The 56600-nt window shown below is 66.8% G+C and carries 53 protein-coding genes and 1 tRNA gene (2 of these 54 cut by a window edge); 26 read left to right on the forward strand and 28 right to left on the reverse strand.

Going from position 1 to position 56600, the window contains the following annotated elements; all coding sequences use genetic code 11:
* Window positions 1-537, reverse strand: the start of a protein-coding gene (hisS, locus tag ACW170_RS05605; RefSeq protein ID WP_492088681.1) for a histidine--tRNA ligase. The gene continues 954 nt to the left of window position 1, outside the view; only the first 537 of its 1491 coding nucleotides appear in the window; it begins with the start codon at window positions 535-537; its stop codon lies off the left edge, out of view.
* 47 nt (window positions 538-584) lie between these two features.
* Window positions 585-1139 carry an ATP-dependent protease subunit HslV gene (hslV, locus tag ACW170_RS05610; RefSeq protein WP_492088682.1) on the reverse strand — a complete coding sequence of 185 codons (555 nt, stop codon included), beginning with the start codon at window positions 1137-1139 and terminating at the stop codon, window positions 585-587.
* Window positions 1140-1336: 197 nt separating this feature from the next.
* Between hslV and ACW170_RS05615 the strand changes: the two genes are divergently transcribed.
* From ACW170_RS05615 to ACW170_RS05625, 3 genes are all read left to right on the forward strand, one after another.
* Window positions 1337-1684: a BLUF domain-containing protein gene (locus ACW170_RS05615; protein WP_492088683.1), complete on the forward strand. Its 348-nt coding sequence runs from the start codon at window positions 1337-1339 to the stop codon at window positions 1682-1684.
* A 79-nt stretch (window positions 1685-1763) separates the two neighbouring features.
* Window positions 1764-2174, forward strand: coding sequence for a BLUF domain-containing protein (locus ACW170_RS05620; RefSeq protein ID WP_492088684.1), 411 nt, complete (start codon window positions 1764-1766; stop codon window positions 2172-2174).
* A 54-nt stretch (window positions 2175-2228) separates the two neighbouring features.
* Window positions 2229-2966 (forward strand): HesA/MoeB/ThiF family protein, encoded by a 738-nt coding sequence (locus ACW170_RS05625; protein ID WP_492088685.1) that lies wholly within the window; start codon window positions 2229-2231, stop codon window positions 2964-2966.
* A gap of 6 nt (window positions 2967-2972) precedes the next feature.
* Here ACW170_RS05625 and ACW170_RS05630 read toward each other — a convergent pair whose 3' ends face one another.
* Window positions 2973-3224, reverse strand: a complete 252-nt coding sequence (locus ACW170_RS05630; protein ID WP_492088686.1) for a hypothetical protein — start codon at window positions 3222-3224, stop codon at window positions 2973-2975.
* A gap of 119 nt (window positions 3225-3343) precedes the next feature.
* On the opposite strand from ACW170_RS05630, the gene ACW170_RS05635 reads away from it, so the two are divergent.
* Complete coding sequence (locus ACW170_RS05635; RefSeq protein ID WP_492088687.1) at window positions 3344-4549, forward strand: DUF6880 family protein; 1206 nt, start codon at window positions 3344-3346, stop codon at window positions 4547-4549.
* Here ACW170_RS05635 and ACW170_RS05640 read toward each other — a convergent pair.
* Window positions 4546-5532: a 2-hydroxyacid dehydrogenase gene (locus ACW170_RS05640; RefSeq protein WP_267515156.1), complete on the reverse strand. Its 987-nt coding sequence runs from the start codon at window positions 5530-5532 to the stop codon at window positions 4546-4548. The genes ACW170_RS05635 and ACW170_RS05640 overlap by 4 nt on opposite strands.
* A gap of 63 nt (window positions 5533-5595) precedes the next feature.
* Here ACW170_RS05640 and ACW170_RS05645 point away from each other — a divergent pair, with 63 nt between their 5' ends.
* The 6 genes from ACW170_RS05645 to ACW170_RS05670 all read left to right on the forward strand — a co-directional run bounded on the left by ACW170_RS05645 (window position 5596) and on the right by ACW170_RS05670 (window position 9655).
* Window positions 5596-6168: an SH3 domain-containing protein gene (locus tag ACW170_RS05645; RefSeq protein WP_492088688.1), complete on the forward strand. Its 573-nt coding sequence runs from the start codon at window positions 5596-5598 to the stop codon at window positions 6166-6168.
* Between the two features lie 78 nt (window positions 6169-6246).
* Window positions 6247-6783: a 3-hydroxyacyl-[acyl-carrier-protein] dehydratase FabA gene (fabA, locus tag ACW170_RS05650; RefSeq protein ID WP_008263519.1), complete on the forward strand. Its 537-nt coding sequence runs from the start codon at window positions 6247-6249 to the stop codon at window positions 6781-6783.
* Between the two features lie 64 nt (window positions 6784-6847).
* Complete coding sequence (gene fabB, locus ACW170_RS05655) at window positions 6848-8065, forward strand: beta-ketoacyl-ACP synthase I (RefSeq protein ID WP_492088689.1); 1218 nt, start codon at window positions 6848-6850, stop codon at window positions 8063-8065.
* A 4-nt stretch (window positions 8066-8069) separates the two neighbouring features.
* Window positions 8070-8528, forward strand: coding sequence for a GNAT family N-acetyltransferase (locus ACW170_RS05660; RefSeq protein WP_492088690.1), 459 nt, complete (start codon window positions 8070-8072; stop codon window positions 8526-8528).
* A 92-nt stretch (window positions 8529-8620) separates the two neighbouring features.
* A complete protein-coding gene (locus ACW170_RS05665; protein ID WP_492088691.1) occupies window positions 8621-9163 on the forward strand; it encodes a hypothetical protein in 543 nt (180 codons plus the stop codon).
* 108 nt (window positions 9164-9271) lie between these two features.
* Window positions 9272-9655: a hypothetical protein gene (locus tag ACW170_RS05670; protein WP_492088692.1), complete on the forward strand. Its 384-nt coding sequence runs from the start codon at window positions 9272-9274 to the stop codon at window positions 9653-9655.
* Window positions 9656-9708: 53 nt separating this feature from the next.
* Here ACW170_RS05670 and ACW170_RS05675 read toward each other — a convergent pair whose 3' ends face one another.
* Window positions 9709-9939: a DUF6894 family protein gene (locus tag ACW170_RS05675; RefSeq protein WP_492088693.1), complete on the reverse strand. Its 231-nt coding sequence runs from the start codon at window positions 9937-9939 to the stop codon at window positions 9709-9711.
* 488 nt (window positions 9940-10427) lie between these two features.
* Here ACW170_RS05675 and ACW170_RS05680 point away from each other — a divergent pair, with 488 nt between their 5' ends.
* Window positions 10428-10643 carry a hypothetical protein gene (locus ACW170_RS05680; protein WP_492088694.1) on the forward strand — a complete coding sequence of 72 codons (216 nt, stop codon included), beginning with the start codon at window positions 10428-10430 and terminating at the stop codon, window positions 10641-10643.
* A gap of 148 nt (window positions 10644-10791) precedes the next feature.
* Window positions 10792-11535 carry a Crp/Fnr family transcriptional regulator gene (locus ACW170_RS05685; protein ID WP_492088695.1) on the forward strand — a complete coding sequence of 248 codons (744 nt, stop codon included), beginning with the start codon at window positions 10792-10794 and terminating at the stop codon, window positions 11533-11535.
* A gap of 403 nt (window positions 11536-11938) precedes the next feature.
* Here ACW170_RS05685 and ACW170_RS05690 read toward each other — a convergent pair whose 3' ends face one another.
* Complete coding sequence (locus ACW170_RS05690) at window positions 11939-13015, reverse strand: hypothetical protein (protein WP_492088696.1); 1077 nt, start codon at window positions 13013-13015, stop codon at window positions 11939-11941.
* 1091 nt (window positions 13016-14106) lie between these two features.
* Between ACW170_RS05690 and ACW170_RS05695 the strand changes: the two genes are divergently transcribed.
* Window positions 14107-15150, forward strand: a complete 1044-nt coding sequence (locus tag ACW170_RS05695; protein ID WP_492088697.1) for an aspartate-semialdehyde dehydrogenase — start codon at window positions 14107-14109, stop codon at window positions 15148-15150.
* A gap of 18 nt (window positions 15151-15168) precedes the next feature.
* Here ACW170_RS05695 and truA read toward each other — a convergent pair whose 3' ends face one another.
* From truA to ACW170_RS05745, 10 genes are all read right to left on the reverse strand, one after another.
* A complete protein-coding gene (truA, locus tag ACW170_RS05700; protein ID WP_492088698.1) occupies window positions 15169-15912 on the reverse strand; it encodes a tRNA pseudouridine(38-40) synthase TruA in 744 nt (247 codons plus the stop codon).
* A complete protein-coding gene (fmt, locus tag ACW170_RS05705) occupies window positions 15912-16835 on the reverse strand; it encodes a methionyl-tRNA formyltransferase (RefSeq protein ID WP_492088699.1) in 924 nt (307 codons plus the stop codon). Before fmt ends, truA begins: the two co-directional genes overlap by 1 nt.
* Window positions 16836-16862: 27 nt before the next feature.
* A complete protein-coding gene (locus ACW170_RS05710; RefSeq protein WP_492088700.1) occupies window positions 16863-17105 on the reverse strand; it encodes a hypothetical protein in 243 nt (80 codons plus the stop codon).
* Window positions 17105-17683 (reverse strand): peptide deformylase, encoded by a 579-nt coding sequence (def, locus tag ACW170_RS05715; RefSeq protein WP_492088701.1) that lies wholly within the window; start codon window positions 17681-17683, stop codon window positions 17105-17107. The genes ACW170_RS05710 and def overlap by 1 nt, the downstream gene beginning before the upstream one ends.
* Window positions 17684-17742: 59 nt before the next feature.
* The gene (locus ACW170_RS05720; RefSeq protein ID WP_492088702.1) at window positions 17743-18012 is read right to left on the reverse strand and encodes a hypothetical protein; all 270 of its coding nucleotides are present in this window, start codon (window positions 18010-18012) and stop codon (window positions 17743-17745) included.
* 83 nt (window positions 18013-18095) lie between these two features.
* The gene (locus ACW170_RS05725; protein WP_271165442.1) at window positions 18096-18497 is read right to left on the reverse strand and encodes an acyl-CoA thioesterase; all 402 of its coding nucleotides are present in this window, start codon (window positions 18495-18497) and stop codon (window positions 18096-18098) included.
* Window positions 18498-18531: 34 nt separating this feature from the next.
* Window positions 18532-19122 carry a hypothetical protein gene (locus ACW170_RS05730; protein ID WP_492088703.1) on the reverse strand — a complete coding sequence of 197 codons (591 nt, stop codon included), beginning with the start codon at window positions 19120-19122 and terminating at the stop codon, window positions 18532-18534.
* A 1-nt stretch (window position 19123) separates the two neighbouring features.
* On the reverse strand, window positions 19124-20296 hold the full coding sequence (locus tag ACW170_RS05735; protein ID WP_492088704.1) for a polysaccharide biosynthesis/export family protein: 1173 nt from the start codon (window positions 20294-20296) through the stop codon (window positions 19124-19126).
* A 30-nt stretch (window positions 20297-20326) separates the two neighbouring features.
* Window positions 20327-21610, reverse strand: coding sequence for a glycosyltransferase family 4 protein (locus ACW170_RS05740; protein ID WP_492088705.1), 1284 nt, complete (start codon window positions 21608-21610; stop codon window positions 20327-20329).
* 11 nt (window positions 21611-21621) lie between these two features.
* Complete coding sequence (locus tag ACW170_RS05745) at window positions 21622-22614, reverse strand: KpsF/GutQ family sugar-phosphate isomerase (RefSeq protein WP_492088706.1); 993 nt, start codon at window positions 22612-22614, stop codon at window positions 21622-21624.
* A 170-nt stretch (window positions 22615-22784) separates the two neighbouring features.
* Between ACW170_RS05745 and otsB the strand changes: the two genes are divergently transcribed.
* From otsB to ACW170_RS05760, 3 genes are read left to right on the forward strand one after another with little or no spacing between them, the layout of a single operon-like run.
* Window positions 22785-23543, forward strand: a complete 759-nt coding sequence (gene otsB / locus ACW170_RS05750) for a trehalose-phosphatase (RefSeq protein ID WP_492088707.1) — start codon at window positions 22785-22787, stop codon at window positions 23541-23543.
* Between the two features lie 4 nt (window positions 23544-23547).
* Window positions 23548-25332: a glycoside hydrolase family 15 protein gene (locus ACW170_RS05755; protein ID WP_492088708.1), complete on the forward strand. Its 1785-nt coding sequence runs from the start codon at window positions 23548-23550 to the stop codon at window positions 25330-25332.
* A 53-nt stretch (window positions 25333-25385) separates the two neighbouring features.
* Window positions 25386-26798 carry an alpha,alpha-trehalose-phosphate synthase (UDP-forming) gene (locus ACW170_RS05760; RefSeq protein ID WP_492088709.1) on the forward strand — a complete coding sequence of 471 codons (1413 nt, stop codon included), beginning with the start codon at window positions 25386-25388 and terminating at the stop codon, window positions 26796-26798.
* Between the two features lies 1 nt (window position 26799).
* Here ACW170_RS05760 and ACW170_RS05765 read toward each other — a convergent pair whose 3' ends face one another.
* The 6 genes from ACW170_RS05765 to ACW170_RS05790 form a co-directional block, all read right to left on the reverse strand.
* Window positions 26800-27780 (reverse strand): esterase-like activity of phytase family protein, encoded by a 981-nt coding sequence (locus tag ACW170_RS05765; protein ID WP_492088710.1) that lies wholly within the window; start codon window positions 27778-27780, stop codon window positions 26800-26802.
* Window positions 27777-29660 carry a cobaltochelatase subunit CobT gene (gene cobT / locus ACW170_RS05770; protein WP_492088711.1) on the reverse strand — a complete coding sequence of 628 codons (1884 nt, stop codon included), beginning with the start codon at window positions 29658-29660 and terminating at the stop codon, window positions 27777-27779. Before cobT ends, ACW170_RS05765 begins: the two co-directional genes overlap by 4 nt.
* Before the next feature lie 41 nt (window positions 29661-29701).
* Window positions 29702-30955 (reverse strand): DUF418 domain-containing protein, encoded by a 1254-nt coding sequence (locus ACW170_RS05775; RefSeq protein ID WP_492088712.1) that lies wholly within the window; start codon window positions 30953-30955, stop codon window positions 29702-29704.
* Window positions 30956-30993: 38 nt separating this feature from the next.
* Complete coding sequence (locus ACW170_RS05780) at window positions 30994-31551, reverse strand: phthalate transporter (protein ID WP_492088713.1); 558 nt, start codon at window positions 31549-31551, stop codon at window positions 30994-30996.
* Window positions 31548-32429 (reverse strand): 3-hydroxybutyryl-CoA dehydrogenase, encoded by an 882-nt coding sequence (locus ACW170_RS05785; protein ID WP_492088714.1) that lies wholly within the window; start codon window positions 32427-32429, stop codon window positions 31548-31550. Before ACW170_RS05785 ends, ACW170_RS05780 begins: the two co-directional genes overlap by 4 nt.
* A gap of 105 nt (window positions 32430-32534) precedes the next feature.
* Entirely contained in the window at window positions 32535-32840 is a 306-nt protein-coding gene (locus ACW170_RS05790) for a YggT family protein (protein ID WP_492088715.1), read from the reverse strand.
* A 166-nt stretch (window positions 32841-33006) separates the two neighbouring features.
* On the opposite strand from ACW170_RS05790, the gene ACW170_RS05795 reads away from it, so the two are divergent.
* From ACW170_RS05795 to ACW170_RS05810, 4 genes are all read left to right on the forward strand, one after another.
* Window positions 33007-33082, forward strand: a tRNA-Ala gene (locus tag ACW170_RS05795).
* A gap of 70 nt (window positions 33083-33152) precedes the next feature.
* A complete protein-coding gene (locus tag ACW170_RS05800; RefSeq protein ID WP_492088716.1) occupies window positions 33153-33425 on the forward strand; it encodes a DUF6538 domain-containing protein in 273 nt (90 codons plus the stop codon).
* Between the two features lie 302 nt (window positions 33426-33727).
* A complete protein-coding gene (locus ACW170_RS05805) occupies window positions 33728-36091 on the forward strand; it encodes a TonB-dependent receptor (RefSeq protein ID WP_492088717.1) in 2364 nt (787 codons plus the stop codon).
* A 5-nt stretch (window positions 36092-36096) separates the two neighbouring features.
* Window positions 36097-37173: a LacI family DNA-binding transcriptional regulator gene (locus tag ACW170_RS05810; protein ID WP_492088718.1), complete on the forward strand. Its 1077-nt coding sequence runs from the start codon at window positions 36097-36099 to the stop codon at window positions 37171-37173.
* A 111-nt stretch (window positions 37174-37284) separates the two neighbouring features.
* Here the strand turns inward: ACW170_RS05810 and ACW170_RS05815 are convergent, their stop codons facing one another.
* On the reverse strand, window positions 37285-38208 hold the full coding sequence (locus ACW170_RS05815) for a FecR family protein (protein WP_492088719.1): 924 nt from the start codon (window positions 38206-38208) through the stop codon (window positions 37285-37287).
* Window positions 38209-38249: 41 nt separating this feature from the next.
* Entirely contained in the window at window positions 38250-38798 is a 549-nt protein-coding gene (locus ACW170_RS05820; protein WP_492088720.1) for an RNA polymerase sigma factor, read from the reverse strand.
* A 215-nt stretch (window positions 38799-39013) separates the two neighbouring features.
* Here ACW170_RS05820 and ACW170_RS05825 point away from each other — a divergent pair, with 215 nt between their 5' ends.
* Complete coding sequence (locus tag ACW170_RS05825) at window positions 39014-41995, forward strand: TonB-dependent receptor (protein ID WP_492088721.1); 2982 nt, start codon at window positions 39014-39016, stop codon at window positions 41993-41995.
* Here the strand turns inward: ACW170_RS05825 and ACW170_RS05830 are convergent.
* The 3 genes from ACW170_RS05830 to ACW170_RS05840 all read right to left on the reverse strand — a co-directional run bounded on the left by ACW170_RS05830 (window position 41992) and on the right by ACW170_RS05840 (window position 47751).
* Window positions 41992-43014 (reverse strand): hypothetical protein, encoded by a 1023-nt coding sequence (locus ACW170_RS05830; RefSeq protein WP_492088722.1) that lies wholly within the window; start codon window positions 43012-43014, stop codon window positions 41992-41994. The genes ACW170_RS05825 and ACW170_RS05830 overlap by 4 nt on opposite strands.
* 62 nt (window positions 43015-43076) lie before the next feature.
* Window positions 43077-45794, reverse strand: coding sequence for a TonB-dependent receptor (locus ACW170_RS05835; RefSeq protein ID WP_492088723.1), 2718 nt, complete (start codon window positions 45792-45794; stop codon window positions 43077-43079).
* 316 nt (window positions 45795-46110) lie between these two features.
* The gene (locus ACW170_RS05840; RefSeq protein ID WP_492088724.1) at window positions 46111-47751 is read right to left on the reverse strand and encodes a serine hydrolase; all 1641 of its coding nucleotides are present in this window, start codon (window positions 47749-47751) and stop codon (window positions 46111-46113) included.
* Window positions 47752-47880: 129 nt separating this feature from the next.
* On the opposite strand from ACW170_RS05840, the gene ACW170_RS05845 reads away from it, so the two are divergent.
* From ACW170_RS05845 to ACW170_RS05860, 4 genes are all read left to right on the forward strand, one after another.
* Window positions 47881-48525: a LysE family translocator gene (locus ACW170_RS05845; RefSeq protein WP_492088725.1), complete on the forward strand. Its 645-nt coding sequence runs from the start codon at window positions 47881-47883 to the stop codon at window positions 48523-48525.
* A gap of 163 nt (window positions 48526-48688) precedes the next feature.
* Complete coding sequence (locus tag ACW170_RS05850) at window positions 48689-50980, forward strand: TonB-dependent receptor domain-containing protein (protein ID WP_492088726.1); 2292 nt, start codon at window positions 48689-48691, stop codon at window positions 50978-50980.
* A 138-nt stretch (window positions 50981-51118) separates the two neighbouring features.
* Window positions 51119-53707 (forward strand): ATP-dependent chaperone ClpB, encoded by a 2589-nt coding sequence (gene clpB / locus ACW170_RS05855; RefSeq protein WP_492088727.1) that lies wholly within the window; start codon window positions 51119-51121, stop codon window positions 53705-53707.
* A gap of 242 nt (window positions 53708-53949) precedes the next feature.
* On the forward strand, window positions 53950-54321 hold the full coding sequence (locus tag ACW170_RS05860) for a GIY-YIG nuclease family protein (RefSeq protein ID WP_492088728.1): 372 nt from the start codon (window positions 53950-53952) through the stop codon (window positions 54319-54321).
* A 346-nt stretch (window positions 54322-54667) separates the two neighbouring features.
* Here ACW170_RS05860 and prmC read toward each other — a convergent pair whose 3' ends face one another.
* Window positions 54668-55582, reverse strand: coding sequence for a peptide chain release factor N(5)-glutamine methyltransferase (gene prmC / locus ACW170_RS05865; protein ID WP_492088729.1), 915 nt, complete (start codon window positions 55580-55582; stop codon window positions 54668-54670).
* 93 nt (window positions 55583-55675) lie between these two features.
* Here prmC and ACW170_RS05870 point away from each other — a divergent pair, with 93 nt between their 5' ends.
* Window positions 55676-56600 carry the 5' portion of a YihY/virulence factor BrkB family protein gene (locus tag ACW170_RS05870; protein WP_492088730.1) on the forward strand. The gene runs 323 nt beyond the window's last position, so the window shows 925 of its 1248 coding nt (coding positions 1-925); its start codon is at window positions 55676-55678; the stop codon falls past the right edge of the window.

Consider the following 56600-nt stretch of genomic DNA (forward strand, 5'->3'; position numbering starts at 1 on the left):
GCGGTTCGAGACGCGGATCTGGGCCTGGCCCGCGTCCAGACCGGCGGCGCCCAGGCCCTCGCAGGCCATGGCGATGATCTCGGCGTCGGCCTCGGGCCGGTCGGAGCCCACGGTGTCGGCGTCGCACTGCCAGAACTCGCGGAACCGGCCGGGACCCGGCTTCTCGTTGCGCCACACCGGCCCATAGGCGTAGCGACGGAAGGGCTTGGGCAGGGTCTCCCAGGTCTGGGCCGCGAACCGGGCCAGGGGAGCGGTGTGGTCGTAGCGCAGGGCCATCCACTCGCCCGGCTCGTCCGAACCCGCATCGTCCTGAAGCGCGAACACCCCCTCGTTGGGCCGGTCGGCGTCAGGCAGGAATTTGCCCAGGGCGTCGGCGTATTCGAAGGCCGGCGTCTCCAGCGGCTCGAAGCCCCAGCGCTCATAGACCTCCGACACGCGCGCCACGATGCGGCGTTCGGCGGTCAGGTCGCGGCCGCGCTTGTCGGCGAAGCCACGCGGATTGCGGGCGAGGGGGCGGATCGGGGCGTCTTCGGTCATGGCGGGGCCTTAAGCCAAAGGGGCGCCGCTCGCAACGCAGGGGCGTCTCACCCCTCCAGCGTCTCCACCGTCAGGTTGCCGTTCGTATAGACGCAGATCTCGGCGGCGATCTTCATGGCCTTGCGGGCGACGGCCTCGGCGTCCAGGTCGGTTTCCTCGATCAGGGCGCGGGCTGCCGAAAGGGCGTAGTTGCCGCCTGAGCCGACGGCGGCGACCCCGTGCTCGGGCTCCAGCACGTCGCCGACCCCGGTAACGGTGAAGATCGACGACTTGTCCGCCACCAGAAGCATGGCCTCCAGCCGACGCAGATAGCGGTCGGTGCGCCAGTCCTTGGCCAGGTCGACGCAGGCGCGCGCCAGCTGGTCCGGATATTGTTCCAGCTTGGCCTCCAGCCGTTCGATCAGGGTGAAGGCGTCGGCGGTGGCGCCGGCGAAACCGGCCAGCACCTTGCCGCCGGCCAGGGTGCGCACCTTGCGCGCCGCGCCCTTGACGATGGTCGGCCCCATCGAGACCTGGCCGTCGCCGGCGATGACGGTGCGACCGTTCTTGCGGACCGCCAGGATGGTGGTGCCGTGCCATTCGGGGAAGTTGGATTGGGTCATGACGCCCAGATGGCGTGAGGCCGTTCCGGGATCAAGCCTGCCCCGATGTCAGATACCCGTGTCATATTTTGACCTAAGTTATCAGCGTAAAGGAAGAAAATTCACCATACATGCGCGAAATTGGGGATAGAGATTTGCTCTATCGGGTTCTTATTGTGAGCGAAACGGTCGGGGGCGTAGGACGCTCCGCCGGGAGCGTGGTCGATATTCTCGGTGCGTCCGAGCACAACAATCGCCGGGACGCCATCGGCAGCGCCATGCTGTTTTACGAAGGCCAGGCCGCGATCCTGTTCGAAGGCATGCGCGCCGATGTCGATCGGTTGATGAAGCGGCTTTTCGCCGATCCTCGGCATCGCAATCTACAGATTCTGGCGGATCGCCCTATCGTTCAGCGCCGTCTCACCAACCCGGTTCAGCTTTATGCTCTGTCGCCCGAACAAGGTGCGGAATATCTGCATGGGCTCCGGCTTGAAGAGGTCCAGCCGGAGGGGTTGGAACGCCTGTTGTCGTGCGACAGGCTGCGGGTGTCGGACTGTGCCGCGTAACCCGTTTCTGCGTGTTTCGTTAACCTGACCGCTTTAGGTGTGAATATCGATCTTCGGTCGTAAAGCGTATGAGTAATCAATGAGTTTGTTCCGTATCGTCTATGTCAGCGACGCCGTGGGCGACGCCGGCCTAGGCCTTCTGCCCTTGATCGATATCATCGGCGCCTCCGACCGGAACAACCGCAGGGACCATCTGACCGGCGTGCTGATGCGACATGAGGGTCGGTTTTTTCAGGCCATCGAGGGCGCCCGCGTCGATCTGGACCGATTGATGGGGCGGCTCCGGGCTGATCGGCGGCACGCCAATATTCAGATACTGGCTGAAATTCCAATTACGGAACGCCTCTTCCCCAACTGGGCCATGGCTCAGGCCGACGCGCCGCCGGCGCTGGGCCGGTTGCTGAAGGGATCGCTGGTCGATCCGTCGGTTCCGGATCAGGCCGACCGCATCCTGGTCGACACCAGCCGCGCGATGGCCGCCAACGCCTAGGCTTCATCGATCCGTGGGCCTCGCGTGAAGGGCTCCGCGTCGTTAGATGGAGCCATGGTTTTCTCCGAAGACGAAGTCGAACGCTACGCGCGGCATCTGGTCCTGTCCGAGATCGGCGGACCGGGGCAGCAGGCGCTGAAACGCGCGCGGGTCCTGATCGTCGGCGTCGGGGGCGTGGGGGCGCCGGCCGCCTTGTATCTGGCGGGGGCGGGGGTAGGGACCCTGGGTCTGATCGACGACGACGTCGTGGGCCTGTCGAATCTCCAGCGCCAGATCCTCTTTTCCACGCCGGAGACCGGCCAGCCCAAGGTCAAGGCCGCCGCGGCGCGGCTGGGCCAGCTGAATCCTCATGTGACGATCCAGGCCTTCGCCGAACGCCTGACGCCCGCCAACGCGGCGGACCGGATGGCGGGCTTCGACATCGTGCTGGACGGGACCGACGATTTCGAGACCCGGCTGGTGGTCAACGCCGCCTGCGTGACGGCCGCCAAGCCGCTGGTGTCGGGCGCGCTCGGGCGGTGGAGTGGCCAAGTCGGGGTGTTCGCCGGCCGGCCCTGCTATCAGTGCCTGGTGCCCGAGATCCCGCCGGACGCCGAGACCTGCGCCCGTGTCGGCGTGGTCGGCGCCCTGGCGGGCGTGGTTGGGTCGATGGCGGCCTTGGAGACGATCAAGCTGATCGTCGGTGCGGGCGACAGCCTTACCGGGCGGCTGATGATCTATGACGGCCTGGCGGGCGCGGCGCGGACGGTGCGGGTGACGGCCGATCCGGATTGCCCGGTCTGCGGCGGCTGAGACGGCTCAGGCCGCGGTGGAGAACCGCACGTCGGCCAGGTCCAGGTCCGGCAGGGGGGCGGCGAAGCCCAGGGCCGGATTGCTGAGCACCGTCACCAGTCGTTCGCCGGAGTAGAGGTACAGGGTCTCGAACCCGACCCAGGTCCGGGCGAGCTCGGCCAGAGCCTGATTCGCCGCCGTGTCGTCGGCCGCGCCCAGAACACAGATGTCACGCACCGGAACGCCCGGCAGGTTGACGATACAATAGTAGGAGTCCAACGCACGCTTCCTCAGACAGGTCGCCGGAAACGAAGCTCGCTCGCGGCGGTTCCTCCCCTGCCCGTGGTTTTCGACAGCCGTGTGAGTCCGGTCCGACAGACTTGTGAAAAGGAGACCCGATGGCCCGACGTCCCGCCTCGCCCAAACGTCTGAACGCCGCCAGCCTGGCGTCCCTGGGGGCGGATCGGCTGGGCGACCTGCTGATGCAGGCGGCGGACGGCGACGCCCTGCTGAAGCGTCGTCTGCGGCTGGTGCTGGCGGCCGAGGCGGGGGTCGAGCCTTTGACGGTGGAACTGGACAAGCGGCTGACGGCCCTGGCGTCGGCGCGGGCGCGGGTGTCGTGGCGCAAACGGCCGGACCTGCTGCGCGACCTCGACATGTTGCGCCGTGCGGTGGTGGAAGATCTGGCGCCCAGGGCGCCCGTCGCCGGGCTGGACCGGTTGATCGCCTGGTTCGATCTGTTTCGCGGTCTGACCTTGCGGGTCAAGGATCCGCGCGGCGAGATGACGGCGGCCTTCGAGGCGGCCGCTCGCGACCTCTGGGCCGTCGCCCAGTCGGCTTCCAGCGATCAGGCCGCCCTGGAACGTCTGGCCGCCGCGATCGAACGCCATCCGCTCGACTACGCCCGCTGGATCGGCGCGGCGGTCGAGGCCCTGACGCCGGAGCTGGCGCGGGCTCTGCTGGCCGTGCTGGACACCAGTTCGGGCGTCCGCGGCGCGCGCACGGCGATCCGGCGACTGGCGGACCGGGCCGAGGATCTGGATCTGTGGCTGTCCTTGGTCACGCCCGATGAACAGGGATCGCCGGACTTCGCGGCGGCGGCGGCGCGGCGGTTGCTGGCCGCCGGTCGGATCGCCGAGGCGCGACAGGCCCTGGAGGCGGCGTTAAAGCCGTCGGCGGCGAACCGGCGCTTCACCTTCGGCCGGTCGCCGGCTGCGGGCCCGCCGCCCCTGACCCCTGCCTGGGAAGCGGCCTCCATCGACCTGCTCGACGCCGAGGGACGCAAGGCCGAGGCCCAGGATCTGCGCTGGGTCCTGTTCGAACGCGACCTGTCGGCGCCGGCGTTACGGGACTATCTGGCCCGGCTGCCCGATTTCGACGATGTCGAGGCCCTGGACCGCGCCCTGGCCCATGCCGCCGCCCATGCCGATTTCGAGACCGCCCTGGGCTTTCTGATGGACTGGCCCGCCCACCGCGAGGCCGCCGCCCTGGTCGAGCGCCGCATCGGTCAGGTCCGAACCCATTTGCCGATGAAGGCCGATTGGGCCGCGCGGCTGGCGCAGAAATATCCCGACGCCGCCGAACGCCTGCTGGCCGCGCCTTAAAGCATGGCTGGAATGACCCGGTCCGGCGGCCGGTGGCCGTTCTGGTAGGTCATGACATTGGCGATGACCCGGTCGCCCATGTCCTGGCGCGCCTCCAGCGTCGCCGACCCAAGGTGGGGCAGGAGCACGACATTGGGCTGGCCCAGCAGGCCGGGGTGGATGGCCGGCTCGTTCTCGAACACGTCCAGGCCGACGCCGGACAAAGACCGTGTCGCCACGGCTTGAGACAGGGCCGCCTCGTCGATCAGTTCGCCCCGGGCCGTGTTGACCAAGATGGCGTGGGGCTGAAGCTTCGCCAGCCGTTCCGCCGACAGCAGGTGATGGGTGTCCTTGGTCGCCGGGCAGTTCAGCGAGACCACGTCCATCCGCGCCAGCATCTGGTCCAGATCGTCCCAGTAGGTGGCGCCCAGTTCTTCCTCGATCAGGGCCGAGACGGGTTTGCGGTTGTGATAATGGACCTGAAGCCCGAAGGCCTTGGCGCGGCGGGCCAGGGCCTGGCCGATCCGGCCCATGCCGACGATCCCCAGCCGCTTGCCCCACAGTTTGCGACCGCACATCCAGGTCGGGGTCCAGCCCTCGAACCGGCCCTCGGCCACCACCTGGGCGCCCTCGACGATACGACGGCTGACGGCCAGGATCAGGCTCATGGCCAGGTCGGCGGTATCCTCGGTCAGGACGCCCGGGGTGTTGGTGACGATGATCCCGCGCGCCACGGCCGCGTCGATGTCGATATGGTCCACCCCGGCGCCGAAGTTGGCGATCATCTTCAGCTGGTCGCCGGCCCCATTGATCAGGTCGGCGTCGATGACGTCGGTGATGGTCGGCACCAGAACCTCGGCCCGCTGAACCGCCGCCACAAGCGCCGCCCGATCCATCGGCTGATCCTTCAGGTTCAGCTCGGCGTCGAAAAGCTCGCGCATCCGGGTTTCGACCGCGTCGGGCAGCCGTCTGGTTAATACGACCTTAAGCTTGCGAACGGACATTGCGGGCCTTGGTTAGCGGGCGACGGTTCAGGATCGAAGCCCGCACGACGGGTCGTTTCCTCAGTGTCTAGCAAAGCCGCCGCCATCTTCCAAAGCCTGCGACGCCGCATCGCCGTCGCCCTCGCCGTTCTGGGCGTGGGCCTCATGGCCGGCGCGGGCGCGACCATGCCCGATGGGCGGCCCACGCCGTCGGGGCTGGAGGTGCCGCGCTGGATCTCGCTGAAGTCCTCGCACGTCCGCGCCCGCCAAGGGCCGGGCCTGGATTATCCGATCCTGTGGGAATACCACGCCGCCGGTCTGCCGGTCCAGGTGATCGCGGAGACGACGGAATGGCGCAAGGTCTGCGACTCGGACGGCGCCGTCGCCTGGATTCACCGCACCGTGTCCTCGGGCCGTCGCTATGTGCTGAACACCTCGCCCGAAGAGGTGATGATCCACGCCGGCAAGTCCCAGGCCTCGGCCGTGCGGGCGCGCCTGTCGCCCCGCTCGCTGGTGTCGCTGGAAGACTGCGAAGAGGGCTGGTGCCGGGTGCGGGCGCGTCGCCTGCGCGGCTGGATCCAGGAACGGGCGGTGTTCGGAACCCAGCAGAGGGCCCTGTGCAACGCCAATCGCCCCGCCGGGACCGGGCGGGACTGACGCCTCATAAGCCTCGGTGTTGAGCGAAGCGGCCCGGTCGTGTAACCCGCACGCAACAGCAGACCAGACGGAACCGCCTTGACCCAGTCCCAATACCCCTCGTCCTTCGACCACGAGGCCCTTCTGGCCTCCGGGCGCGGCGAACTGTTCGGTCCCGGCAATGCCCAGCTGCCCGCCCCGCCGATGCTGATGTTCGACCGGATCACCCAGATCTCGGCCGACGGCGGCGCCCACGGCAAGGGTTATGTCGAGGCGGAACTCGACATCAATCCCGAGCTCTGGTTCTTCCAGTGCCACTTCATCGGCGACCCCGTCATGCCCGGCTGCCTGGGCCTGGACGCCATGTGGCAGCTGGTCGGCTTCTATCTGGGCTGGATCGGCGGCCCCGGCCGCGGCCGCGCCCTGGGCGTCGGCGAGGTCAAGTTCACCGGTCAGGTGACGCCGGACATCAAGAAGGTGGTCTACAAGATCAACCTGAAGCGGGTCATCAATCGCAAACTGGTGATGGGCATCGCCGATGGCGTGCTGGAGGCCGACGGCGAGGTCATCTACACCTGCAACGACATGCGGGTAGGACTCTTTGGCGCCGCCAAGGACGAGCAGGCGGGCGCCTAAACCCCTATATAACCGCGGACAGCGCGGAAGACCCCCGGGTCGAGAAGCTAAAGAAGGAAACACCATGCGTCGTGTCGTCGTCACCGGCCTGGGCATCGTCTCTTCCATCGGCCATGGCGCCGAAGAGGTGACCCAGTCCCTGCGCGAAGCCCGTTCGGGCGTCGTCCATGCGCCCGATCACGCCAAATACGGCTTCCGCAGCCAGGTCTGGGCCCCGCCCAAGATCGGCCCGTGGGAGGAACTGGTCGACCGCCGCGCCGCCCGCTTCCTGGCCAACGGCACGGCCTGGGCGCACATCGCCTTCGAAGAGGCGCTGAAGTCGTCGGGCATGACGGCCGATGAGATCAAGGACGACCGTATCGGCCTGATCGTCGGTGAGGGCGGCCCCTCGACCCAGGTGATCCTGCAGGCGGCGGCCACCACCATCGAGAAGAAGTCGCCCAAGCGCATCGGCCCGTTCGCGGTGCCGAAAGCCATGGCGTCCGGCCCGTCGGCGGTGCTGTCGACCTGGTTCCAGATGCGCGGCGTCAACTATTCGATCAGCTCGGCCTGCGCGACCAGCGCCCATTGCATCGGCGCCGGGGTCGAACAGATCCAGTGGGGCAAGCAGGACGTGGTCTTCGCCGGCGGCTGCGAGGACATCGACTGGTCCATGTCCAACATGTTCGACGCCATGGGCGCCATGTCGTCGGACTTCAACGCAACCCCCTCGGTCGCCTCGCGCGCCTATGACGCCAACCGCGACGGCTTCGTCATCGCCGGCGGCGCCGGCATCGTGGTGCTGGAGGAATACGAGCGGGCCAAGGCGCGCGGCGCGACCATCTATGCCGAAGTCACCGGATACGGCGCCAACTCCGACGGCTATGACATGGTCGCCCCCTCGGGCGAGGGCGCCCAGCGCTGTATGAAGATCGCGCTGGAACAGGCGGGCAATCCGAAGATCGACTATCTGAACCCGCACGGCACCTCGACCCCGGTCGGCGACTCCAAGGAAATGGAGGCCGTGCGCGCCGTCTTCGGCGACCAGATGCCGATGATCTCCTCGACCAAGTCGCTGACGGGCCACTCGCTCGGCGCGGCGGGCGCTCAAGAGGCCATCTACTGCCTGCTGATGATGCAGAACGGGTTCGCCGCCGAGAGCGCCCATATCGAGACCCTGGATCCGGCCTTCGAGGGCATGCCCATCCTGCGTCAACGCCACGAGGGCGAACTGACCCACGTCATGTCCAACAGCTTCGGCTTCGGCGGCACCAACGGCACGCTGATCCTGTCCAAGGTCTGAGCCCATGTTCGCCCTGCGGGTGGATGATCTGAGCGGGGATGCGGTTCGCGCCCTGCTGGCCTTCCACCTGTCGGGCATGCACGCCTCCTCGCCCGCCTGCCACGTCCACGCCCTGGACCTGACCGGCCTGCTTCAGCCGAACGTCACGGTCTGGAGCGCCTGGGACGGCGCGGCCCTGACCGGCATTGGCGCCCTGAAACTGATCGACGCCGACCAGGCCGAGGTGAAGTCGATGCGCACCCACCCCGACCATCTGCGGCGCGGCGTGGCGGCGGTGCTGCTGGAACAGATCATCGCCGCCGCACGGGCCGCAGGCGTGAAACGGCTGAGCCTGGAGACCGGCCGCGGCGACGCCTTCGAACCGGCCTTGGCGATGTACCGCCGTCGCGGGTTCGTGGACGGCGGACCTTTCGCCGGATACGAGGCGAATGAGTTCAGCCAGTTCCTGCATCTGGATTTGTAACGGTCGCCCTGCGGAAACTACCTTCTCCAGTGCGGGCAGATCGAAGAGTTTAAAGGCGAAGCGGCCATACATCCGCACTGACAGGAACAACCATGCTGGCGACCGCCCTCGCGATCCTCGCGCTACAGTCTCAGGTTCACACCGAGTCTGTCGTCGTCAGTCCGAAGTTCAAGGACGGCGTGCACTTCGCTTGTGAGGCCAGCTTCGATGTCTACGTCGTGGACACGGCGTATTTTCGAGGTCAGCCGGTCGCGGTGTCGGGCAGCTTCACCTTCTACAACTGGCCGGATCAGAGCCGGGTGTTCATTGGAATGAAGCTCGGCGTCCTCGCTGTAGAGAATGGCGGCTGGCGTCCTCCGGCTAACGCCTACGTCGTCAATGGCTACCGGACGAACCTGTCGGAGCAACAGGCGAATATTGAGGCCGAGGACCCTAACTTCCGGCTCCTTGTTTTCGACCTTTCGGGCGAAGAGACCATGAAGGCTATGCTTCGCCTGTCGGATGAAGGTCGCCTCGATGTCGCCTACACGATGCAGGGCGGGTCGATGCCGACAACCTTCCCGGTGACGTTAAGCGATGAACAGGCCCAGCAATGGGCCGATTGCACAAGCACGCTTGCGGGCCGCGATCGGTGACGATCCCTTCAACGTCTTTTTCCACCGGAAGGTGAACTTCGCCAATCGACCCAAAGCGGACGTTTCAAGCTATTGCTGGTGAGTACAGAAGGCGACAGACTGCTCCTCATGGACGAACGATCAGCCCTCTCCGATCTCATCGCTGACCGCGCTCACCTGTGCCACTTGCTGAAAGACTTCACCTCCGGCGTCGTGTCCGCGACTGCCGACGACATTGCGGATTTGCGTGATGAGTTGCGAATGATCGATGGCCGAATTGCAAGCTGCACGGGAGGCGAGCCGACATTTACTTGGGATGACACCGTGGTCGTTACCGAGCTTGCCGCCACCTTGGGACGCCCTGGGGCCATTGCCTCCGTCGTTGGGATTTCCCGGCAGTTTGAGCGGTCTGGCACCTATCTCGCGGAGTTCCCGATCGGGAACGTCTACACGGTCGAGTTCGACGATGGAGTTGCTGTAGATGTCCCCCAAAACATGCTGCGCTCTATATAACCCAGGTCCGCTTCCGACCCATAGCGGACATTCTTTGTAGGGACTGGACTGCCCTAGAGCGGCGAGACGGCCATGACGACTACGTATCCGACTACGAGCTTCTGTTCGTTTCGGATAACAACCTTGAACTGCTCGCCAGCCCAGATGTGTTTGACGCGGCTGGGCGTCAACTGGGAAGCGATCTCTGCTCCGGCGAGTTTGGCCGCATCATCGTCGGGAAGTATATCGCCTTCGTCATCGATGACCTTCTGACCGTCTAGCGTGTCGAAGAAATAGCGGGGCATTTTCCGAAAACCGCCGGACCGCCCAAATGTTCCTATATCATCCAGCCGACCTCCGAAATGGGCGGGCGTGAACCTCACGCGAAGGTTCGCTTTTCGACCTGATGCTTAGGACCAGACCCGACCCATTGTTGACATTGCTGGGCGTGGGTACCGGGCTACGGGCAATCGTGACCTTTGCACTGCGACCCAGCTACGTCGGGAACCCGACATTCGCGCCGATGTTAGTATGTGCTGGCCCAGAAAATTGCGGCGCGGAATGACCCGACCGTCCCACTTGATCCTAAGGTAGTGGACGGCTCGGTGGAAATGATTGATCCGCCCGAGACGGCGATGACGTTCACGGCGGACGCTGCAGAGATATCCGCGATGCGACTGCTGGATGCGGCAGACCGCGCTCGCAAACGGCTCTGACTTGGTCCGCTCCCTTGGAACCACACTAAGTCAGGTGTTGGACTGACGAACCGCTGATCCGCGTTCATTAATCCCGCATGGCTCGCATGCTGGATCTTCTAAAGGTTGGCTCACCCGTTTTTGCGGTCGAAAGAGCAGGAGAGGGCTTTGTCCTCGTAGCTGAGCCTCATCACCATGAGGAGTTCACGCAGTTGGTTCGTGACCTGCTCAATCAGGTTCCCGATGAGTTCGTGGTCCTGCCAGTCACTGACGGGAACACCGGCTATGAACGGGCAATAATCCTGCCGTTCTGAAAATCATGCGTCAGTTTCCAACAGATTTTGTTGGATGATGACTTAATAATCTCATTTACACGCCAGTGCGATTTCATGACGTGATCCGCGATCATATCAGGCAAGACTATGTCTTGTGGCGCTTGTGCCAGATCGATCGTGCAGAGTGATGTTCCGGAACCGCCTTCTTTCTCGCTTTTCAGAAGACGATCTCTCTGCGGTTGCCTCAGGCATGCGGGAGGTGTCGCTGGGAAAGGACGAGACGATCGTTCAGGCGGGGACAATCGTCAGCACCCTCTATTTTCCTAGCTCTGCGGTTATCTCGGAGGTGGTCATTCTGTCTGACGGGCGGATGCTCGAAACGGACACCGTCGGCTTTGAGGGCGTGGTCGGCCTGATGGCTGTGATGACCGACACCCTTCAGTTGACCCGCTCCTTCGCCCAGATCGGTGGAAGCGCAATCGCCATGGATGCGAAGGCTCTTAAAGACCGCATGTTGGCCAGTCCGAAACTCCTTACGCTGATGATGAGAGGCCTGCTGCTCGTGCATCTTCAGTCACAGCAGAGCGCGGCCTGCCTTGCCCATCACCTCCTGCCCAGCCGCATGGCCCGTTGGCTTCTGGCCACTGCCGACAGAACGGGTACGCTGAGTTTCCCGCTTACCCAGGAATATATGGCCTTCATGTTGGGCACCCAACGGACGACCGTGAATGCGGCGGCGGCTGCCCTCAAGAAGCGGGGGTTAATCCGCTACACGCGCGGAAACGTCACCATCTTCGACCGGCCCGCTTTGGAAGAGCAGGCGTGTGAGTGCTATCGGACGATCCGCGAGATTGAGGAAGAGATCGACGGAGCGCCGATCCGCCCCTTCTCGAACTACCCTATTGCGGGCCGGGATTTTGCAGCGACATAGGTTCGATCGTCCTTGGCCGCAGCCAGTAGCCGTTGCGCACTGGCCTCCGCAGCGTCGGGGGTGCAGGCTCCCGAAATGGGACGGGTCCGGTGATGACGACGCTGCCTTCGACAGCTTCTACGACGCAGGGCTCTGAATAGTCGTCCATTCAGGTCAGTAGCACGGAGGCCGCAGCTGTTTGGTGTCAATCCAGGTCGACCTTTTGCCGATGTCCGTTTCCCACCCTAAACGGCGGTTCGGGAGGCTTGCTTTCGGGGCTTGGGGCGGATGTCCGGTTCCGGGCCTGATGCCAATTTCGTGGTCCGACCCGTTGCGGACCTTCGAAACATCGGCTTCTAGGCGTGTGACACTTCGATTTAGAGGCGGGCGTGGGATACTACGGGCGTGCTCGCTGCCTGCGTAGTCAGTCCAGGACTGGGATGGGCAGAGCACGGAACAGAGTGGGCTTATCCGCAGCACCCCAGCAGCATGACCCAATCACGAACAAGACTCCTTCTTGTTCGTCGCTGATTCTCAGGCCGGACCATTCACGAAAAGGCGCGGGCGTTAACTCCTGAACCCGACCGGCGCGACTGCGGAAGTAGCGGCCGCGACTCGTCGCAACCCAACCGTCTCGGATCGGCATCAGATCTTCGAGCGGCCAGGGCGACGGCATCATCATCCACTGATCAGGGAGCGCCGGCGTCGGCGTGTCGAATTCGCGGGAAATGCCGTCTCGGCAAACTCGATAGACATGTCCCATGCTTAAGCCGAGGTGGGATAGGCCGGTTCCAACGATCACACATCCCGGCCGGTCTGGCGCGGGAAACAAGCCGACAACCGGCTGACAGGCCGGATTGAGCGCTCCTTCGCACAGCCCATCGCCCTTGTCTGACACGATGGAAATCGTGCCGGTGTCAAGATCGACGCGCCTCAGGCCGCCGCCGAATTCTCCGCGATTGAGGCCGACGTAAAGCGAAGTTTGTTCATCGGAGACGACCTCGCCAGCGGCGATTGTCGCCGCCAGTTCCCTGCGGTCCCAACCGCGCTCGGCGGGGCGATAGGCCGCCGTGCCGGTGAGCACGCCCGGGCGGTCCTGGCCGGTCGCGAACAGACTGATCGCCGGCGTTTCTCGGGCGTAGAAGCGGAGAGGCTCGGACTGATCAGAGCGCAGATTGCGGATTTCGACTTCATAACCGGCACTCGACACCAGAACCCAGAGGCGCGTCCCGTCCGGCATTAGGTCCACGACGCTTTCGGCAACGACCGTTCGCGTCCCATCGGTCCGATTGAACCGCACGACTTTTCCAGACTCGCCTCGCAACCACAGAGAGGCGGCATCGGCATAGCCCTCGATAATCGCTCGCCCCAAATCCGGATCACGCCAATTCCCGCCCTGCCACGAATTCGGCGTTTCCACGTCTGGCGTTCGCTCTATCTGAGCCGTGGCCGGTGCGGCCGTACCGAGCAGCATCAACAGGAAGAGGGTCAGGAAGCGCATGGTCTAACTCTCGCATGAGATAGTGGAGGCGTCTCGCCCCAGTCGATTGCTCCGAAGTCGCCGGTCCACCTGGGTCGATGGGACCTGCGAACGGCGCGATGTCAATGTCTCCTTCCCACCCCTCTCAGACATGCCCGACGTCCGCTTTGGGGGACTCAGTATTTCGACGGGCGTGGAGGTCTGCTTTCGGGCTGGAGGCAAATTTCGCAAATCGACCCGTTGCCGACATTCTCTACGGCCGACATACTCGTCCTATGTCTGCCCCGTGCCACTGGCCCCATGCTTGCTTTGCGTGCCGCAAGTCTTGGAAGCTCGCTGAGCGCTCCAACGCAAAGTGCCCGGAATGTGGAGATCCGTTGCACTGGATGGGTCGCGCTTTCAAAGCGCCGAGGAAGACCGACAAGGAGCAGTGGAATAAGGTTAGCTCGTTGTGGAGTGCCGGGTATCGCTTCATCAACCATGAAGGCTGGAGGGAGGCGGTGCCCTATCCAGAACGGCTGAAGGAGGTAGAGGGTTTTATCCGCGATAATCCAGACCACCCCTTCCGGGTGAAAGGCTGAACGTCCACTCCCCACCCCTAGCAGCCGTCGGGTAGGTCCGCTTGGGAACCAGCCATCCTAATTCCGAAAATATTCCGTCGGCAAAACAACCGCCTGACTGAAAGATTCGGCCTCCAACCCACCATGCCTTCCAGCGGGCCTATACTCCCGTCCGTCGATATCGAAGGGAGGTCCGCCTAATTGCACTCTTTTGCACATTGCACAGTTTTCGAGGGGGCAGTGCAATTTGGAGCCGCCCGGTGGTTTTGCAGTGGGGCGACGGATTTGTGCGCGTTCAGCCAGCGAAACTGCGCAGACGCGCCGATCTTTTGTTCAAACGCCTGTTTACACGACCGATCCTTGCCCTTAGAGAGCGTCGCCGTGACCCGCCCCATGACCAAAGCGATTACCTCGAAAACCACCGGCTTCGGCGGGGCGGTTTCGGGTGTGCGCAGGGTCTGAAGCGCCGAACCCCGATCCCAAGCCCCGCCGATGCGCGGGGCGGTCGATCCGGCTGAACCCCGCGCCTCCATCCTTCCAGGAGACGCCTGAATGTCCTTTTCCCCGTCCAATCCGCCACATGTCGGCATCGTCGGCGCCACCGGCCTCGTCGGCGAGATGATGCGCGGCCTGCTGGCCGAGCGGAACTTCCCGCTGGCCTCGCTGCGCCTGTTCGCCTCGGCCCGGTCGGCGGGCAAGACCATCCGCTTCGGCGAGACCGACATCCTGGTCGAGGATGCGGCGACCGCCGACTACGCCGGTCTGGACATCGTCTTCTTCTCGGCCGGCGGTGACACGTCCAAGGCCCTGGCCCCCAAGGTGGCGGCCGCCGGGGCGGTGGTGATCGACAACTCCTCCGCCTGGCGCAGCGACCCCCAGGTGCCGCTGGTGGTCGCCGAGGTGAACCCCCACGCCCTGGCCAACCTGCCCAAGGGGATCATCGCCAACCCCAACTGCACCACCATGGCCGCCATGCCGGTGCTGAAGCCCCTGCACGATGCGGCGGGGCTGAAGCGTCTGACGGTCTCGACCTATCAGGCCGTCTCGGGCGGCGGGATCGAGGGCATCCGCGTGCTGGAGGATCAGGCGCGCGAGACCGTGGGACAAGGCGCGGCCCTGGCCCGCGACGGCGGGGCCGTGGACTTCGGCGCGCCGGAAAAGTGGGTCGTGCCGATCGCCGCGAACGTCGTGGCCCTGAACTATAGCCTCGGCGAAGACGGCTATACCGACGAGGAGCTGAAGCTGCGCGACGAGAGCCGCAAGATCCTGGAAATCCCCGGCCTGCCGGTCTCGGGCACCTGCGTGCGGGTGCCGGTCTTCACCGGCCACTCGCTGTCGATCAATGTCGAGTTCGAGCGGGCGCTGTCGGCGGCCCAGGCGCTGGACCTGCTGGCCCAGGCGCCGGGCGTGGTGGTGACGGCCGTGCCGAACCCGCTGGAGGCTGCGGGCCAGGATCCGGTCTTCGTCGGCCGGGTGCGGCCCGATCCGACGGTCGAGCACGGCCTGGCCCTGTTCGTCTCGAGCGACAATCTGAGGAAGGGCGCCGCCCTGAACGCGGTGCAGATCGCCGAGGTTCTGGTTCAGCAGCGCGGCTGACCCGGCCGCAGGCGGGGTTCATTCGTAGCGCACGCCGCTGAGATAGAGCCCCGCCGAGGGGGCGACAGGACCGCACCGGGCGCGGTCCTTCGCCTCCAGCGCCGCCTTGACGTCGTGGGCGGTCCAGCGGTCCAGACCCACCTCGACCAGGGTTCCGGCCATCGACCGGACCTGGCGGTGCAGGAAGCTGCGCGCCTGGAAGACCAGATGCACCTCCTCGCCGAATCGGGAGACACGGGCGACGTCCAGGGTCTTGACCGGCGACTTGGACTGGCAGCCCACGTCGCGGAAGGTGGTGAAGTCGTGCAGGCCGACCAGGACCTGGGCCGCATGGTGCATGGCCTCGGCGTCCAGGGTCTTCTTGACGTGCCAGACCCGGTCCCGCTCCAGCACCGGCTGAGGCCGGCGATTGAGGATTCGATAAAGATAGCCCCGCCCGGTGGCGGAGAAGCGGGCGTGCCACTCCGGATTGGGCGCCTGCTCGGCGGACAGGACGCAGACATCCTGTTTCACCAGATGGGCGTTCATGGCGTTCAGGATGGTATCGACCGGCCAGTCCCGCTCCAGATCCGCATGGATGACCTGGGCCGTGGCGTGAACGCCGGTGTCGGTGCGCCCGGCGGCGGCGATACGGACCTGCTCGCCCGAGAAGGCCAGGATGGCGGCCTCCAGCGCGCCCTGAACCGTCGGCTGGTCCGGTTGCGCCTGGAATCCGTTGTAGGCCGTGCCGTCGTACTCGATGATCAGCTTGTAGCGCGGCATCAGCCGAGCAGGGTCCCGGCCGGCAGGGCGAAGCCGCGCAGCATCTCCTCGGCCGATTGCGCCGCCTTGCCCTCGCGCTGGACCCGGATCAGCCGCACGGCGCCGGTCCCGCAGGCGACAGTCAGGGCGTCGTCCAGCGTCGTGCCGGGCGCGCCGGATCCGTCTGCCAGGGCCGACAGCAGGGCCTTGATCCGAACCGGCCCCGCCTCGGAAGGGGCCTCGAACCAGGCGCCGGGGAAGGGCGACAGGCCGCGGATATGGGCGTCCACCTCGGCCGCCGGACGGGTCCAGTCGATGCGGGCCTCGGCGGGGGTGATCTTCTTCGCATAGGTCGGTTCACCGACCTGATCCGAGGGGGTGACGCTGCCCCGCTCGATGGCGGCCAGGGCGCGGGGCCACAGGCCGGCGCCGACATGAGACATGCGCTCGGACAAGGTGGCGGCTGTATCGTCGGCGCGGATGTCCATCAGTTCGGTCAGCAGGATGGGGCCCTCGTCCAGCCCCACGCCCATCTGCATGATCTGGACGCCGGTCTGGGCGTCGCCGGCCATGATGGCGCGCTGGATCGGGGCGGCGCCGCGCCAGCGGGGCAGCAGCGAGCCATGAAGATTGAAACAGCCGAGGCGGGGCGCATCCAGCACCTCGGCCTTGAGGATCTGGCCGTAGGCGACGACGCAGGCGGCGTCGAGGTCCAGGCTCTGGAAGTCGGCGACGGCCTCCGGCGACTTCATGCTCTCGGGCGTGAAGACCGGCAGACCCATGGTTTCGGCGAAGGCGTGAACCGGCGACGGCGTCAGCTTCTGGCCCCGGCCCTTCGGGCGCGGCGGCTGTGAATAGACGGCGACGATCTCGTGGCCCGAGGCGAGAAGCTCGGCCAAGGACGGCACGGCGAAGTCGGGAGTTCCCATGAAGGCAAGGCGCATGGGCACGCCTTTAGAACTTTAGGCCGCCTACTGCCAGCGGGTGAAGACGCCGCCGCCCTCATCCCATTCGCCGCCCGCGTCCAGGGCGTCGTCGAAATCGAGCAGCCGGTCCAGCAGCAGACCCGCCACCACGCCCAGCAGGGTGACGCCGGCCAGGGTCGCGACCCCGGCGACGCCGATCTTCTGGCTGCGGGTCAGGCGACGGCGCCCTTGGGTGTCGATGACCAGGGACTGGCCGCGGCGGATGGGGCGAGTGGGGCGTCGGGTCATCAGGCGGCGATCCTGTCGCGGGCGGCCTTCTTGACCTTGGTCACGGCGCGATCCCGCTTCAGCCGCGACAGATGGTCGATGAAGAGCACGCCGTTAAGGTGGTCCATCTCGTGCTGGATGCAGACGGCGTAGAGGCCCGAAGCCTCTTCCTCCACCGACTGACCGTCACGGTTCAGATAGCGAATGCGGACGCGGGCCGGGCGTTCCACCTTGTCGAAATACTCGGGGATCGACAGGCAGCCCTCTTCGTAGGTGTAGAGCTCGTCCGAGGTCCACAGGATTTCCGGATTGGCGAAGAAGCGCGGATTCTTGCGCGCCTCGGCGGCTTCCGGGGTGTCCTCTTCCTCGGTTTCGCAGACGGTTCCGTCGCGGTCGCCCAGGTCCATGACGATGACCCGGTCCAGGGCGCCCACCTGAACGGCGGCCAGGCCGATGCCCGGCGCCGCGTACATGGTCTCCAGCATGTCGTCCATCAGGGTGCGCACCGCGTCGTCCACGGCGGCGACGGGCTTGGAGACCTGTTTCAGGATCGCCAGGTCGGCGGGGATGTCGATGGTGAGGATACGTCGGAGGGCCATGGTCGGGACGTAGGCGCGCCCCGGCGTCAGGTCAAGATTTCCAGGCGTCGCACGCTGTTCTACAGCGGATCAGCCGCCTGCAAAGCGGCGCCGAAGACGCTCCAAACGGTCCAGCCGACGGCGAGCGCCAGAACCAGTGCGCCGACGCCCATGGCTCGGAACCGGTTCGCGGCCAGGGCGGCGAAGCGTTCCGGCTCTTCCGCGCGCAACACCTTATGGCGTCGGTGGCCGCGTGTGTAGATGACCCCGGACGCTCGCGCTTTAAGCCACGGAACGCCCTCCCGCAGAATCAGAAAGAGACCCGCGATATAGGCGGCGATGATGACCATGCTGTTCCCCCAAACGGCCCGAGCATTTGTCGGTCCGGCTGCGCCACTGTCAACCGGACGACGCCAGACCTTGAGGGGCCCGCCTATTCCTTGCCCGGCAGGGGGCGGGGTTTGCGGTTCTCGTCGATGGCCACATAGGTGAAGACGCCTTGGGTCACGCGCACCGAGGTGGCCAGCGGCTGACCGCGCGACCGTTTCCAGGCCTCGACGTGGATGCGGATCGAGGTGCGACCGGTGCCGATGACCTCAGCGTAGATGCTGACTTCGTCGCCGACGGCGACCGGCTGGTGGAACACCATGCCGTCCAGCGCCACGGTGGCGCAGCGGCCCTGGGCCAGTTCGAAGGCCGGGGTGGCGCCCGCCACGTCCATCTGGGCCAGTAGCCAGCCGCCGAAGATGTCGCCTTCGGGGTTGGTGTCGGCCGGCATGGCGATGATACGGCCGACAGGCGGGGTTTCGGGCGGGTATTCGGGCGCGTCGGACATGGGCAAGCTCTGGCGTTCGGGGAAGGCGGCGTTCCTAGCGCGGCTTGGGCGTCTTGTCGCGCTTGGCGCGAGGCGGTTTTGGCGTTGTCGGCGGCGTCAGGGTCAGCCGCGTCGCCTTTACGGCCTTGGAGTCCCTGAGCGCCCGCCAGGCCCCGCCCAGCTCCATGGCGACCAGTAGATGATCCTCGGTCAGAACGCCGCGCCGCGCCGTTCGAAGATCGGCAATGTCGTTCAACAGGCGCGAGGCGGCTTGCAGATCGGGGCGGTCTGACCGCGCACCCAGGTCCTGCAGTCGCGCGAACCGCCAGCCCCTTTCCGGTGGATGCTCCAGCGTCAGAGCGAAGCGCGCCTCCGGCGGTAGAGTGGCGGCGATGAAGGTCCAGGCGTCCGTGCCGGGCGGCTTGCGATAGTGACCCGGCTCGGTCGGCAGTCCGGCGCGGGCATAGACCTCCAGCGCGCCGGCCTCGATCTCGGTGAGCGCGATTTCCAGAGGGTCTGGCGCTGATGGCTCGAAATCGGACGGACGATCGAACGGAGACGCCGCGCTATCGTCGTCCGTCCTTCGAAGGTGACCCGGTGCGGGGCCGCTCAGTTTAGACAGTGCGGCCCGCCAGCGCCCCAGCACCTCAGTCGACGTTGATGGCGCTGGTCACTGACACGTCATAGACCACGCGAGTGACAGTCTGGACGAACTCGAAGAATTTCCTCGCCTCGGCTGCCCCCGCCAGGGGTACGTAGATCACATCTTCGGGCATGATCTGCATATTGGTGGCCGCGAAGACGTTGGCCGCCTCGTTGAAGTTCAGCTCATAGACCACGGGCACGCCCCGCGGGGTGGCGGGTTGGTTGATGCCCAGGGCTTGCGCGACCTCTGGACGCTCGAACCGGAAGACCATAACGCGACGGGCGTTGGCGGTGTTGGTGTTTAGTCCGCCGACCTTGGACATGGCGCCGGTCAGCGTCATGACGCCGGACGGCATATCGACCTGCGTCACCGCATTCAGGGCGCCGAAGGTGGAGAAGCGACGCGGCTTGTACTGGACGTTGATCACATCGCCGCGTTGGAGGCGCACGTTCTCGCCGAACTCGGTCGTCACGGCCGTCATCGGCGCCGTGAATGTCTGTCCGCCACGCTGGATGCTGATGGTCAAGTCGTCGGTTTCACGGGCGGAGCCGCCCGCCGCCGCGATCACGTCCAGGATGCGGTCGCTGTTGACGCCCAGGGGCGCGCGACCGGGCTGGCGCACATCGCCGAAGACATTGACCGTATTCGAGGCGTTGTCGGCGATGCCGACCAGAACCTGCGGATTGGCGACCTTGCCCACCAGGGCGCGGCGGACGGCCGCCGCAGCCTGGGGCGCCGTAAGACCTTCGACACGGACTTGGCCGGCGAACGGCACGGCGACCGAGCCGCTGCGGTCAACGGTGACGCCGGGCAGGACCTGGGAGCCGCCGGACAGGGTCGTTTGGGTGCGACTGGCGCTAGAGCCGCTTCCCAGTGGGCCGCCGAACAGGGCGCCCGAAGGATCGTAGATCGAAATGGCCAGGGTGTCGCCGACGCCGATGACATCAGCGGGTTGTTCGCTCGACGCCGCAGCCAGGGTGCCGAAGAACTGGGGCGGGACCGCCTTCATCCGCTCGGTCACCTCATAGGTCAGCTGCACCAGGGCGTAGCTGCCCTGGGTCTGGGCCGTGCTGGCTCCCGCGTCGATCGAAGCCCCGGAGGGCCCGTCCCGCGGCAAGGTGGAGCAACCGCCCAGGATGGCGACGATGGCGAGGGGCAGGATGGTGCGAGTCATGAAGCGGGTCGGCCCTTGTTCGTAGGTTGATTACAAGCCTTTGGAGACTCCCGCCAGAGGCGAGGTCGGCTCCAGCCCTATGGCGCGGGCGACGATGTCGAAATGGGCGTGCCAGGACGGTGCGGCGCGGGCTGTGTGGCCTGGCGGCGGGTTCAGGGCGGCGCGCTCGATCGCCGCCAGCCAGCCCAAACCGTCCAGAGGGTCGATCAGTTCCGCCTCTGGCGTCAGTTCGCGGTGGGGCGGAATGTCTGAGGCGATGAGCGCAAGGCCCATGGCGCGGGCCTCGACCGCCGGCAGGTCGAACCCTTCGACCGAGGAGGGCGCCAGAACCGCGCGGGCGCCCCGCATCAGTCGCGCGAGTAGAATGTCAGACAAGTTGGAGGCCTGGTGGACGACTCCGCGGAGGTTCGGCGATCGCTGCAGATGGTCCAGCACCGCCTCGTTCTCCCAGCCATAGCGGCCGACCAGAACGAGCGAAGGGGTCTGCCCGCCCAGCCGTTCCTCCAAGCGCCGCCATAGGGTGAGGAGAAGCGCGAGGTTCTTGCGTGCTTCGATCGTGCCGACATGCACGAAATAGGGGCGCGGCGTCGAAAAGGCCTCGCCGGCTCCGAAGGCTGGCTCCAGTCCCAGATGGGCCACGTGGACGGGGGGCTGGGGCAGGCCTTCGCGCGAGGCGAAGGCGCGCAACTCATGCTCGGTATAGGCCGAGTTGACGATCACCCGGCTGGCGTGGCGCAGGGTGTTGGCGACGCGGGCGTGGTGCTTGTCGCCGTCGCCAGGCCGACAGAACTCTGGATGGGTGATGGGAATCAGGTCGTGGATCAGGACGACGCGTTCGACGCCCGCTGCCTCCAGGTCCTGCAACGCCGTAGGGTCGTGCAGGGTGGTGTGCCCCACGTTCAGATACAGGTCGGCCGCAGGCAGCGCCGCAACGTGGCGCGAGTGGAAGAACTGCTTCAGAACCCGCCCCTTGTCCGCAGGCTTGTCCGCCGTTGGAGCGGGTGGGGGACTGATGACTGAGACGCGAGGGCGGACTGGGGCGGCGAGGGCGGCCAGCAGTTGTGCTTCATGCGCCAGGTCGCCCTGGGCGTCGCCTGCTCCGTTCCACCGGCTCCGCAGATCTGCGACGCAGCGGCGGAACCAGTCGGCCTTGACGGTCACCAGCCGGTTCTTGCGGCCGCGTACCGGGATCAGGATCACGTCGGGCCGGGACAGCAGCCATTCGGCATAGGCCAGACAGACCCGGTCCACCCCGGTGGGGGCGGATCTGTCGGCTCGGCTCATCAGCCGGCTGGCGTCATAGAGGATACGCATGACCGGGGCGCTCAGGCGACGTAGCCGGCCTGCATCAGTTCCGCGATATGGACGATCGCCGTGGGGCGTCCCTCCTCGACCACGAACAGATTGGCGATCTTGTTGGCGGTCAGCAGGTCGACGACGTCGCTCATCCGGGCGTCCGGTTCGACGGTGATCGGATTGGGGCCCATGATGTCGGCCGCCTTCAAGTTGGTGATGTCACGCTGGAAGGCGCGGCGCAGGTCGCCGTCGGTGACGATCCCTGCCAGCGAACCGTCCGCCCTCAAGACGGCGACGGCGCCCTTGCGGCCCTCGGTGATGGCCGAGACTACCTCGCTGAAGGTGGCGGTCAGCGGCACGCTGGCGGGGGCGGCGGCATTGTCGCCCATCCATTCGCGCACGCTCTGCAGGCTCATGCCCAGGGCGCCCCCGGGATGGTGCAGGCCGAAGTCGAGAGCGCTGAATTCGCGCCGATCCATCAGCACCATGGCCAGGGCGTCGCCCAGGGCCAGGGTCATCAGGGTCGAAGTCGTCGGCGCCAGTCCATTGGGGCAGGCTTCGGCCACGCTGGGCATCGTCAGGCAGACGGCGGCGTTGCGGCCCAGGAAGCTGGCGGGACGTTGGGTGATGGCGATGACCGGGATGCCGTTCCGTTGGCAATAGATCAGCGGATCCCGCAGTTCGCGGCTCTCGCCCGAGTTGGAAATGGCCAGTACGGTGACGTCGGGCCGCAGCATGCCGAGATCGCCGTGGCTCATCTCGGCCGGATGGACGAAGAAGGCGTTGGTGCCGGTCGAGGCCAGGGTGGCGGCGATCTTGCCGCCGATATGGCCCGACTTGCCCATGCCGGTGACGACCACATAGCCTGGCCGGCTCATGATCACATCGACGGCGCGCGCCAGGGAAACGTCGATCGTCCGCTCCAGCGCCTCCAGCGCCTCGATGTTCAGCCGCAGGACCTCGCGGGCGCGGTCGGTCATTACGGCGATGTCTTCGGGGGACGAATGGACGGTCTCGGTCATGGTCTGACAGGCCCGTGTCCGGGCTCTCCTTGGTTCGAGGCGCGCGATCTGCCCCATCCCAAGGCCGCGCGCAACACAACCTTTCAGACGACTTTGTCGCTTTCGGGTCAACCTTTGCCGCACTGGCGCGTTAAGGGCGCTGGGGAAGCCAAGAAAGAGTCCGAACTCACATGCCGTCTCACGCCGGAGCCGCCGCGCTGCTGTTGCCTACGCCGCCTGTCCTTGCGGACGGGGTGGCCCTGTTCCTCGATATGGACGGGGTTCTCGCCCCCATGGCGCCGACACCCGACGGAGTCGTGCCGGTTGCGCGCCGCACTGCAGCGCTGAAGGCCGTCGAAGCGCGGTTGGGCGGTCGGGTCGCTATCGTCAGCGGGCGCACTATCCTCGAGATCGACCGGATTTCGGGCTCGGCCCTGACCTCGGCGTCCGGGGTGCACGGGCTGGAGCGGCGGCTCAAGGACGGTTCGATCCAGCGCGAGGCCGCCGACGCCGGCGTCGCCACGGCCTTGACGGCGTTTCAGGCCTTCGCGGCTGACCGGCCCGGCGTGATCGTCGAGGACAAGGGCGTGTCCGCCGGTCTGCACTACCGACAAGCGGCGGATCAGACAGCCGCCGCATTGGCGCTGGCCCAGCGCCTCCAAGCTGAAACCGGCCTGAGCCTGCAGCCCGGCCATATGGTGCTGGAGCTCAAGACGCCCGGCGCGGACAAGGGCACGGCCGTGACGGCCTTCATGCAGGACGACCCGTTCAAGGGGGCGATCCCCGTCATGCTGGGCGATGATTTGACCGACGAACATGGGTTCGAAGCCGCCGCTGCTCTGGGCGGCTATGGGGTGCTGGTGGGGCCTAGACGCGAAACCGCCGCCCGCTATCGGTTGGAAGACGTCGACGCCGTCCTGTCCTGGCTCGAAGCCGTGGCGGAGGCCTGATCCGATGAAACCCAATCTCGACCTCTTCCCGATCGGCAACTGCGCCATCAGCGCCCTGATCGACCGTCAGGGCCGGTTCGTCTGGGCCTGCGCCCCGCGTGTGGACGGCGATCCCGTCTTTTCCGCCCTGATGAACGGCGAGGCGCCGGACCACGGCTATTGGGCCGTCGAGCTGGAGGGGCTGAAACATGTCAGCCAGGCCTATGTCCGCAATACGCCGGTGCTGCGGACCGTTCTGACGGCGGAGGATGGAGCTGCGGTCGAGATCATCGATTTCGCGCCCCGTCACCCCAAACATTCGCGCACCTATCGGCCGCTCGCCTTCGGCCGCATCGTGCGGCCCTTGCAGGGGACGCCGCGGATACGCATACGGCTGCGCCCGTCTGCAGACTGGGGCGCCCGGCCGGCGCCCTGCACCTCGGGATCGAACCACATCCGCTTCATGTGTCCGGACGTCACCTTCCGCCTGACCACGGACTGTCCCGTGTCGCATGTGCTGGAAGAGCGGGTCTTCCGGCTGGAGCGGGCGCACGCCTTCTTCTTCGGCCCGGACGAGGGCTATGATCAGGATGTCGGCCCGGGCGTCCAGGCGGCCCTGGATCGCACGGTCGCCTACTGGCAGGACTGGGTGCGCAAACTGTATCTGCCGCTGGACTATCAGGAGGCGGTGATCCGGGCGGCCATCACCCTGAAGCTCTGCGCCTATGAGGAGACGGGGGCTATCGTCGCCGCCATGACCACCTCGGTGCCCGAGTTCAAGGAGAGCGGGCGCAACTGGGATTATCGCTACTGCTGGATCCGTGACGCCTATTACACCGTGCGGGCGCTGAACCGGCTGGGCGCGGTCGATATCCTGGAGAACTATCTGGGCTATCTGCGCAATCTGGTCGATGACTCGGCCGGGGGGCATGTGCAGCCGGTCTATGGCGTGGGTCTGGAGCCCGGAATCGGCGAAAGCATTGTCGATACGGTCGAGGGTTATCGCGGCATGAAGCCGGTGCGGATCGGCAATCAGGCGCATGAGCATCTGCAGCATGACGTGTACGGACAGATCGTGCTTCCGCTGGTCCAGGCCTTCTACGATCAGCGTCTTTTGCGTCCCGGCACGATCGCGGATTTCCACGCCCTGGAGAAGGTCGGCGAGCGGGCCTTCGCCATGCACGACCAGACCGACGCGGGTCTGTGGGAGTTCCGCACCATCGCGCGGGTCCACACCTATTCATCGGTCATGTGCTGGGCGGCATGTGATCGCCTCGCCAAGGCGGCGGATCACCTGGGCCTGACCGCGCGAGGCGAGGTCTGGCGCGAGCGGGCGACGATCATCCGCGAGCGGGTCGAGGCCGAGACCTTCCTGCCGGACGAGGGCCGGTTCGCGGCCAGTTTCGGCGGTCGCGAGCTGGACGCCTCACTGCTGCAACTGACGGATCTGGGCTTCCTCGACGCCCACGACCCGCGTCAGGTCGCGACCTTCGACGCCATTGAGCGCGATCTGAAGAAGGGGCCCTTCCTGTTCCGCTACGTCGAGCCTGACGATTTCGGCGAACCGGAAACCGCCTTCAACTTCTGCACCTTCTGGTTCATCGAGGCCCTGCACCAGAACGGTCGGGTCGAGGAGGCGCGCGCCATCTTCGAGGAGATGCTGGCGCGGCGCACCCATGCGGGGTTGCTGAGCGAGGACATCTCGGTCGAGGATGGCGAGCTCTGGGGCAACTACCCCCAGACCTATTCCCTGGTCGGCATCATCAATTGCGCCGTGATGTTGAGCCGTTCCTGGACCGACGTGCGTTGATACGCCGAACACCTGTCTGACCCCGGGGCTGGGGTCGCTGCCGAAGTGAAGTCATGAGTCGCCTTATCGTCGTATCCAACCGGGTTTCCGCCCCTTCCGATCCTGCCGCCGGCTCGGCCGGCGGCCTGGCCATGGCCCTGTCCGCCGCCCTGCGGAAATACGACGGCCTCTGGTTCGGCTGGTCGGGCGAGACGGTCGAGACCTTCACCGGCGAGATGAAGGTGGAAGACCGGGCCGGGGTCACCGTCGGACTGGTCGATCTGGAGCCCCAGGACGTCGATGAATACTACAACGGCTACGCCAACAAGACCCTGTGGCCCCTGTTCCACCACCGGATCGACCTGGCGCAGTACGAACGGTCCTATGGCGAGGGCTATGAGCGGGTGAACCGCCGGTTCGCCGAGGTTCTGGCCCCGGTGATCGAGCCGGACGACATCATCTGGATCCACGACTATCACATGATCCCGATGGCGCGGGACCTGCGCCGCCTGGGGATCAGGAACCGGATCGGCTTCTTCCTCCACACGCCCTGGCCGGCGCGTCAGTTGCTGGTCACCCTGCCGCATCACCGGCGACTGGTGGAGTCGATGTTCGACTTCGACCTGATCGGCTTCCACACTCAGGAATGGAGTGATCTGTTCACCGACTATGTGGTCAGCGAGGCCCAGGGCGAACTGTTTGGTCATGGCGGGCTGGAGTGTTTCGGGCGACGGGTCCAGACCGGCGTCTTCCCCATCGGCATCGACGTGGACGGCTTCCTGGCGGCGCGCAACTCGACCCTGGGGGCCCGGACCTACGACCGGATGGCGGCCTCGGCGGCCTTCCGGTCGATGATCGTGGGGGTGGACCGGCTCGACTATTCGAAGGGGCTGGAGGAGCGGCTGCTGGGCTATGAGCAGTTCCTGCACGACAACGCCTCGATGCGGGGCGAGGTCTTCCTGCTACAGGTGACGCCGATCTCGCGCGACGATGTGGACTCGTATCAGGATCTGCGGGCGCGGCTGGACTCGCTGGCGGGTCGGGTCAATGGGGCCTTCGGCGACATGGACTGGCAGCCGATCCGCTATCTGAACCGCACCTATCGCCGCGATCAGTTGGCGGGCATCTATCGGGCGGCCCGCGTCGGGCTGGTGACGCCGCTGCGTGACGGAATGAATCTGGTGGCTAAGGAATATGTCGCCTCCCAGAACCCCGACGATCCCGGCGTGCTGATCCTGTCGCGCTTTGCGGGGGCCGCCGAACAGATGGGCGAGGCCCTGCTGGTCAATCCCTACAGCCGCGAGGAGCTGTCGGACGCCATCCAGAAGGCCCTGACCATGCCCCTGTCCGAGCGAATCCGGAAATGGGAGGCCCTGATGCAGGTGGTGCGCGACACCGACGTCGGCATCTGGCGCGACGCCTTCGTCAAGGGACTGCTGGCGGTCGAGGGCGAACCGGAAAACGCCCAATGGGCGGGCGCGGCCTGACCTATCGGAGGTCGAAGGCCAGCAGCAGGGTGCGCTGGGCGGGGTTGGCGTTGTCGTCGGACAGCAGATAGAGCCGGGTCCCCTGGCCCCGCCGCTCGGCCGCGACGCCCTCGAAGTTGTCGGTCGTGCCGGGCAGTTTCAGCTCGACCAGGACCGGACCTGGAGTCCCATCGGGCGCCAGTCGGCGAATACGTCCGCGCATGTCGAACGGCGGCGCGTAGCGACGCTCGACCCTGAACCAACCGTCGCCCGAGGGCTCGCGATCCAGGCCGGTGGAGCGATAGTCGCTGTCCTTCGGCGCTTCGGCCGGCGGCGGGACCACGACGCGGCAGCGATCAGGCGTGCAGTCCCAGACGCCGCCGCCTTCGCCCAGGACGCGCCAGCCTTCGCCTTGGCGGGGCAGGGCGGCGCTCAGCCCCTCCATGCCTTCGTTGTCGGGGAAGGCCGCGTCGGGGGAAGTCACCGGCGTCGGCGACCGCAGGGCCGACAGGGGGCCATAGTTCCAGATGCGGTGATGGCGCTCGAAGCTGATCAGCAGATCGCCAGAGCGGGTCAGGGCCAGGCCTTCTGCGTCCCCGTCGATCTTGTCGGCGATCGGCTGGCCATTCTCCAGCGTCAAGCGACGCGACGCCAGGCGATCGACGCCCACAAGTCGTCCTTGGGCATCAAGCCGAAGCACGCCCCGAACCAGATCTCCGGCGTCGGACACGGCCACGAAACCCCCGTCGCCGGTCAGCTTCAGGTCCGAAAGCCCGTGCAGGGGCGAGCCCAGGCCCGCGACGATCTCCACCCCGCCGGCGAAACGGACGTCGGGCGCCAGCACCGTCCCAGGCAGGCCCAGGCCGACGGTCTTCAGTTCCGCCGGCGCGAAGGTCCAGCCGTCGCCGTGGGAAAGATCAGGCTGGGGCGGGCCGAGGGTGGCGGCGCAGGCCGTCAGCGCGAGGGCGGCCCAGGCGACGGCGAGGCGACGCAACCGGCTCATGCGGCCAGCTTCTTGCGCACCCGCCGGGCCGGAACAGCGGCGCTTTCGGCCTCGAACAGTTCCGCCAGTTTCTCGGTCATGGCGCCGGCCAGTTGTTCCACATCGACGATGGTCAGGGCCTTGCGGTACCAGCGGGTCACGTCATGGCCGATGCCGATGGCCAGCAGTTCGACCGGCGACCGGTCCTCGATCTCGGCGATGACCTGGCGCAGGTGTTTGTCCAGATAGAGGGCGGCGTTGGCCGACTGGGTGGAGTCGTCGACCGGCGACCCGTCCGAGATCACCATCAGGATGCGGCGCTGCTCGGTCCGGGCCAGCAGGCGATTGTGCGCCCATTGCAGGGCCTCGCCATCGATGTTTTCCTTCAGCAGGCCTTCGCGCATCATCAGGCCCAGGTTCTTCTTGGCCCGGCGCCAGGGCGCGTCGGCGGCCTTGTAGATGATGTGGCGCAGGTCGTTCAGGCGACCCGGACTGGCGGGCTTGCCGGCGGTGATCCAGGCCTCGCGGCTCTGTCCGCCCTTCCAGGCCCGGGTGGTGAAGCCCAGGATCTCGACCTTGACCCCGCACCGCTCCAGGGTCCGCGCCAGGATGTCGGCGCAGACCGCCGCCACCATGATCGGTCGCCCGCGCATCGAACCGGAGTTATCCAGCAACAGGGTCACGACCGTGTCGCGGAACGGGCTCTCGCTCTCGGCCTTGAACGACAGGGGCGCGGTCGGGTCGGTCACGATCCGGGTCAGGCGCGCCGTGTCCAGCATCCCCTCTTCCAGATCGAACATCCAGGACCGGTTCTGCTGCGCCAGCAGGCGGCGTTGCAGCTTGTTGGCCAAGCGAGAGACCACGCTGGACAGGATGGTCAGCTGCTGGTCCAGCAGGTTGCGCAGCCGTTCCAGCTCCATCGGGTCGCACAGGTCGGCGGCGTCCACCACCTCGTCATAGGCGGTGGTGAAGACGCGATAGAAGTCGACCGCCCGGCCGTCGTCGGCGGTTTGCTGGCGATTGGGCTGCTGGCCCTCGTTCAGCTCCGGCCCGTCCTCAGAGGCGTCGCCCTGGGGGTCGCCGGGCGCGCCTTCGGGTCGGCTGTCGCGTTCTTCCTCTGACGACTGGTCGTCGGCGTCGCCCTCCATCGACTGGGAGCCTTCGCCGCCCTGTTCGTCTTCGTCCTCATCCGGCTCGTCGCTGGCCTCGGGTTCCTGAGGGTCGGGTTCGTCCTCGCCGGGGTCCTCGGACGAGTCTTCGCCCCGCCCGTCGCCGGGATCCAGGTCGAGGGCGCGCAGCACCTCGCGCATTTTTTCGGCAAAGCCCGCCTGGTCGCCGGCGGTCGCCGCCAGGGCGTCCAGCTTGTCTCCGGCCTTGGCCTCGATGCCGGCGCGGACCAGGTCCAGCATGGACCGGGCGCCGTCGGGCGACGGGCGGCCGGTCAGGCGTTCGCGCACCAGAAGAGCCACCGCCTCCGACACCGGCACGCGGTCCGCCTCGGCGATGCGCAGAGCGCCGGTTTTTTCCAGCCGGGTGATCAGGGCGGCGCCCATATTGTCGCGCACTCCGGCGAGATACTCCGATCCCACCGCCTCGACCCGGGCCTGTTCGACCGCGTCGAACACCTCGGCCGCCTTGGTGTCGGCGGGCCGCATCCGGGCGTTGATCGCCGTGTCGTGATTGGCCAGGCGCAGCGCTAGCCGGTCCGCCTGGCCCCGCAGAGACGCGCTCTCGGGGCCCGACGGATCGCGCGGCGGATGCGGCAGGGTCAGAACCCCGCCGACCAGTTTGGGCCCGTCCGACCCGAACACCACCTCCAGCTCGGGCTGTTCAGCCAGGGCGCGGGCGGCATGGCCCAGCGCGCGCTTGAAGGTTTCGGCGGGAGTGTCCGGGGCGGCCATGGCCCCCAGTTAATCCCTTCGCGCCTGCGATAAAAGCGCGATCAGGCCTCTTTTCGGATCGGCACGAGCCGACCGTAGGTCAGACAGCGCCAGACCCACTCCAGCGGCCCCATGCTGAACCGCGACAACCACAGGGGCGACCAGATCAGTTGCAGCACCCAAACGGCCGCCACCAGCCCCCACATGCCGACATAATCGACCTGCCCGAACAGACGCGGCCCCCACGGCATGTAGAAGACGGTGGTCATGATCAGGGTCTGGGACAGGTAGTTGGTGAAGGCCATCTGACCCACGGGCCTCAGGGGCGCCAGCCAGGAAGGGCCTTTTCGGGCGACCAGCACGATCAGGCTGACATAGGCCAGGGTGACGAAAATCGGGAAGGAGGCGACGACCTCCGCCAAACCTCGTGTCGGGTGAGCGCCCTTCGGCGCCATGACCTCGGTCCATTCCAGCACGCCCAGCAGGGACAGGACGGCGGCGCCCACAGCGAGCACGGCCAGATAAAGCCAGGTCGGCGCCCGCCCGCTGAGGAAGCCCGCCTTGAACAGGCCCAGACCCGTCATCATCAGGGCCACGGTCGAGAAGACGAACATCGTCAGGCTGGCGCCCTGAAGAAACGCCCACGACATCAAATTCTGGCCCATGGCGCCCGCCCAGCCGCTGCGATAGGCGGCGATGGCGGCCTGCACGGCTTCAAGCGTGTCCTGCGGTTGACCTTGCTTCATCGCCTCGACGACCTCGGGCGGCCCGGCGACCATCAACCAGGCCAGCCCCGCCTGCATGGCCCCCAGGAAGAAGGTCACCCCAAGACCGACCCCGATCAGCACGCCGGCGGGCATTGATCGCATCAGCATCACGAACAGACCTGACCAGGCGTAGAGCAGCAGGACGTCGCCGTACCAGAAGGCCAGCCCGTGGATCAGGGCGATGACCGCCAGCCAGAACAGTCGGCGACGCAGCAGCCGGCCCCGGGCCTCGTCATCGCGGTCGCCTCCGACGAGGAAGATCGAGGCGCCGAACAGCATCGAGAACAGGGTGATGAATTTCTGATGGAAGAAGACGTCCACGGCCCAACGGGCAACGGCGTTGGCCCCGGTTACAGGAAACGGGCTCAGGTCCGCATTGCTGTAGACCATGAAGGGCAGGCCGAACGACACGACATTGACCGCGAGGATGCCCAGAACGGCCAGGCCCCGCATGATGTCCAGCGTGACGATCCGCGCGTTCGACTTGACCGGCGCCAGGGCCCCGCTCTGGTTCGGCGTCGTTTCGTTCGCTTGTGTTTCCATCGACATGGGATCCCCCAATCCCTGCGGTCAGGCCGCCGCGTTGCTCAAGCTTTCGGCATCAGGCCCAGTCTGTCCTTCACGGCCGGCTTGGCCTCGAAGGCGATGAAGGCGGCGCAAAGCCCCGCCCATAAGGCATAGCTGACGCCGACGACCATGGCGATGGGCAGGCCGCCGACGCCGAAGATCAACAGGGTCGTCTCGGTCGCGCCCAGGGCCTGCATGACATCGCCGGCCTCGAACCAGCCGAAAAGGGTCATCCCCAGAACCCAGAATACCTGAACCGCCGCTGCGGCCAGGCCGCCGAACAGCATGAACCGCCACACGACGCCCAGCCGCGAACCCGGCCGGCCGCTGCGCCGGCGTTCCTCGATGATGCGCCACAGGGCGACGGGCACAACGACCAGACCGATCAGCAGCACCAGCAGCCGCCAGTCCAGATCCCGCCCCACGCCGACGGTCTTGGGCGGCCAGAAGGGCAGGGTCAGCAGCAGCGGCGGCCAGGCCGCGCCGGCGACGGACGCCAGGATCGGATACAGGGGCGCGGGGCGCGAATGGATCGTCGCCTGGCCCGGCAGGTCGGCATAGGTCTCGAACCGGCTCATCGCGTCGGCGCCGGCGTGTCGCCGGAATAGTCATAGAAGCCGCGCCCGCTCTTGCGGCCCAGCCAGCCGGCCTCGACATATTTCACCAGCAGGGGGCAGGGGCGGTATTTGCTGTCGGCTAGGCCGTCGTACAGCACGTTCATGATCGCCAGGACCACGTCCAGACCCATGAAGTCCGCCAGTTCCAGCGGCCCCATCGGATGATTGGCGCCCAGGCGCAGCGCCTTGTCGATGGAGGCGACATTGCCGACGCCTTCGTACAGGGCGAAGATCGCCTCGTTCATCATCGGCACCAGGATGCGGTTTACGATGAAGGCCGGGAAGTCCTCGGCGTCGGTCGTGGTCTTGCCCAGGCTCTCGGCGAAGGCGACGGCGGCCGAATGGGTCTCGGCCGAGGTGGCGATGCCGCGCACGATCTCGACCAGTTTCATCACCGGCGCCGGCTTCATGAAGTGCAGACCGATGAACCGGTCGGGCCGGTCAGAGGCCGAGGCCAGGCGGGTGATCGAAATCGACGAGGTGTTGGAGGCCAGCAGGGTCTGCGGCCCCAGGTGCGGCGCCACCTGGGCGTAGACGGCCTTCTTGACGGCCTCGTCCTCCAGCGCCGCCTCGATGACCAGGTCGGCGCCGGCCACGGCGTCGGCGATGACCTCGGTGACGCTGATGCGGGCCAGGGCTGCGTCGGCGTCGGCCTGATCGACCAGGCCGCGCCCGACATGGCGCGACAGGCTGGCGGCGATCTCGCCCTGGGCCAGCGGCAGCCGGGCGGCGGCCACGTCATAAAGCCGGACCGAATAGCCGCCCAGGGCAACGGCGTGGGCGATGCCTGCGCCCATCTGTCCGGCGCCCAGGACGGCGACTGTGGTGATCGTGCTCATGAACCGTGGTCAATAATGGTCGGGGCCGGCACCTTTAGGAAGCTGGCGGCGCGGCGCAAGGGTGGAATCGCCACTGGACGTCGGAATCCCGACCGCCGTGTCGCCTCAGCCCAGCATCCCGATCAGGATCGGGGCGGCGGAGGCGTTGAACAGGATGCGGACGAACTGCAGCAGCAGCAGCGCCACGATCGGCGAAATATCGATCCCGCCCAGGGGCGGAATGACGCGGCGGAACGGCTCCAGGATCGGGGCGGTGATCCGGTCCAGGAAGTCGGCGATCTGGCTGACGAAGCGGTTGCGGTGGTTGATCACGTCGAAGGCGAACAGCCAACTCAGGATCGCCTGGATGATGATGAACCAGACCATCAGGCCGATGACGGTGTTCACAAGCCAGACCAGGGCGGTGCCCATATGTATTCTCCTGCAAGGCGCGAACTGCGGCTTCTAGCCGTACCCGGCCCATCCCACAATCTTCCGTGCGCGCCTGCTTCGATTGCGCGCACAAGCCCGTTGACACCACGCCCGCGCGCCTTCTATGTCCCGCGCTCGCCTGGAGGCCCGATCCAGCAATGGAAACGGGGCCGTAGCTCAGTTGGTAGAGCGCGTCGTTCGCAATGACGAGGTCAGGGGTTCGACTCCCCTCGGCTCCACCAGGCGTTGTCAATCAGAGCCTTACGTCGAGACGTGCAGCACTGTTACGCACAGCTGTCACGCAGAGGCCCAATGTCGCTTGTCACGAACGTCGTTCGTCGCGGTGGTTCCTACTATTTCCGAACCAGAGTTCCGACCCTGTACCGAGCCATCATTGGCCGAAGCGAGCTCTGGCGAAGCCTGCGCACTCCGGTTCCGGACGCGTGTTCCTGCGCGGTTAAGAACCCCTTGGCGCGTGAGGGGCTGTGGAGGACTGAGCAGCTCTTAAGTGATCGGCTAAATTGGTCGAATTTCTCGTCCCCAGGAATTTCAGGATTTGGGTCAGCCGGCCTTCAGTGGTCCTGACGGCCTCGACGTCGCCATCTGTTCGCATATCGGCCGATCGCACATGAGCAGGAACAGGGCGTTCCTTGAGGTGCGAAACGAGGGTGCTCGCCCTCACCGCCTCGTCACTCATAATGAAACGTTTCATTGCGCGTAGGTCTGGGCCAGAGGTTTTTTTGAGCCAGGAAGTGCTGATGTGTTTGGGGCTATCCGATGCTTGGCCGCGGAATAGGAAAGCGTCACTGAGTCGAAATCCGTTTGTCACGCTGAACGATTATGAAACGTTTCACTTCGCTAAGGCGATGCTCATGGGGGATTGAGACATGAAGAAATCAATGTGGCTGGCGTCCAGCGCGCTGGTCTTGGCGTTCGCGCAATCGACGACCGTATCCGCGCAGCAGATCGAGTCCGCGACTGACGACCTCGGCGCTGTCGTCGTCACCGCCGAACGGTTCGGCTCGGGCCTGACACGGGCGAGCTTCACTCTTGGAGCCGAAGACATCGGCGAACGCCCGCTCGGGGCCGACATCATGCAGAGCCTGGTCAAAATTCCGGGCGTGCAGGTTTCCACCGGCGACGCCCGTGGGGGGAGCTTCTCGTTCGAACTCTATATGCGGGGGCTGAACAAGGAGCAGATCGGCCTGACGATCGATGGCGTCCCCACGGGCGACGCCCGCTTCAACGGCGGCTCCCCGCCGACGCGCTTCATCGAATCCAGCAATATTGGCCGGATTGTCGTTTCCCAGAGCGCGGCCGACATCGGGGCGCCCTCGCGCTTCGCCCTGGGCGGCTTCATCGACTTCGTCACCGACACTCCCAGTCGAGAGCCCGGCCTGACGGTCGAGGCCGGCCTGGGTTCGTTCGATTTCCGCCGCCTGTACGCGCGCGCCGACTTCGGCGAGTTCGCGCCCGGTCTGACCGGTTATGTCTCCGCCTCGCATCAGGAGAACGACATCTGGGCCGGGCGCGACAGCCGCTCCAGCGAACGCGACCATTACGAGCTCAAACTGCGCAAAGTCTTCGACAACGGATCCCGCCTCCAGGGCCGCGTCTCCTACAACGACCAGACCGACAATGACTTCAACATCGTCACCAAGGGCGAGTTCGAGGCCGATCCGCACGGCGATCAGGCGACCGACGCCGTCACCGGCATTCCCGCCAAGGACGTCAATTTCGGCGGCGCCCTGGGCGGCGTGCGCAAGGATCTGCTGGCCTATATCAACGGCCATCTGGTCCTGAACGATCGGATCAGCCTGGATCTGAACCCCTATTACCAAACCCTGGACGGCGAATCCTACCGCTATCAGGACCGCGCGCGCCGCCTGACCGGAACCGATCCGCGCGCCGTCACCGGCTATAACGCCAACGGCGGCGCGATCCGGCCGGCGCTCATCACGACGCGCGACAGCAACGCCGTGGGCGGCCCGGCCGATATGCGGGTGACGCCTCGCGACCGCGAACGCTATGGCCTGACGTCGGAGCTGAAACTTCAGGACCTGATCCAGGGCCACACCGTCCGGATCGGCGCCTGGTATGAGGGCGGCGATTCCAGCGAGAGCCGCAACTTCTATCGCCTCACCGATCCGGTGCGCGGCATCGCCTACGACCGCGGCCAGCTGAACTATGTCGAGTACGAACGCGAGGCGGAGGTCGAGACCGTCATGCTGTACGCCCAGGACGAGGTCCGTCTGTTCGACGAGCGGCTGAAACTGGCGTTGGGCGCGACCTGGTACGATGTCCGCTATGATGCGAAATCGCCGCTGGAGTACCGGGCGAACCTGGCCTTCTCGCAGGCTTCGGACGTCAATCCCAAGCTGGGCGCGACCTGGCGGCTGACGTCGGACTGGGAAGTGTTCGGCGGATACGCCCGCAACTTCTCGGGCATTCCGGAAGATGCTTTCCTGGGCTCGACGGCGGTGATCGATCCGGACGCCCTTGAGCCGATTCACTCCCGAAATCTGGACCTGGGCCTGCGCTACGTCTCCGCCGACCGCGCCTTTTCGATCCAGGCCTATGACGTCGATCTGGAGAACGGCGTCGGCATTGTCCCGCGCGACCCGACCGCGACCCTGGACCCCGACGAGATCGTGCGCGGCAATGTCGCCACCCGTGCGGCCAACACCCTGGGCCAGACCTCGCGCGGCGTGGAGCTGACCGGCTTCCAGGACCTGGGCGTCTTCGATCTCTATGCGGCCTACGCCTATCAGGACGCGACCCACGACGACCCGGCCGCCGGCAGCGCCGATCGCGCCACCCTGGCCTCATTGGGGATCATCGGCGGCGCGCGGGTGCGCGATATTCCGCGTCACTCCCTGTTCGCCCAGGCCGGATGGTCGCCGACGAAGGCCCTGCGTCTGGAGTTGAGCGCCCGCCATGTCGGCGAGCGGGTCGGGGGCCATATCATCGCCCCGACCACCTTCCGCGAGGTCGGGGTCGAGATGCTGGACGCCTATACGGTGGTCGGACTGACCGCCCGCTACGATCTGGATCGGGCCAGCCTGCCCTCGACACGGCTGCAGCTCAACGTCGACAATCTGTTCGACGAGACCTACATCGCCGCCGTCAGCAGTTCCACGGCGACCCAGCCGGAGTTCGGCCTGACCTCCGGACCCAACGTCCGCACCCTGGATCGCTATTTCGTCGGCGCGCCCCGCACGATCACCGTATCGCTGCGGGCGCGTTTCTGAGCCGCTTGACCTCGAACGCCCCGCTGCCCACTGAGGGCGGCGGGGCGCGCATCGCCTTCAACCTAGGTTTTCCGTACGGAATGGACAGTTCTCGCCGCCCGACCCTGAAGGACGTCGCCCGGGCGGCGGGCGTTTCCCTGGCCAGCGCCTCCTATGCGGTCAATGGTTCGGGGTCCGTCGGCGAGGCGACGCGCGCCCATATTCTTCAGGTGGCCGCCGGCCTGGGCTATCGGCCGAACACCAGCGCCAAGGCCATGAAGACGGGCCGGACGGGCGTTCTCGGCCTGGTCCTGCCGGATCTGACCAACCCCTTCTTCCCCAGCCTGGCCCAGGCCGTGCTGCAGACCGCCCGTCGCCAGGGCTACAATGTGCTTCTGGCCGACACCGGCGGCGCGCCCGAGGAGGAACGCACCGCCATCCGCTTCCTGATCGATCAGGGGGTGGACGGCCTGTTGTGGTTCCCCATAGACGACAGCAATCCGAAGGGCCGCCGCCCCGTGCCGGAAATGGACCGAATTCCCGTCGTGGTGCTGGATCGCAACCTGCCGGACTATGACGTGGTTCTGGCCGACTATGCCCTGGGCGGGCGGCTGGCGGCCGAACATCTGATCGCGGCGGGCCATGTCGATGTCGGCGTCGTATCGGGCCCCCAGGCGGCCTCCAGCGCCCGCGAGCGGGCCGATGGCGCCGTCCAGATCCTTCAGCAGCAGGCTCGCGTGGCCTGGCGGGTGGAGAACGCCTTCGCCCTGGATCTGGACCCCGCCGTGAAGGCGGCTCTGGACCAGCGGACGGTCACGGCGGTCATCGCCGGCTCGGACATGATCGCCATCGGGGTCATGCGCCACCTCCAGGTCCTCGGGCTGACTGTGCCCGACGACGTATCGGTCATAGGCTTTGACGACATTCCCTGGGCGGCGTTGAACGCCCCGCCTCTGACCACCATCGACATGCCGATCGAAGCCATGGCGGTCTCGGCCATCGAGACCCTGGTCCAGCGCATCGCCGACGGGCCCGGCGCACGCAGCCGGACGGTGTTCGACGTCTCTCTGGTAGAACGCGCCTCGGTTCGAGCGAGGAGCTAAGGCCAGGGGTGCGGCCTGCGGCTGCTGGGCCGTTTGAACGAAAGGACTCCCTCCTTTGCGCTGCGCCTCACGCTACAGCCGATCCGACCCACCCAGGGCTCAGGCCGGCCTTTAGCGACGAGCGTTCGTCGCGCCGGAGGGGGACGACAGGCGCCACGCCTCGCCGTCCTGGCGAACGGCGACGTCGTACAGACCGTGCAGCGCCTTGGCGAAGGCGGCGGTGTCGCCCGTCTCGAACACGCCGTCGATCCGCAGTTGTCCAAGCGCGGCGTCGTCCAGCCGGAGGGGGGCGCGGCTGTACCGGTTCATTTCAGCGACGGCGACCGGCAGAGGGGTTCGGTCGAAACTGACCAGGCCCCTGCGCCAGTCTTGTATCCGTCCGATGCGCGCGCTGGTGACGCTTCCGGGGCGACCGGATGCGGAGACGCGCACCGCCTGACCGGGCGCGAGCCTTACAGCGGCGTTCGCCGGATCGCGCGTCTGGCCGTTCGCCGGGCCCACCGTAACGCCGCCCTCGAGCAGATCGACGTCGGTGAAGGCCGCGTGCCGATAGAGGTTGAACCGGGTGCCCGTGACGCGGATTTGCGCCGCGTGGCTGAAGACGTCGAACGGCGCATGATCGGCCTGTCGCTGCACCGAGAAGAAGGCTTCACCGGCGGCCAGAACGACTTCACGGCGACCGCCGCCGAACCGAACCTCTATGCGGCTGGCGGTGTTGAGCGTGACCTGGGAGCCGTCGGGCAGGGCGACGGTGCGACGCTCGCCAACGCTGGTCTCGTGGACGACAGGCTGTGCACGCCACAGGAAGACGCCGCCGAAAGCGACGCCGGCGGCGAGCGTCCCGCCCACCAGCCAGGCGCGGCGGCTCACCGCGGGACGTGTTTTCACCTCGTCCACGGCGAAGTCAGAGGCGTCCAATTGGCCGATCGCATCCCAGACGTCGTCGATCTCCGACGCCGCGCGCGGATCGACGACCTCGCCCCGCTCCTCAGCCAGGCGAGCCGCGACGAAGGCGTCGGCTTCGTCGTCGCGCACCGGGGGGCGCGCCGAGGGGGGCATCGGGGGGCGCAAGGGAATTACTGTTCGAACCATCCACAATCCTTAAGCCTGTGTCGGCAAGTGGCAAGCGCATCGGCCAGCAGACGCTGGGTCGTTCGCAGCGGGATGCGTCTGCGGTCTGAAATCTCCACCAGGGTCAGCCCCTCGATCCGGTGCATCATCAGCACCAGTCGCTGGTCGCGCGGCAGGCCGGCGATGGCGCGGCGCAGCAGGTCGGCGTTTTGTTGCCAGCGCAATTCGTCGAAGGGCGAGGGGGCGTCGTTGGCCAGGTCGTCCGGCACTTCGACGTGGCGATCGCCGCCGCGCCCCATCCGGCGACGACGAAGATCGCGCGCCACGCTGTCGGCGGTCTTGAATACATAGGTGGCGTTGAACTCAGGCGGTGGGACGCCGGAGGCCAACCGTGTCAAACGCAGATAAATGTCCTGAAGCGCGTCCTCGACGTCGGCGGGCGCGAGAAACCGGACCAGATGCCGACGCAGCCGTGTGTCGAACCGCTGAAGCAGTTCGGCCATGATCGCCGCAGCCCGGCTCTGGGCGTCTGTCGGCTTCTGTGAAGCTGTCATCGATGGTGCGACGCCGTCAAACATCCGAACTCGCTTGAGCCTGTACTTCAAGTGACGCAGCCGCGTCGACAGGCCGCCAAATCAGATGACGTCATGTCATCATTCCATTGCAGCCGGACCTTAGAAACCGCGCAGTCGCGGGGTTAATTCACGGATCGTCCCACATGGGCTGTGACGGTCGTCACCCTTTTCTACGGTCTATCGGCGGCGTGGCGATGGCGGTTGTCCTGCCGTCGACGGCCTTGGCCGCGGGGCGCGTTCCGGTCTTCGATGTTCCCGCCCAGCCCATGGCCTCGGCCCTGCGGGAGTTGGCGCGTCAGGGACGGGTGCAGATTCTGTTCCCGGCGGAACGGTTGGAGGGACGGCGCAGCCGGGCCGTGATCGGTCGGATCGAGGTGACCCGCGCTTTCGATCTGGCCTTGGCCGATGCGGGTTTCGAAGCGCGACGGGTGGACGCCCGAACCTTCGTCATTGTCGCCCGTCCACGGCATGCCCAGGCGCCGCCCGCCTCCCCGCCGACCGCTGAGCTCGAGCCGATCCAGGTCGTGGCCGGCCGCCTGGACCTTGCCGGGGTTGAACGCCGCCTGGCCAGCGACCTGGAAGGGCCGTCGGCGGTCCGCAGCCTGTCGCGCGAGGACATGGCCCGGGGCTCGGCCCAGAACCTATCCGAGGCCTTGGGCGACCTTCCGGGCATGACCGTGATCAACACCGGCCGATCCTTTATCGGCGGCATCGACTCGGCGTCGCGCGGCGAAGGCTTGTACACCGCCTACCGCGGCCTGAACGCCGAATATAATCTCAGCATGATCAATGGCGTATCCGTGGCGCAGGGCCTGCCCTATTCGCGCGGGGTGCAGTTGAACCTGCTTCCGCCCGAGGCCTTTCAGACCGTGGTGGTGCACAAGACCGGCCGAGCTGATCTCGACGGCGACTTCATCGGCGCCGCTCTGGATTTCCAGACGCCTGGTCCGGCGGACCTGTCCCGCTCGCCCTGGACGGCCGTCACCCTGGGCGGACGTGTCGAGACGCGGGCGCGCGAGTACGGCGAATCCGGTCTCGGCGAGGCTATCCGGGTCGAGCACGGGCGTCAGTTCGCCGACGGACGGCTGGGCCTCTATGCGGCGGCGGCCTACGAGGACCGCAGTTTCGTCAACTCGGAGCTGGCGGGGGTGATGGCGGCGCAGAACGACCGAGGCTGGGCCTACAGTCGGTCGAACTCGGCGGCCGGCGGGCCGATCGATGTGTCCCGGCCTCAGGACGACCTGATCCAGACCAGTCTGAACGTCGGAGTCTCAAGCGGCCGCAGCCGGCAGCAGAACTACGCCATGGCGCTGGACTGGCGCGCCGCGCCGGGGCTGGACCTGCGTCTGAACGCTACCCATGCTCGGGCGCACACCGAGCAGAATTCGACCTTCAGCCAGGTGGTCAGCGGGCCGCAGTCCTGGAGCGACGACGGATCGGGCGTCTATCGCCTGTCGGTCCAGAGTCTGTCCACGCGGGTCTGGTACGAGACCAATCCCGACACCGTCTCCCTGTCCACAGCCAGCCTGACCGCCGAGGCTGTCGAAGGGCGCTGGCGTTTTTCGCCGTATTTGTTCGCCAGTCGCGGCGAGAGCGCGCGGCCCGATCACCTCGAGGCGTCGGCCTGGATCAATCAGAACGACGCCTACAATATCGGCCAGTCGCCCCGCGCCTTCGGCGGTGTGACCGTGACCTATCGCGACGGTCTGCCGGTTCCACAATGGCCGCACAGCGTGTTCCAGGATCTGGATCAGGCCGGGGCGACGCTGCTGGCGCGCCGCGCGGGCCAGCGCACGGAACAGTTCAGTCAACAGCTTCGCTATGGCGGCGGCTTCGGCCTGAGCTTCAGTCCCGACAGCGGAGCGTGGCGCAGTTTGCGCGTGGGCGCCAAGCTGACGCGGAGCGATCGGGATCTGACCGACCGAAACTGGACCAATGGGTTTTTCGCCGACCTGTATCAAAGGCCCGGGCTGACCTGGGAGGCGCTGGGAATCGCGCGGGGCGCCTACGCCCAGGTCTTTCCGGGTCTGTACGACTGGTCGATCCCCCGGATCGATCACGACCGGCTGGAAGCCCTGTTTGAGGCCAATCGCACGGACGAGAGTTTTGACACCTGTGGAACCCTGTACGTCGACAATCTGAACTGCAACACCCAGTCGGGACGCGAGACGGTTCAGGCCGTCTACGCCATGGCGACCCGCGTCGTCGGCGGCTGGGAAACCCAGTTCGGCCTGCGCTACGAGCGGACGCACATCGTCAACCGCTTCTGGGTGATGTCCGAGCAGGAAGGGGTCGAGACGCCGGGCGGCTGGGGCGTGAACAGCAGCGCCTATGACGCATTTTTGCCCAGTGTGAACCTGTCCTGGCGGCCGAACGATCGCGGCGTCTGGCGTGCAGCGGTCTGGCGGTCGTACAGTCGGCCGGCCTTCATGCAACTGGGCGGCGGGTCGCGGACGGAGACCCTGGACGGGGTGACCACGGTCACGCGCGGCAATCCCGACCTCAAAAGCGCCGGCGCCTGGAACCTGGATCTGTCGCACCAGAGATGGCTTCCGGGGGGCGGCGCGTTGAGTCTTTCAGCCTATGCCAAGCGGATCGATCACTATCTTTACGAAAGCGGCTCCGGCCTTGGCGTCGGGGTGGCGCCGCAGGACGGAGACTATCGTATCGTCACGCCGCGAAACGGGGGGCGCGGCGACACGCGTGGCCTGGAGGTGGAATGGTTCCTGCCGTTGGGCGATCCCTTCGGCTTGGGCGGGGAGGCGACCCTGGACGTCAATCTGAGCCGTCAGTGGTCACGAGTGGATCTTGGCCAGGTGCTGGGCCGGTCGCAGCCGATGGTCAATGCGCCGCAATGGCTGGGCAACGCGGAACTGGCCTACTCACAGGGCCGCGCGGCGGTGTTTCTGAGCTTGAACTACACGGACGATTATCTGTCTGCCTACAATGTCCTTGAAGCCGAGGGGGACTGGGACAATCTGTGGGTCCGGTCCGTGGCGCGGCTGGACGCCCGCGCGCGCTGGCGGTTCGACCATCGCACCCGGTTGGATGTGACGGTGACCAACCTGACCGGCGCATACTCCTACTGGGCCCATGTCGGACGCGACAGCACCGCCCTTTCGGACGTGGTGGATTCCGGTCGACGCGTGGCCGTGACCCTGAAGCGCGTTTTCTAGAAGCCCGAGGCGCGAAGATCCCGCTCGACGCCGTCCTCACCCTGTTGCTCGAACAGCGCCCTGATCCTGTCCGCGCCGAAGGTTTTCAGCGCCGGATTGCGCAGTCGAACCCGGTAGTCTGCGTCGTCTGTCGTCGGATGGCCGAAGCGCGGCGCCAGTCGCGCCAGGACGGCGTCGGCGACCTGGACCGAGGTCTCGGCGTGAATCCAGTTGTCGTCCGCAGCGTTGCTGATCAGGCATTCGCGGGTCGCCACGGCGGGCAGGGTCCACTCCGTTCGGGCGATGATGGCGGCGGCTTTCAGCCAGGCCTCGACCTTGCGCCTGTCCTCGCCGACCGGGGCGACATGGGCGCAGGCCTGGGTCAGGATCAGGGCTGGCGGCAGGCCGCGCGCCATGGCCTCGGCCAGCCCCAGCACATGGTGCGCGCCCGCCCCGGCTATGGCCCGTTCCTCCGCAAGACGGCCGTCTGGATAAAACGTCAGGACCAGGGCCTTGGCCCAGTCGTGCCAGAGCACCGCAGCGACAAGGACGTCGCGATCGACCGGAAGTCCGCTTTCGGCCTCGTAGAGAGCGGCCAGGGACCGGGCCAGGCGCAGGTTGAACTGTTCATGGTCGACCAGACCGCCGGGCCAGTCGTGATGCGAGCCGGCATTGCCGCCAGGCGCCGCTTCTAAAGGCTGGAGCGGGGTGGGGCAGGCGGCGGAGCCGGCGACCGTCGGGAATACCGCCGCCCTCTGGTCCTGGATCTCGGCGGCGTCGACCGGGGCGGACATCAGGCCCTGGGCGCGCAGGGCGTCCAGGATCGCCGCCTCATCGGCGGCGGTCAGATCGACCCGGTGACGAACGCAGGGCCGGGATTGCAGCGCCGACAGGGTTTCCGCCCGCAGGCGGGCGTCCGTCAATTCGTTCGCCGCCGTTCGCAACCGGTCCATCGCCGCAGTGGTGCGGGGCGTCTGGGCCAGCGCGTTCCCGGCTCCGATCAGGATGCAAAGACTGGCGGCGGCGAACGAACGGATCATGCAAGGTCTTTGATGAAGGCGGCCCGGCGCGCTGGGGAACGCGCCGGGCCCCCGTGCCGACGTCAGAAGTCGTACTTCAGCGTCAGCAGGGTGGTGCGGCCGGAATTGACCACGTCCGAAAGCGCCAGGCTGTTGCGGCCGACGTGCGCCCAATAGCTGTAGTCCTCGAACAGGTTGGACACCGACAGGTCCAGCATCACCCCGTTGTCGAACGCATAGCCCGCGTGCAGGTCGGTCCGACGGATCGGCCGGGTCCAGTAGTCCAGGCCGGCGACGCGGTTGTAGGCCGTGACCGTCTCGCCTGCGTAGTTCCAGTTCAGATCGAGCGTCAGGTTGCGCCAGGCGTAGTTCAGCTTGACGTTGGCCAGTTCGTCCGGCGCGTTCTGCATCCGGTGTTTCTCGCCGCCGCCGATGTCCACCTCGGTCCATTGACGGGTGTAGTTGGCCCCGGCGCCGAAGCCCGACAGCCAGCCCGGCAGCATGTCGAAGGCCTGGTACAGCTGGATCTCGATGCCCTTGACGTAGCCGTCGCCCCCGTTGGTGGGCGAGACGATGGTCACGCGATCAAAGATCTCGCCGTTGTAGTCGGTCCCGACGCCGTTCTCGCCGCCGTTCACGGTGGTCGAGCCGTTGTCATACATGTAGTCCGACAACTGCTTGTAGTAGCCGCCGACCATGGCGTAGCCGCCGAAGTCGTTGCTCCACTCGGCGGAGGCGTCGAAGTTCCAGGACTTCAGCGTCTCCAGGTCGGGGTTGCCGCGCGTGACGGTGATGGAGTTGTCGCCCCGTTCGGTCGTCTCCGACCCGCCCAGTTGAACCAGGGCCGGGCGCATATAGGCGCGGGTGATCGAGGCTCGGTACACGGCCTCATCGTTGGGGCGATAGTTGACGAACAGGCTGGGCAGCCACTCGTTGTACTCGGTCGAGTTGGACTCAAACCGCTTCGCCTTGTCGTCGTTGTTCCAGTAGGTGTTCTCGATCTGGGTGTGTTCAAAGCGAAGGCCTGGAATGACCTCGACCGCGCCCATATCCCACTTGCCGGTCACATAGGCGGCGGCGACATTCTCGTCGCCTTTCAGGGTGTTGCAGTTCAGGTAGCATAGGTCGGCCGCTGCGGCCTCGGCGTCGAAATACTGGTTGAACAGTTCGACCAGACGGTCGTGGTTCACCTTCGGCGCGCGCAAGTCGTAAAGGCCGGGATAGCCCGAGTCGAAATAGCCCTCGACCAGACCGAGTTCGTTCCAGGTCACGCCCGGACGGCCCAGCAGATTGGCGAAATGATCGTTGGTCCAGTCGTGGCTGCTGACGCGGCGATGGCTCTCGACGTATTTCACGCCCGTCTTGACGTAGGACAGGGCGCCGCCGTCGAAGTCGTACTGGGCGTCGAACCGGGCGCCGACCTTCTGCTGGTTCGAGAACTGTTCGGTCCTCTGGCCGGCGCGGCGGGCCAGAAGGGCGCTGCCGGAGTTGTTGATCAGGTCGCGTTGCGCCGGGGTCAGCAGCGGGATCGGATAGCCGTCCTTGTCATAGCCGGCGAACAGGCCGCTGTAGGGCAGCAGCGAGCCGGTGTTGTACTTGTCCGACTGGTTGTTGCGGATCGAGGCCTCGATATGGTCCGGACGATCATTGCCGCCATAGGAGTAGAAGATCGACGGCGACAAGGTCCAGGCGCCATGACGCTTCACGGCCCCGAAGGTCAGGGTGGTCAGGTCCGCATCTTCGGGATTGGTGGTGTACCACATGCGCACCGACGAGTTGGTCAGGTTCAGGTCGTACAGGCCGGTCGCCGCGTTGGAGACGCGGGCGCGGTTCTGGATCAGCTGGTTCAGGGTCGAATTCTGCTGGGTCTCGGCGAAGGCGTAGGAGCCGCGCAGATAGACGTCCAGGCTGTCGTCGGCGCGCCAGTCCAGCGAGAAGTTTCCGCCGAAACGCTCGGTGTATCCGGTAGAGACGCCGAAGTTCAGGCCGGTCAGGGCGAGATTCGCTTCCTGGTCCACGCCGGCCGGGTTCGTGCCTTCACCGGAGTTTGTCGCCGAATGCAGATAGGCCCAGCCGCCGTCGTTCTGGGCCGCCATCAGGCCCGCGATCATGGAGTTGGCGAAGTTGCGCTTGTCGTAGAAGGCGCTGACATACAGGCCGAACTGTTCGCCCTGGCCGAAGCGGCGGGCGATCTCGCCGCTGACGCCGCCGCCCAGACCGTCTTCGTCATAGTCGCGGGCGCGGCTCTCGACTCGGCCGGAGACCGACAGGGACGCATAGTCGTCGGCCATGCTGAAGGCCGAAGGCGTGACGAAATCAATCGTGCCGCCGATCGCGTCGCCGTCCATATTGGCGGTCGAGTTCTTGTTGACCACGATGGTCTTCAGACCCGACGGCGGCAGCAGCGACAGCTGCACCTGGCGCGAATAGGGCATGCCCTGGGCCGCATTGACGCCGTTGATCAGGGCCAGGGTGAACTCGGAGTTCATGCCGCGGACGCCGACGAACATGCCTTCGCCGCGCGAGGCGCCGTCGACGCCGCCGAAGAAGGAGTTGCCGGTGTTCTGGACGCTGATTCCCGGCAGCAGGGCCAGGGCCTCGGCGACGTTGTGAACCGCCGTATGTTCCAGATCCTCGGCCGACATGACGCTGACGGCGTTGTCGCTGCGCATCTGGGTGCGGATGGCGTCGTTGCGCGTGCCGACGACGACGATTTCGCCGACCTCGGCGGTTTCGCTCGCGGCGGCTGTCCTGTCCTGAGCGGCGGCCTGCGCCGCTGCGACCATGGAGAATAGCGCCATCGACGACGCGAGAAGTCTTGTTTTGAACGAAAGATTTTTCATCGACCGCAGTCCCTGAACCGGAGCTGAGATATGCCCCCAAGCTCAAGGGACGCGGCCGTCCGTGCAGCCCGCCGAAACTTTATGAATGCTTCACATTGCGGGGGGTGGTTCGGCGGCGAGGCGGTCGAGGCGGGTTCATTGTGCCTTCATGTCCCTCGCGAAAGCGCAGAGGTTTTTCAGTCAGGGTGCGGCTGTCGTGACGTCTGGGCCGGCAGTACAGCCGGCCCTGTGCACATGCGCGGCCTATGTTATCCGTGTGCGGATCATTGCCTCCCTAGAGCCGCGTCAATCTCAGGTCCTGATAGTCGTACGAGAAGTCGATGTCGGGCGAGACACCCTTCATCGTCGCCGTGGCCGGTTTGGCGGTCTGGATGCTGAAGGTGACGAAGGCGTCCTCTTCCCGTTTGTCCGGGAACCGGGTGCGGAAGGTCTCGCCGTCATAGGGCTCAAGCCATCCCTGCAGGGCCGGCGTATGGGTGAAGCTCAGCCACAGGCCGGTCTTGCGATTGCGCCCGCGCCCCTCGGTCTTGGGGGCGATCACGATGTCCCCGTACCAGGGATCGCGCCAGGTTCCGGCATAGGCGTCCAGCGGCAGGGCCGGCGCAGCGCCCGCCGCCTGTTTGGCGTCGATCTCGGCCGCCGCCTTGATGGACTTGGCGTTCCCCTCGGTCTCCAGCCGTTTGGAGTCTGCGATCCAGTCCACATCCACCTTGCCCATGCACAGGTCGGCGACGCCCGAGCGCAGCGCCCGCAGCAGGAAGCTCTCCTCGGCATTGGAGAAGATGCAAAAGCCGGTCTTGCGGCCGGGGATCAGCACGGTCGCCGAAATCCCGCCGGGCGAGCCGCCGCCGTGGCTGATCAGCCGTTCGCCGCGATAGTCCTGAACCTGGAATCCCATGGCGTAGGTCGAGGCGATGGCCCGGTTCGGCAGTTCCGCCGTCGGCCCCGGCGAACTGCCGGTGATGATATTGGGCCGGACCATCTCGCGCGCCGCCGCTTCCGAGAACAGCCGCGTCCCGTCGGGCAGCAGGCCGTCGTTCAGCCGCACCGCAATCCATTTGGCCCAGTCCGTCGGGGTGGTGCAGATGCCGCCCGCCGCCGCCGCCGAATCCCAGTTCCACACCTCGACGATCGAGGCCGCGATCGGCGTCATCGCCCCCTGATAGCGCAGCGGCGGCCCGACCCGGCCGTGGGGCAGGGCGGACTTGGCCGGATCCGCCAGCCGCGCCAGGGGCACGGTCTCGGTCATGCCGACCCGGTCCAGGATGCGAGTCTGGACGAAGGCCTCCCACGTCAGGCCCGACACGGCCTCGATCACGGCCCCCGCGACCACGAACATCAGGTTGCAGTAGTGATAGGCGGCGCGGAACCCATCCTCGATCGGCACGAAGGCGGCCTGGGCCAGGACCTCGGCCCGGGTCCGGTCGCTGTTGGGCCAGAACAGCAGGTCGCCGGCGCCCAGGCCGAACCCGGCTCGGTGGCTCAGGGTGTCGCGCACCGTGATATGGTCGGTGATATAGGGGTCGACCAGCCGGAAGTCGGGCAGATAGGTCTTGATGGGGGCGTCCCATTTCACCTTGCCCTCATCGACCAGAATGGCCAGGGCGGCGGCGGTGACGTTCTTGCTGTTGGAGGCGATGGCGAACAGGGTGTGTTCGTCGGCCTGGGCGGCCTTGCCCTGGACCTTGACCCCATAGCCGCGCGTCAGCACCGGCTTTCCATCCTTGACCACGGCGATCCCCAGGGCCGGCTGCTCGGGCCAGGCCGCCATGGCTTTTTTGACATAGGCGTCGACGGCCTCGGCCAGAACGGCGTCGTCATTGGCCACCTGGGCCCATGCGGGGGCGGACTGGACCGCCAGCGCCGCAGCGCCTCCGGAAGCGAACAGGGCGCGGCGCGACAGGCGGATGGTCATGGAAGCACTCCGACGAAGGACGGCCAAGGCTTAGCCGCCCCGCCCGGCCGAATGCAACGCCCGGCCAAGGCCCGCCGTCACGATTGGACCCAGGGCCCGACACGGCCTAGACCTCGGGCTGGAGGCGCGATGGAATTTCTGACGAACGGGCCGGTCGATCCAGGCGTGATCCTGCCGTTCCTGGTTGCGGTCATTCTGATCGAGTTCACGCCCGGCCCCAATATGGGCTGGCTGGCGCTGTTGTCCGTGTCTCAAGGCCGGACGGCGGGGCTGTCGGCGGTGGCGGGGATCACCCTGGGGTTGACGCTGTGGATGCTGGCCGCCGCCTTTGGCCTGACCGAGATCGTGCTGAAATGGCCGGCCCTGTATCAGGCCGTACGCTGGGCCGGGGTCGGGTTTCTGCTCTGGCTCGCCTGGGAGGCGTGGCGAGGCGAGGGCGATCCGGCCAAGCCGACGCAAGAGATCGAACATCGGCGACGCGCCCTGTTCCTGCGAGGGCTGACGGCCAATCTGCTGAACCCCAAGGCGGCCTTGTTCTACATCGCCCTGCTGCCCGGCTTCATCCGCCCCGACCACGGCCCGACCCTGCCTCAGGCGCTCGCCTTGGGCGGACTCCATGTGGTGATCAGCCTGGCCGTCCACAGTCTCATCGTCGTTCTGGCCGCCCGCGCCGGCGGCCTGATCGCGCGTAGCCAAGGCCCCGGTGTTCGGGCCTTGATGGCGGGGGGCATGGTTTTGATCGCCGCCTGGACCGCTTGGGAGACGCGGCTGTAGCGCGCCCGCGCCCGCCCTCCCCAGGTTGTGCGGCCGCCATTGTGACGAAGCCGTAATCATATGGACAAGAAGTAACTTTGCATTTCAAAGCGTCCTCGGTATCTCAAGTGCGTCGCGACGGGGACGGCTTGACGCCGGGAGGTCGTATGGGGATCGCAAAACTATGAAATCCTTCAAATTCGCGCTTATGCTCGGCGTCGCCTTTTCGGGGATTGCGGGTGGAGCATGGGCTCAGTCTGCGGGCGCGCCGGTCACGACGGGGCCTTCGACTCCGGCCCAGACCGGCGCTCAGACCGGCGCCCAGTCGTCTTCCGGCCGGCCGACGACCCAGCAGCCCGCAACCCAGCCGGCTCCGGCTCAGGAAGCGCCCGCCGCGGTCGGCGACGTGACGGTGACCGGGCGTGCAGATCAGATCCGCACCTCCATCGATTCCCAGAGCTACAGCCTGGCCAATGACCTCCAGGCCACGACGGGCACGCTCGCCGACGCGCTCCGCAACCTGCCTTCGGTCGAGGTCGATCCCGACGGCAATGTCAGCCTGCGCGGCGATTCCAACGTCACCATCCTGGTGGACGGTCGGCCCTCGACCCAGTTCAACGGCCCCAGTCGCGGGCAGATGATCCAACAGATCCCGGCGTCACAATATTCGCGCGTCGAGGTCATGACCAATCCGTCGGCGGCCTACAGCCCCGAAGGATCCGGCGGCGTCATCAACCTGATCACCAAGCCGACCGCCGTGCGTCCGGGCCAGACCACCAGCGGTTCGATCCGCGCCAATATCGGCGACGGCGGCCGCTACAACATGGGCGGCTCCATCGCCCACGTCAGCGGCAAGACGACGCTGTCGGCCGACGTCGGCCTGCGGCATGATCTCTATGTCTCCGAGTTCGAGCGCCTACGCGAGCGTCTCGACGCCGGCTCGGGCCGTTATCTTCAGACCCGCCAGACCCAGTCGATCGACGGCGATTCCGACAGCGCCTTCGTCCGCCTGGCGGCCGAGTACAATCTGGACGCCAAGACTCAGTTCGTCGCCGAACTGCGCCACACCGACGTCGACGCCGGCGGCGGCGGTCTGGCCCTGTCCGAGACGGACGGCGCGGCGGGCGGGATCGTTTCGGCCTATCGTCGCCGTTCCGACGGCGGCTTCAACGGCCAGTTCTCCGGCGTGACGGGGCGAATGCTGCGCCGGCTCGACGACAAGGGCCAGGAATGGTCCAATGAGCTGCGGTTCGACCGCAACCGGTTCGGCTACAGCTCCGACACCCTGGTCGATCAGCTGATTCCGGTCGTCGCCCCCTTCCTCGAAGTCCTCGACACCGGCAACCGCCAGGACCAGCTGGGCTTCACCAGCGCCTATGTCCGGCCCCTGTCCAGCGGCGGCAAGCTGCGCCTCGGCTACGAGTTGCAGGCGACCATGCTTGAGCAGGACAACGCCGTCGCGCGCGGGCCGTCTAAGGCGGCGCTGACGCCTGATCCGCTGGTGACCAACCGGTTCGACGTCGATCAGACCGTCCACGCCCTCTACGCCACCTACGAACGGCCTTTCGGCGAGAAACTGTCGGCCCAGTTCGGCCTTCGCCTGGAACAGGCGAACCTGGACCTCGATCAGGTCACCACCGGCATCACCACGTCCCAGGACTATTTCCGCGCCTATCCCACCGGCCATTTCCAGTATCAGCTCAGCGAGACCGAAAGCCTGAAGGCCAGCTACAGCCGCCGCATCCAGCGGCCCGGCCCGGCTGAGCTGAACCCCTTCCTGACCTTCGGCGATCCCCAGAACTATCGGTCCGGCAACCCGGACCTGGAGCCGCAGGAGACGGACTCCTTCGAGCTGACTTGGCAGAAACGGGTCCAGCAGACCTTCTATCAGGCGACCCTCTATTATCGCGACACCAGCGGCGCCTTCACCCAGGCGACGACGGACCTGGGCGGCGGCGTCTTTCTGACCCGGCCCGAAAATCTGGGCTCCAGCACCTCGTCCGGCCTGGAGCTGGTGGCCAGCGGCGCCCTGGCGCCCACCCTGCGCTACAACGCCAGCCTCAACCTGTACCGTCAGGAGATCGAGGCCGGCGGCATCATCGGCGCCGAGGACCGGACCGGCGAGGCGGTGTCGGGCCGGCTGTCCCTCAACTGGCAGGCCACGCCCAAGGATTTTGTGCAGGTCTCGAGCGTATGGAGCGGCGATCAGCTTCTGGCCCAGGGCCGGCGCGAGCAGTCCGTCCTGGTCAACCTGGGCTACCGCCACAAGCTGAACGACAAATGGTCGCTGCAGATGACGGTGCGCGACCTGTTCGACGACTATGGCTCCACCACCACCCTCGACACCCCGGCCTTCCGCGATCGCACCGATCAGACCTTCGGCGGTCGGGCGGCCTATGTCGGCTTCACCTGGAACTTCGGCGGCGGCCAAAAACGGCCTGAGCAGTTCGACTTCACCCCGCCGCCGGCGGGCTGAGCCCGGACAAGGCGGCGGAGGATCGGCGCCGGGCGACCCTTGCGGCGGCTTTGACCGACGCCCACCTGAACGACGACGGCCGATGCATTGCTCATCCGAGGATGCGTCGGCCCTGTCCGCTTCTTGAAGGGATGTCTCGTGAATCTCGATCTCTATTCCGACCGCGCCAAACAGGCGGTCCAGTCCGCCCAGTCGCTGGCCCTGGCCCGCCGGCACCAGCAGTTCGCCCCCGAACACCTGCTGAAGATCCTGCTGGAAGAACGCGACGGCCTGGCCCGCAATCTGATCACCGCCGCCGGCGGCGACGCCAAACGCGCCGAGGCTGATGTCGAGACCGCGCTGAAGAAGCGCGCCCAGGTCAGCGGCGGCTCGGGCCAGCTCTATCTGGACGGCGACACCGCCCGCGTCTTCGCCGCCGCCGAGGAAGCCTCGAAATCCGCCGGCGACGCCTTCGTCACCACCGAACGCCTGCTGGCCGCCCTGGCGCGCGAGGGCGGGGTCGCCGCCGAGGTGCTGAAGGCCTCGGGCGCCAGCGCCGACAAGCTGGACGCCGCCATCGCCGAGGTGCGCAAGGGCAAGACCGCCGACAGCGCCGGCGCCGAGGACGGCTACGACGCGCTGAAACGCTATGCCCGCGACCTGACCCTGGCCGCCCGCGACGGCAAGATCGATCCGGTCATCGGCCGCGACGAGGAGATCCGCCGCACCATCCAGGTCCTGGCTAGGCGGACCAAGAACAACCCGGTCCTGATCGGCGAGCCCGGCGTCGGCAAGACCGCCATCGTCGAGGGCCTGGCCCTGCGCATCGTCAACGGCGACGTGCCCGAGAGCCTGCGCGACAAGACCGTCATGGCCCTCGACATGGGCGCCCTGATCGCCGGCGCCAAATACCGCGGCGAGTTCGAGGAGCGGCTGAAATCCGTGCTGAACGAGGTCTCGGCGGCCGAGGGCGGGATCGTCCTGTTCATCGACGAGATGCACACCCTGGTCGGCGCCGGCAAGGGCGACGGCGCCATGGACGCCTCCAACCTGCTGAAGCCGGCCCTGGCGCGCGGCGAACTCCACTGCGTCGGCGCCACCACGCTCGATGAATACCGCAAACACGTCGAAAAGGACGCGGCCCTGGCCCGCCGCTTCCAGCCGGTCTTCGTCGCCGAACCGACGGTCGAGGACACGGTCTCCATCCTGCGCGGCCTGAAGGAGAAGTACGAGGTCCACCACGGGGTCCGCATCTCCGACAGCGCCATCGTCGCCGCCGCGACCCTGTCGAACCGCTACATCACCGACCGCTTCCTGCCGGACAAGGCCATCGACCTGATCGACGAGGCCGCCAGCCGCGTCCGCATGGCGGTGGACTCCAAGCCCGAGGCCCTGGACGAGATCGACCGCCGCCTGGTCCAGCTGAAGATCGAGCGCGAGGCCCTGAAGAAGGAGACCGACCAGGCCTCAAAGGCCCGGCTGGAAAAGCTGGAGGACGAGATCGCCGATCTGGAAGGCCAGTCCGACGACCTGACCACCCAGTGGAAGGCCGAAAAGGACAAGGTAGGCCAGGGCGCGCAACTGCGTGAAACCCTGGACCGCCTGCGTCTGGAACTGACCAACGCCCAGCGCGCCGGCGACCTGGGCCGCGCGTCCGAAATCGCCTACGGCCAGATCCCCCAGATCGAAAAACAACTGGCCGAGGCCGAGGCCAACGAAACCTCCGGAAAGGGCCCCCTGACGCCCGAGGTCGTCGACGCCGAACAGATCGCCGCCGTCGTCAGCCGCTGGACCGGCGTCCCCGTCGACAAGATGCTGGAGGGCGAGCGCGAGAAACTGCTCCAGATGGAGACCGCCCTGGGCGGCCGCGTCGTGGGTCAGGACGAGGCTTTGGCCGCCGTCTCCGACGCCGTGCGCCGCGCCCGCGCCGGCCTGAACGACCCCAACCGACCCCTGGGCAGTTTCCTGTTCCTGGGCCCGACCGGCGTGGGCAAGACCGAACTGACCAAGGCCCTGGCCGAGTTCCTGTTCGACGACGAGGCGGCCATCACCCGGCTCGACATGTCGGAATATATGGAGAAGCACAGCGTCTCCCGCCTGATCGGCGCCCCTCCCGGCTATGTCGGCTATGACGAGGGCGGCGCCCTGACAGAAGCTGTCCGTAGGCGCCCCTATCAGGTCGTCCTGTTCGACGAGGTCGAAAAGGCCCACCCCGACGTCTTCAACGTCCTGCTCCAGGTGCTGGACGACGGCCGCCTGACAGACGGTCAAGGGAGAACCATCGACTTCCGCAACACCCTGATCATCATGACCTCCAACCTGGGCAGCCAGTATCTGGCCGAACAGGGCGAGGGCGACGACGTCGAAGCCGTCCGCCCCTATGTCATGGACGCCGTCCGCGCCCACTTCCGCCCCGAGTTCCTGAACCGGATCGACGAGATCATCCTGTTCCACCGCCTCGGCCGCGACCAGATGGGCGGCATCGTGCGGATCCAGTTGTCACGGTTCGAGAAGTTGCTGGCCGACCGCCGGTTGAACCTGTCGCTGGACGATGCGGCCCTGGCCTGGCTCGCGGACCGGGGCTACGACCCGGCGTATGGGGCGCGGCCGCTGAAGCGGGTGATCCAGAAGGAGTTGGTGGACCCGATTGCGCGGAAGCTGCTGGCTGGCGAGATCGAGGACGGCGGGGTGATTGCGGTGACGGCCGGCGAGGGCGGGTTGGAGATCGGGAAGGCGCGGGTGCATTGAGCCTCCTTCCCTGCCTTTCGTCATCCTCCGGCAAGCCGCGTCTTCGCGGCGCAGACCGGGGGACCCAGCGGCGCCGTCAGGCGAAATCTCTCCGCCGCGCGATACGGGAAGACCTGTTCCGCGACAGGTTCGCGCTCTCGCGCGCCGCTGGGTCCCCCGGTCTCGCTGCGCTCGCCGGAGGATGACGAAAGGAGGGCGGAGGCGTGGATGACGAGAGGTGACGCATCGTATAGGTTGTGAAAATGCCGACCCATCGCACCTTCATCGCCACCTACATCATGGCCAGCGGGCGCAACGGGACGCTCTATGTCGGCATGACCGCGAACCTGGAGGCGCGGGTGTGGAAGCATCGGACCGGCGCCTTTGACGGCTTCGGCAAGGCCTATGGCTGCACCCGGCTGGTCTGGTTCGAACAGCATGTCTGGGTGGTGGAGGCCATTCGCCGCGAGAAACGGCTCAAGAAATGGCTGCGGGACTGGAAGCTGCAGTTGATCGAGGCCGCCAACCCCGATTGGCGCGATCTGGCTGAGGGCTGGTATCCGGTCAATGACCCGAACTGGACGCCGCCCATCGATGAGGGTTTCCCCGGTTCAGCGACGCGACCCGGAGGGTGACGGGGCGGGGCGCGTCAGGCGTGTCGCTGCGCGCCACGGCCTGCCACTTCCCCCGCAAGCGGGGGAAGGTCCGCCTCTGCGGTCGAACGCGCACAATTCGAGACGCGAACCTCCGCCTTATCAAGGCGTTGACCCCGTCAAGCCGCCCTCTCCTAACCACCCCCGAAAACCGTGCCATCCTGTCGCCCGCGAAGGTTCAGAACCAGGGGAGGCATGGCTGATGTTCAGATCGGGGTTGGCGCTTTTGGCGCTTTGTCACCCTGTTTTTACGACAGGCGCACCCGCCATGCAGACCAAATGCGACGCTCTCGCCGCTGTTTTCAGGACGCCGGTCCGGCCCCCGCCCTCACTCCTGCGGGATCGGATTGGTCCTCGGGTCCGGCCCGTTGGTGACGACGCGGTCGCGTTCGCCCAGGTCCTTGATCACCTTGACGTCGGCAAAGCCCTGGGCCTCGAACAGGGCCTTGACCTGGGGCCCCTGGTCCCAGCCGATCTCGACGGCGAAGACGCCGCCGGGCTTGAGGATCCGTTTCACCTCGGGGGCCAGGTCGCGATAGGCCTGAAGCCCGTCGGGGCCGCCGTCCAGGGCCAGGTGCGGGTCGTGGTCGCGGACCTCGGGGTCCAGGGTCGGGATGTGGTCGGTGGGGATATAGGGGGGGTTGGACACCACCAGGTCGAAGCTCGCGTCGCCGAAGCCCGCAGCCCATTCGGTCCTCAGGAAGGCGGCGCGCTCGTTCAGGTCCAGGTTGGCGGCGTTCTCCTTGGCCACGGCCAGGGCCTCGGTCGAGATGTCGGTGCCCACGCCCTGGGCCGCCGGCCGCTCGGCCAGCAGGGCCAGCAGGATGGCGCCCGAGCCGGTGCCCAGGTCGGCGATGCTGAAGGCCTGGGTCTTGGCGAAGGCCAGCAGGGCGATGTCGAGGATGGTCTCGGTGTCGGGGCGGGGGCTGAGGACGTCGGGGGTGACGTTCAGCATGATCTTCCAGAAGCCCTTCTTGCCGAGGATCCGCGAGACGGGCTCTCGGCGCAGGCGGCGTTCGACCATGGCCTCGTACTCGGCCTGCTGCTCGGGGGTGACGACCCGGTAAGGGTCTGTGAGAATGTCCATGCGGCTGGCGCCGGCGGCGGCTTCCAGCAGCAGGCGGGCGTCGATGGCCGGGCTGTCGATGCGTCCGCCCTTCAGGCGGGCCTGGGCGGCCTTCCAGACGGTCAGCAGGGTCGCGGCGCCGTCGGACGGCTTGGGGGAGAGGGGCTCGGTGGTCATTTCGGGTGATTGGCCCTTCGCGGCCGGGATTTCAAGCACGGCCGGCCGTCGGGCGGTCGGGAACGTCGCAGCCGCTGCGCCGTTCGCCTGCTGATGTCCAGGTTCAAGTCTTCCACGCCTCCGCCCCGCCGCCCGCTGTGGAAGTTCGTCGCGGCGGCCCTGGGCGGGCTGAGCGCCGGCGCCGGCGCGGCCCATCTGCTCTACACCCAGGGCCACAAGGTCGGGCTGGAGCTGCGGCCCCCGCGCCCCGAACCCCTGCCGCCCAAACCGCCCGAGCCCGAGGACTACGAAACGAAGGAGCCGGGTCGCGGCCGCCTCGCCGCCCGGCCCGAACACATCCCGCACAAGGGCTGGACCGACATTCTCTGGAGAACCGGCGCCTCCTACTTCGGCGACCGGGTCGGCTTCGTGGCCGGGGGCGTGACCTTCTTCACCCTGCTGTCCCTGTTCCCGCTGCTGGGGACGTTCGTGACCCTGTACGGCCTGTTCGCCGATCCGGCCGACGCCTGGAGCCGGCTGCAGTTCCTGTACGGCGTCATGCCCAGCAGCATCGCCGCCTTCCTGGGCGGCGAGATGGAGCGGCTGGCCGCGAACTCGAACGGCCAGCTGACCTTCACCCTGATCTGGACCCTGGCCCTGTCGCTGTGGACGGCCAATGGGGCGGTCAAGGTGCTCTTCTACGGGCTGAACATCGCCTATCACGAGGTCGAGCGCCGCAACATCGTCCGCTACAACCTGCTGTGCATGGGCTTCACCCTGGGGGCCATAGCGGCCGTGCTGGTGAGCTCGCTGCTGGTGGTCGGCGTGCCGGTGGTCGTGCGACTGTTCGGCCTGGAGGAGGAGTGGGGCCTGATGGCCCTGTTCCGCTGGCCCCTGCTGCTGGTCGGCTATGTCGCCGCCCTGACCCTGATCTACCGGTTCGGACCGTGCCGGCAGAAGGCGCGCTGGCGCTGGCTGACGCCGGGGGCCATCTTCGCGGCGGTGGTCAGTCTGACGGTCTCCTTCGTCTTCAGCTGGT

It is taken from the genome of Brevundimonas sp. FV2ps16 (genome assembly GCF_058681075.1).

Coding starts and splice junctions, on each gene's coding strand:
- hslV (WP_492088682.1), bottom strand. CDS start 1,139: ATGACCCAATCCAACTTCCCCGAATGGCACGGCACCACCATCCTGGCG.
- ACW170_RS05620 (WP_492088684.1), top strand. CDS start 1,764: ATGAGTTTGTTCCGTATCGTCTATGTCAGCGACGCCGTGGGCGACGCC.
- ACW170_RS05625 (WP_492088685.1), top strand. CDS start 2,229: ATGGTTTTCTCCGAAGACGAAGTCGAACGCTACGCGCGGCATCTGGTC.
- ACW170_RS05635 (WP_492088687.1), top strand. CDS start 3,344: ATGGCCCGACGTCCCGCCTCGCCCAAACGTCTGAACGCCGCCAGCCTG.
- ACW170_RS05640 (WP_267515156.1), bottom strand. CDS start 5,532: ATGTCCGTTCGCAAGCTTAAGGTCGTATTAACCAGACGGCTGCCCGAC.
- fabB (WP_492088689.1), top strand. CDS start 6,848: ATGCGTCGTGTCGTCGTCACCGGCCTGGGCATCGTCTCTTCCATCGGC.
- ACW170_RS05660 (WP_492088690.1), top strand. CDS start 8,070: ATGTTCGCCCTGCGGGTGGATGATCTGAGCGGGGATGCGGTTCGCGCC.
- ACW170_RS05665 (WP_492088691.1), top strand. CDS start 8,621: ATGCTGGCGACCGCCCTCGCGATCCTCGCGCTACAGTCTCAGGTTCAC.
- ACW170_RS05670 (WP_492088692.1), top strand. CDS start 9,272: ATGGACGAACGATCAGCCCTCTCCGATCTCATCGCTGACCGCGCTCAC.
- ACW170_RS05675 (WP_492088693.1), bottom strand. CDS start 9,939: ATGCCCCGCTATTTCTTCGACACGCTAGACGGTCAGAAGGTCATCGAT.
- ACW170_RS05680 (WP_492088694.1), top strand. CDS start 10,428: ATGGCTCGCATGCTGGATCTTCTAAAGGTTGGCTCACCCGTTTTTGCG.
- ACW170_RS05685 (WP_492088695.1), top strand. CDS start 10,792: ATGTTCCGGAACCGCCTTCTTTCTCGCTTTTCAGAAGACGATCTCTCT.
- ACW170_RS05690 (WP_492088696.1), bottom strand. CDS start 13,015: ATGCGCTTCCTGACCCTCTTCCTGTTGATGCTGCTCGGTACGGCCGCA.
- ACW170_RS05695 (WP_492088697.1), top strand. CDS start 14,107: ATGTCCTTTTCCCCGTCCAATCCGCCACATGTCGGCATCGTCGGCGCC.
- truA (WP_492088698.1), bottom strand. CDS start 15,912: ATGCCGCGCTACAAGCTGATCATCGAGTACGACGGCACGGCCTACAAC.
- fmt (WP_492088699.1), bottom strand. CDS start 16,835: ATGCGCCTTGCCTTCATGGGAACTCCCGACTTCGCCGTGCCGTCCTTG.
- ACW170_RS05710 (WP_492088700.1), bottom strand. CDS start 17,105: ATGACCCGACGCCCCACTCGCCCCATCCGCCGCGGCCAGTCCCTGGTC.
- def (WP_492088701.1), bottom strand. CDS start 17,683: ATGGCCCTCCGACGTATCCTCACCATCGACATCCCCGCCGACCTGGCG.
- ACW170_RS05720 (WP_492088702.1), bottom strand. CDS start 18,012: ATGGTCATCATCGCCGCCTATATCGCGGGTCTCTTTCTGATTCTGCGG.
- ACW170_RS05725 (WP_271165442.1), bottom strand. CDS start 18,497: ATGTCCGACGCGCCCGAATACCCGCCCGAAACCCCGCCTGTCGGCCGT.
- ACW170_RS05735 (WP_492088704.1), bottom strand. CDS start 20,296: ATGACTCGCACCATCCTGCCCCTCGCCATCGTCGCCATCCTGGGCGGT.
- ACW170_RS05740 (WP_492088705.1), bottom strand. CDS start 21,610: ATGCGTATCCTCTATGACGCCAGCCGGCTGATGAGCCGAGCCGACAGA.
- ACW170_RS05745 (WP_492088706.1), bottom strand. CDS start 22,614: ATGACCGAGACCGTCCATTCGTCCCCCGAAGACATCGCCGTAATGACC.
- otsB (WP_492088707.1), top strand. CDS start 22,785: ATGCCGTCTCACGCCGGAGCCGCCGCGCTGCTGTTGCCTACGCCGCCT.
- ACW170_RS05755 (WP_492088708.1), top strand. CDS start 23,548: ATGAAACCCAATCTCGACCTCTTCCCGATCGGCAACTGCGCCATCAGC.
- ACW170_RS05760 (WP_492088709.1), top strand. CDS start 25,386: ATGAGTCGCCTTATCGTCGTATCCAACCGGGTTTCCGCCCCTTCCGAT.
- ACW170_RS05765 (WP_492088710.1), bottom strand. CDS start 27,780: ATGAGCCGGTTGCGTCGCCTCGCCGTCGCCTGGGCCGCCCTCGCGCTG.
- cobT (WP_492088711.1), bottom strand. CDS start 29,660: ATGGCCGCCCCGGACACTCCCGCCGAAACCTTCAAGCGCGCGCTGGGC.
- ACW170_RS05775 (WP_492088712.1), bottom strand. CDS start 30,955: ATGTCGATGGAAACACAAGCGAACGAAACGACGCCGAACCAGAGCGGG.
- ACW170_RS05780 (WP_492088713.1), bottom strand. CDS start 31,551: ATGAGCCGGTTCGAGACCTATGCCGACCTGCCGGGCCAGGCGACGATC.
- ACW170_RS05785 (WP_492088714.1), bottom strand. CDS start 32,429: ATGAGCACGATCACCACAGTCGCCGTCCTGGGCGCCGGACAGATGGGC.
- ACW170_RS05790 (WP_492088715.1), bottom strand. CDS start 32,840: ATGGGCACCGCCCTGGTCTGGCTTGTGAACACCGTCATCGGCCTGATG.
- ACW170_RS05800 (WP_492088716.1), top strand. CDS start 33,153: ATGTCGCTTGTCACGAACGTCGTTCGTCGCGGTGGTTCCTACTATTTC.
- ACW170_RS05805 (WP_492088717.1), top strand. CDS start 33,728: ATGAAGAAATCAATGTGGCTGGCGTCCAGCGCGCTGGTCTTGGCGTTC.
- ACW170_RS05820 (WP_492088720.1), bottom strand. CDS start 38,798: ATGACAGCTTCACAGAAGCCGACAGACGCCCAGAGCCGGGCTGCGGCG.
- ACW170_RS05825 (WP_492088721.1), top strand. CDS start 39,014: ATGGCGGTTGTCCTGCCGTCGACGGCCTTGGCCGCGGGGCGCGTTCCG.
- ACW170_RS05830 (WP_492088722.1), bottom strand. CDS start 43,014: ATGATCCGTTCGTTCGCCGCCGCCAGTCTTTGCATCCTGATCGGAGCC.
- ACW170_RS05835 (WP_492088723.1), bottom strand. CDS start 45,794: ATGGCGCTATTCTCCATGGTCGCAGCGGCGCAGGCCGCCGCTCAGGAC.
- ACW170_RS05840 (WP_492088724.1), bottom strand. CDS start 47,751: ATGACCATCCGCCTGTCGCGCCGCGCCCTGTTCGCTTCCGGAGGCGCT.
- ACW170_RS05845 (WP_492088725.1), top strand. CDS start 47,881: ATGGAATTTCTGACGAACGGGCCGGTCGATCCAGGCGTGATCCTGCCG.
- ACW170_RS05850 (WP_492088726.1), top strand. CDS start 48,689: ATGAAATCCTTCAAATTCGCGCTTATGCTCGGCGTCGCCTTTTCGGGG.
- ACW170_RS05860 (WP_492088728.1), top strand. CDS start 53,950: ATGCCGACCCATCGCACCTTCATCGCCACCTACATCATGGCCAGCGGG.
- prmC (WP_492088729.1), bottom strand. CDS start 55,582: ATGACCACCGAGCCCCTCTCCCCCAAGCCGTCCGACGGCGCCGCGACC.